Genomic DNA, 57,671 nt, shown 5'->3' with positions numbered 1-57,671 from the left:
GCGCCGGCGCGCCGGCAATGGTGGCCAGATCGATTACGTTTCCATCTGCTCGCCAAATTATCTGCATGACTCGCACATGCGCTTCGCCCTGCGTTCCGGCGCCCACGCGATTTGCGAGAAACCGCTGGTGCTCAATCCGTGGAACATCGACGGGTTGCTGGAAATCGAGCGGGAGACGGGCAAAAGCATCAATACTATCCTGCAGCTGCGCCTGCACCCGGCGATCATCGCCTTGCGCGACAAGGTTCGAAGCGAGCACGGCGACAGCAAGCACGAGGTGGACCTCGCTTACGTCACTTCGCGTGGCCACTGGTACCTGCAGAGCTGGAAGGGTGATCCGAAAAAATCCGGCGGCATAGCCACCAATATCGGCGTGCATTTCTTCGACATGCTGCATTACATCTTCGGCGCGCTGCAGATCAATGTGGTGCACCTGTCCAGCGACACCAAGGCCGCCGGCTACCTGGAATACGAGAATGCCCGCGTGCGTTGGTTCCTGTCGGTGGATGTCGAAGATGTGCCAGCCGCGCAACGCGAAAGCGGCCAGCGTACTTATCGGTCGATCACGGTGGACGGCGAGGAGATCGAGTTTTCCGGCGGTTTCACCGACCTGCACAACCGCAGCTACGAGGAGATACTCGCCGGCCGCGGTTTCCGCTTGGAAGAAAACCGCACCGCCATCGAAACCGTGGCGGCGATCCGCAATGGCAAGGCTGTCCCCTTTGCGGGTGACGGCCATCCGTTCCTGAAACGACAAGCCTGAAGAGCGAGCAGCATGGACTATTACCAACACCCTTCCGCCATTATCGACGACGGCGCCCAGATCGGAGCAGGCTCGCGCGTATGGCACTTCGTGCATGTCTGCGGCGGTGCCCGCATCGGCAGGGAGGTGTCGCTCGGGCAGAATGTATTTGTCGGCAACAAAGTGGTCATCGGAGATCATTGCAAGATCCAGAACAACGTGTCGGTGTACGACAACGTGACGCTGGAGGAAGGTGTCTTCTGCGGCCCCAGCATGGTGTTCACCAACGTCTACAACCCGCGCTCGCTGATCAAGCGCAAGGACGAGTATCGCGACACCGTGGTCGGCAAGGGTGCCACTCTAGGCGCGAACTGCACCATCATTTGTGGTGTCACCATCGGCGAATTCGCCTTCGTGGGAGCCGGCGCCGTGGTCAATCGCGACGTGCCGGCCTATGCGCTGATGGCCGGCGTGCCGGCACGGCAAATCGGCTGGATGAGCGAGTTCGGCGAACAGCTGAACCTGCCGCTGGAAGGGCACGCCGAGGTGGTCTGCGCGCACACCGGTGCACGCTATGTGTTGAGCGGTCACTCGCTGCACAAGGAGGTTGCCGGGTGATCGACTTCATCGACCTCAAGACCCAGCAAGCCCGTATCAAGGATCGCCTCGACGCGGGAATTGCCCGCGTACTGGCGCATGGCCAATTCATTCTTGGTCCTGAAGTGGGCGAGCTCGAGGAAAAACTGGCCGCCTACGCCGGCGTGACGCATTGCGTATCGGTGGCCAACGGCACCGATGCCTTGCAGATCGCCCAGATGGCACTGGGTATCGGTCAAGGCGACGAGGTGATCACGCCGGGCTTCAGCTATATCGCCACCGCCGAAACCACGGCCCTGCTCGGTGCCAGGCCCGTATACGTCGACATCGATCCGCGCACTTACAATCTGGACCCTGCGTTGCTGGAGGCGGCCATCACGCCACGCACCAAGGCGATCATCCCGGTCTCGCTGTATGGCCAGTGCGCCGACTTCGACGCCATCAACACCATCGCCGCAAGGCATGGCATTCCCGTCATCGAGGATGCGGCTCAGAGTTTCGGCGCAGTCTACAAAGACCGCAAAAGCTGCAATCTCAGCAGCGTCGCATGCACCAGTTTCTTTCCCAGCAAACCGCTGGGTTGCTATGGCGACGGGGGGGCGATCTTCACCAACGATGCCGAGCTGGCCAAGATCATGCGCCAGATCGCCCGCCACGGTCAGGATCGCCGCTATCACCATGTCCGCATAGGCGTGAACAGTCGTCTCGACACTCTGCAAGCGGCCATACTTCTGGCCAAGCTCGACATTCTCGACGACGAAATGGCTCTCCGCCAGAAGGTGGCGCAGACCTATGGCCGGCTACTCGCCGAGATCGACGGTGTCGTCGTACCCATGATAGAACCGCGCAACACCAGCACATGGGCCCAGTACACCGTGCGGGTGGATGATCGCGATGCCGTACAGGCCCACCTGAAGGAGGTCGGAGTTCCGACGGCGGTGCACTACCCGATTCCCCTCAACAGGCAGCCCGCCCTGGCCGACGGAAGCGTGCACCTGAAAGTGGGTGATCAGGCAGCGGAACAAGTCATGAGTCTGCCGATGTCCCCTTATCTCGATGCGAGTCAACTGGATTTCATCGTGGCGTCGCTGGCTTCGCGCGTGTCCCTCTGAAGATGCCGCCGGACTCGCCTGCATGAAAAAACTTATCTTCGGAAGATGCTATTCATTCTCCAGCGAAGCAAATCAACAGGCTTTGCTTGCCGAATGCCTGGCGCTGTATGCGGATGCCGGAAGTATCGAGCCGGAGGTCGAGATACGCATCGTGCAGGCAATTTCAAAACGCAGCCCGTCGTCCATCAATCCCAAGGCGCACAGGAAATTCGGGCATGGCATGCTGACGTCATTTCCAGCGGTCGACGTGTATTGGGGCTGGTCAGGCGGCGGGTGCCTGGAAATCGAAGTCGCGCTCAAGATTCGTCACGGCATAAAACATCAAATACAGAAATTGCTGTCCATCGAATACGCGAGCGACGTCGAATCATTCGAGCAGATACTGCACGAATTCGTGCTGGTTCCCTCGGCGTATTTCTTCAATGACGTCGCACCGATACATGCGGCATGCGTGACGGTGGATGGCAACGCCTGCTTATTGGCGGGGACAGGCGGGGCCGGAAAATCGGCGGCCATGCTGGCGCTTCGGCAAAATGAAAAGGTCGGTTTCGTCAGCGACGATATCGTCATCGTATCTGCGACGACTTTGCACGCTTACGCCAATATGGCGTGGCCGAAGATCTATGGCTACAACTGCGCAGGAAATGCGTTGAAAGGCGAAATACTCGCAGGGCGCGGATGGATCGACAAAGCCCACTTCAACATAAAGAGCTGGATGAATTCCGCCAGCGTACGCAGAAAAATCCGGCCAGACCGTCTCTATCATCACGTCGAATCGACGTCGGTCCCTCTTTCCCGTCTGTATTACGCGGTCCGGGAGGATGTTCCCGATATCCGCGTGACCCATCTTGGCGTTCCGAGTGCGGTCGAGATGACGATCGACGTCATCAGGGCGGAATACAGCATTTTTCATGACCATCTTTATTGGGAGCAATACAACGCAGCGGCAACTGGCACGACGGCCATGTTGACCATGGAAGGAGTGATTGCAAACTGGCGACTTGTCCTGTCGAAGTGCCTTGCCGGCGTCGCCTGCTTCAGGGTGAGCATTCCTTTCGACATGGATCAAGCCGTCTACCGGAACAGCATGGTCGGCATCCTCGTCGCCGGCGCGGTCACACAGCCGTGAAGATCGCCATGCTTACCAATGCTTATCCCTACTATCCCGGTGAGCAATTCATCGAGGATGAGATCGCATTCTGGGCGAACAATCCAGCCGCCAGCGTGACATTGTTGCCGACCGTAGCCACCGGAAAGCCCAGGTCCTTACCCGATGGAGTATCGGTCGACCTGGGCATGGCAAGCGGCACGAGAGTTGGTCGATTCTGGTTCATATGGGTTGCGCTGTTCTCCACGATATTCCGTCGTGAGCTGATCCATCTATGGCGATCGCGGAGGGTGGGTGCTTACACCGCGCTGCGCGCCCTGCTGCATACCTCCAAGGTCCTTGAACAGGCGAGGTGCCTGGAGCAATACGCCAAGGCCAATGGCAAGATCGATGTGGCGTATTGCTATTGGAACGAAGCTCAGTCCTATGCCGCGCTGCTGGCCAAGGCGAGAGGATCGGTGCGAAAAGTCGTATCCAGGGCACATGGCTTTGACTTGTACGAGATGCGCCGAAAGCATGAATACATGCCGCTCAAGCGGCAATTCATCCACGCCTATGACAGGATATTTGCGCTGTCTGATGAGGGTCGGGCCTACCTGGAAGATACGTACGGCGCCCCATCTGAAAATATAAAAATCAGCTCTCTGGGTGTGCCACTGACCAGCACACTGTCGCGGCCGAGCCCCGCCGGCTCTTTGCATGTCGTCTCGGTTTCATTTTGCGTACCTGTAAAACGCCTGGATCGAATCATCGACGCGCTGAGCCTGTTTTCCCACCAGCACGCTCAGATAAAGACCACTTGGACCCACATCGGCACTGGCCCCCTCTTCGACGAGGTCAGGGAGCTTGCACGCGTGCGGCTGGCCCATATAAGCAATTTGTCTTTTGAATTTCTTGGCGATATGCCCAACCAGGTGGTCAAGACGTATTACCTGAATACACCCGTCGACCTATTCATGAATACGAGCGAGTCGGAGGGCATGGGGGTCTCCATCATGGAGGCTATGAGCGCCGGCGTACCTGCGCTGGCACCCGATGTGGGTGGCGTTTCCAGCCTGGTGTCCAACGAGTGTGGTGCGCTGCTGAGCCCATCCCCGAGCACTCAGGAGATTGCGGCGGCCATCGGCAGGGTTGCGCTTGAAGATGAGGGACACGCCTTGCGCATGCAGGCTCGCAAGGTGATCGAGGAACGCTTCAATTCCGCCAGAACATACCGGGATTTCGTTGCTGAGGTCCTGGCCTTGGGGGCGAATGCGGAGGCAGGTCAGACTGGTGGATTACCGCCGAAGGGAAGATCGGACCACGCCGATGCTCGGACATGAGCACTGCCATGCAAATCAGATCTGAAAGGTTTGGCTGGTGAATATAAAAACCGTTTTGGCGTTTGCATTTGGCCCTATCACTACCGCCGGACTTGGCCTGGTGACGGTGCCGGTGATTGCCTGGATCTTTCCCCCCGCCGATGTCGGCCGCCTGAACATCGTGCAGATCGCCGTGTCTTTCGGCGTATTGCTGTTCAACCTCGGCCTCGATCGCGCCTACGTGCGGGAGTACCACGAATGGTCGGACCGCGGAGCATTGCTCAAAGCCTGCTTTGTCCCGGGGTTCGCAGTGATGTTGCTGGCATTCCTAATCACCGTACCGTTCGACGAGCGCATTGCGACGTGGCTATTCGGCGTGGAACACGTCGTTTATTACTGGCTCCTGGTTGCTTGTGTGATCGTAAGTTTCATCTCCCGATTTCTTTCACTTATTTTGCGCATGCAGGATCGCGGCCTCGCATTCTCCATGAGCCAGATTCTGCCAAAGGTAGTTCTCTTGCTGGTGGTTGGCGTGCTGGCGGTGCCGATCTTTTCCAAATCGTTTGGTCAACTGGAAGTGGCGTACCTTGTTTCCCTGATGTCGGTATTGCTCATTTACACCTGGAATACCTGGCGTGAATGGCAACCCGCCTTGCAGGCGCCCCTTTCGGGCGACCAAGTCCGCGGATTGCTCAGCTACGGCGTACCCCTGATCTTCGCTGGCGTGGCCTACTGGGGGCTCGATGCCACCAGCACGCTCGCTTTGCGCTGGCTGTCCAGCCTTTCAGAGTTGGCGGTCTATTCGGTCTCGATGAGCTTCGCCGGTGTGGGCGTGGTCTTTCAGACGATCTTCACCGTGCTATGGGCGCCACTCGTCTACAAATGGGTGGCACGCGGCGTGGATATGCGGCGAGTTGACCATATTGCCCAGCAAGCCTTGGCTGTGGTCTGTGCCATCTGGGTGCTGAGCGGAGTCTTTTCATGGCTGACCGACTTTGTGCTGCCACCGCGTTACATCCAGGTGAAGTACCTGATGCTGTGTTGCATCGGCGAGCCGTTGCTCTACACGCTCTCCGAAGTGACTTGCGTAGGCATCGGGATAACGCGCCGATCCATGTTGTCGCTGTGGTCGACTGTCGCGGCGCTGATTGTCAACGTCGCCATCAGCGTATGGCTGGTGCCCACTTACGGCGCGGCCGGTGCCGTCGTGGCCAACGCGATCGCCTTCCTCGCTTTTTTTGTGGCCCGGACTGAAGCATCGGCATACGTCTGGCGGCCCTTTCCCCGGGCGCGGCTCTATCTGTTCGTCACCGGCCTGGTGGGACTTTCCATCGCGACGCTGGTATTCGGTCCGGGTGCTCCGATCCATTTCAGTTTTGTCTGGCTGGCGATGCTGCCAGTCGTCATCTGGTGCTTCCGTGCCGAGTGGACCGGCATGTATCGATCGCTGCGCTCGGCGATCAAGACAGAGAACATCTATCCGGAATCCGAGGGAAGACCAGGTGCCGTGCCATGAGCGAAGCGACTTCCCCGAAGAAGATCAACTTGTTTGTCTTTGCAGCCCATCATCTGTCCAGCAATATTGCCGCGCAGCGATTCAAGGGCTTGCTGAAATATCTTGATCCCGCGAAATACCGGGTGTTCGTCTTCGCGCGGCAGCCCGCAGCGGAGACGACCACGGCCGCCGCGCCTTCGGACGCGGACATCCATATCTATCCGCTGCCCGGGCATTGCGTGGGCAGCGAGTCTCCCCCGGCGGCCTCGCTGCTGATCCTGGCGGCGGCCTTCATGCGTCCGCTGCCATTCATGCTGGCCAATGCCAATGACAGGGCGGCCAGTGCGGACACCCGCCCGTGGCTCGTCCACGCCCTTGCCGAGGCCGACCGGTTGTGTTCCGAAAAGCTGGCCGCGGGCGAGTCATGCGTGGCCATCGGCACCTATTCGCCGGTCGATGCCCTGATCGCCGCAGCCAGTCTTGCCAGCAAATACCGCATCGGCTGCCTGCAAGATTTCCGGGACGGACTTGTTTTCGAACCGCTGGGCAAGCGAGGCTGGCTGCGCGAGTGGATGCGCAAGCTGATCGAGCGGCGGGTAGTGGCCACCGCCAATTTGATCACATCCGTTAGCCATCCCCTGGTCCATGATTTTCAACAGCGTTACCCGTACAAGGTCACGGCAATGCTGCCCAACGGTTACGATCCGACCGACTTTGCTTCGCTCGGCAAAGATGCCGCCGACGACACTCGCGCCGCCGCCATCCTCGCCCGGCACGTGCCGGCCGGTGCGCTGCTGATAGGACACTTCGGGCGCATAGGCGCCAGTGATGGATCGGCGTCGAAGAGCCTCGACTACCTGGTCGACACACTGAACGAATCCGCCGAAGTCGCTGCGGACAAGCACGTGATGTTTGTCGGCGAGCTGACCAAATCCGAACTGGCTTCGCTCGAGCGCGCCAGGTTCTCCTTCAGCGTGCTCGGGCAGCTCGAGCGCACGCTGGCGCTGCGACTCATGAAACGCTGCGACAAATTGCTGCTGCTGACCGGCTCGCGCGCGAGCTGTGCCACCGGAAAGCTGTTTGAATACCTCGCTACCGGGGCGGATATCGTCTGCATTTCCGGAGTGCGCAACGAAGCAACCGCCATCCTCGCCGAAACAGGAGCAGGGCAAACCCTGCTGACCGGCCAGGGAGTGTCTGGAGGCGATGCGCTGCGGAAAGCGCTATCGCCCTCCACCGACGCACACCGTGACATAGCCGCCTATAGCAAAGTCGTGCAGGCCGAGAAACTCGGCCAGTGGATTTCGAAGATGGTGCAGACATGAATCCCGGTAGCGATCCATCGCTGGCGCCTTCGGTGCGGGAGCCCCTGCCCTCGCTGTCTGGCGCGACAAGGTATCGGCTTACCGTACGCCACATGTTCCTGGGCGCGGCTTTCCTTCTGCTGCTGCTTGCCGTCGTCATACCCAATTCGTTACCCATCCCTACCGCGGTTGCCATGGGGCTGGCTTTCCTGCTGGCGCTGCCGGGACTGCGCATCGGTTCCGGTTTCAGAAATCTGCTGATGCTGTACGCCTGCACGGTGGTCATCACGGTTGTCTACATGGTCGTAGGCACCATGCACGATGCACCGCAGATCGCCATCGCTCAGGTATTTGCGATCTACATCCTTTCGCCCCTGGTGTGGATGATCATTGCCGCTGGCCTGCTGAGACGGCTGGGAGCCGATCGGTTGATCGACTGGTTTGCCCTGCTCAGCCTCCTGTGCACCCTCAGTGTCGCCTTGTTCTTCTATCTCTACCTCAGGCATGGCGCGGCGGCTGTCGCCTTCTTCTTCGAAGGGGCCAATGTCAATTTGCAGGAAGGCTTTTCCGGCGCGACCATGCATGTCTATGGTTCGTTGATCTTCCTGTGCGGAGGCTTCTTCAGCTCGCCCGAACTCATCAAGAACCGGCTGTTGCGATTTGTGTTGCTGGCGGCACTGCTGGTCTGTGCGCTGACTTCCGGCCGCACGGCTCTGATCCTCGCGGTGCCGCTAGGCTGGATTCTTGGCCTGATGCTGGTGTCGCGCACGACGGGCAGCACGCGAAGATCGCCGATCACCCGTATCATTCTTTATGGCTTGCCCATGCTGATTGCCGTGGCGGCCGCGCTCATCCTGCTGCAGGCCTACACGCAGATCAGCTTGTCGAGGGTGTTCGACGCCGTTTCGACGAAGCTCGCTTCGGGCGGCGGCAGCGCCCGCTCCGAGATGAGCCATTCGCTGTTTGCCGGCATTCTCGACAACGATGGCCTTGGCGCCGGTCACGGTGTCGGTGTCGGGTTTATCAGCGACCCTATCCATCCCTGGCGCTATGAAGTGGTGTGGCTGGCCACAGCCTACCGGGTCGGATTGCTGGGCGCACTGATCTATGCGTTGCCGTTCCTGATCTATATGGCCTCCGTGCTCCGGATGGCATATAGCCGCCGCCTTCCGCCCCGGCACAAGTTCATGTTCTGCGGCTTTGTCTGCGCCTTCCTCGCCGCCAATACGAACCCGTATATCGAAGCCTTCGCCTTCCAGTGGATGTACGTCATCCCTCTGGTGGCGCTGTTTATCGAAAACCCGGCGAGTTTGAGGAAGGTGCCGGAATGAAGCGTCTCAAGGTACTGCTGTTTTCGAGATATTCCCGACTGGGCCCCAGCTCGCGGCTGCGCAGCCTGCAGTATCTGCCCTTGCTGCAGGATCTCGGGATCGATGTACAAGTGCATACGCTGTTTCCGGACGCCTATCTCGAAGAGCTATATGGAAACCGCCCCGGAGCCGCCCGTTATCTGGCATGGCAATACTGCAGCCAGCGGTTCATGCAGCTCTTGCGTCGCGACGAGCACGACCTCGCCTGGATCGAGGGCGAGCTTTTCCCCTACCTGCCGCATTGGATCGAGTCGGTGCTGGCGCGCTCCGCCAAGCCGTACGTTGTCGATTACGACGACGCGCTGTTCCACAAGTACGACCTGTCGCCGAATCCGCTGGTGCGGCGCATGCTGGGACGCAAGATCGATCAGGTGATGCGCGGCGCCGCTTGTGTGATCGCCGGCAATCACTATCTGGCCGCACGCGCTTCGCAGGCAGGTGCGGCACGAATCGAGATCATTCCGACGGTGGTCGACGAAAAACGCTATGCAGTGGTGGACCATGCGGACGACAAGCAGCCGGTCATCGGCTGGATCGGTTCGCCCGCCACGGAAGACTACGTCCTGGACAACCGCGAAGTGCTCGAGCAGGTCTGTGCCAGACACAAGGCGCACCTGCTGCTGGTCGGGCCGCGGACGGAGATCGCGGACCAGTTCGGAAGCGTCGTGCCTGAGGTGGCGGCATGGTCCGAGGACAGCGAAGCCGCCATGATCGCGCGCATGGACATCGGCATCATGCCGTTGCGCGATGGCCCATGGGAACGCGGCAAGTGCGGTTACAAGATCATCCAGTACATGGCGTGCGGATTGCCTGTGGTCGCCTCGACGGTCGGCGCGAACATCGATATCGTGCGCCACGGCGAGAACGGCTTTCTGGCGGAGGGGACGGCCGCATGGCGGGAGGGTCTTGAGCAGCTGATCCTGAGTCGGCCTTTGCGCACGCGCATGGGCCGGGCGGGCCGCGCGCGCGTCGAGAGCGAATACAGCGTGGCCGTGCAGGCGCCGCGCCTGGCGAATGTGCTGCACAGCGCGGGGCAACACTGATGTGTGGCCTGGCCGGCTTCTGGCAGCTGCACGGCGATGCACAAGACACGCTGCTGCAACAGGTGCAGGCGATGTCGGCGCAGCTGACCCATCGTGGCCCCGACGACAGTGGCTTATGGTGCGATGAGTCGACTGGGGTCGCACTGGCGCAGCGACGGCTGTCCATCCTCGACCTTTCGCCCGCCGGTCACCAGCCCATGCACTCCGCCTGCGGCCGATATGTCATCGTGTTCAACGGCGAAATCTACAACCATCTCGATCTGCGCGAACGCCTGCTCGCGGAAGGTACCGCTCCGGCGTGGCGCGGCCATTCGGACACCGAGACCTTGCTGGCCTGCTTCGTCGCCTGGGGCATCGAGCGAACCTTGCAGGCCAGTGTCGGCATGTTTGCGTTCGCATTGTGGGATCGCCGGCAGCGGGTGCTCACGCTGGCACGCGATCGCCTGGGCGAGAAGCCGCTGTACTACGCCTGGCAGGGCGATACCATGCTGTTCGGCTCGGAGCTCAAGGCGCTGAAGGCGCATGCGGTTTTCCGCGCGGACATCGATCGCGATGCGTTGGCGCTGCTGCTGCGTCACGACTGCATTCCCGCGCCGTATTCCATATATCGCGGCGTTTTCAAGCTGCGCCCGGGGCACCTGCTGCACATTTCCGCCGATGCGCCAAGGGACGCGCAACCCGTACCGTACTGGCGCTACAACGACGCGGTCAGCGCAGGCCTGGGCAACCCGCTCCATGGCACGGATGCCGAGGCAATCGATGCGCTCGAGGCGCAGCTGAGCGCCAGCATCGGCGCACAGATGCTGTCCGACGTGCCGCTGGGCGCGTTTCTCAGTGGCGGCATCGACAGCAGCACGATCGTGGCATTGATGCAGGCGCGCAGTGCTCGGCCCATCAAGACCTTCACCATGGGATTCGGCGAGAACGGCTACGACGAGGCCATGCACGCCAAGGCCGTGGCCAGACACCTCGGCACCGAGCACACCGAATTGTATGTGCGCCCCGAGGATGCGCTCGCGGTCATTCCGCGGCTGCCCTCGATCTACTGCGAGCCGTTCGGCGACAGCTCGCAGATCCCGACCTTCCTGATCAGCCAGCTGACCCGTCGCCAGGTGACGGTGGCGCTGAGCGGCGATGGTGGCGATGAACTGTTCGGCGGTTACAACCGCTATCTGGGGGCCCGTACGACCTGGGAGCGAATGCAGCGCCTGCCGTCGTTTGCACGACAAGCCGGCGCCGGCGCATTGCGCGCCATGTCGCCGGCGGCATGGAATCGATGGTTCGAACGCGTCAAGCCGCTGTTGCCGAAACGATGGCACCTGGCGACGCCAGGCGACAAGGCACAGAAGCTGGCCGACGTACTCACGCTGTCGAGCGGCCATGCCTTTTTTCTCAACCTCGCCAGCCAGTGGAAAGACCCCGGCAGCATCGTGATCGGCGCGCACGAGCCCATGACCTTGTTGACCGATCCGGCAGCGTGGCCGCACACCGACAGCCTGGCCCAGTGGATGATGGCGATGGACGCGCAGAGCTACCTGCCCGACGACATTCTGGTAAAGGTCGATCGCGCCGCGATGGCCAACAGCCTGGAGACCCGCGTACCGATGCTCGATCATCGCGTAGTGGAACTGGCATGGCGCATACCTTTGCACCAGAAGATCCGCGACGGCGAGGGAAAATGGCTGTTGCGCCAGCTGCTGTATCGACATGTGCCCAGGGAGCTGATCGAGCGACCCAAGATGGGCTTCGGCATCCCGCTGGACAGCTGGTTGCGCGGACCATTACGTGATTGGGCGGAAGCCTTGCTCGACGAGAATCGCTTGCGCCGGGAAGGCTATTTCCACCCGGCGCCGATCCGGCAGAAATGGAAGGAGCACCTGAGCGGCCGGCACAACTGGCAGCATCGGTTATGGACGGTGCTCATGTTCCAGGCATGGCTGGAGGAAAGCCGGCGGGGGTCTTCGTGACGGGTTCGCATACATCCACGACCTGCCCTGCTGTTCGCGGGCGGCATCGTGCACACGCGGCTTCGCATGAGGCGCGTCCATGAAAGCCGTGCTGTTCGCCAATACGGATTGGTACCTCTACAACTTCCGCCGCGCACTGGCGATGGCCCTGCGGGAGGCCGGGTACGACGTCCTACTGATTTCTCCACCGGGGCCTTATGGCGACAAGCTGCGGGCTCTGGGTCTGCGCTGGGAGCCGTTGCCGATGGAACGGCGCAGCCTCAATCCGCTGCGAGAGATGGCACTGTTATGGCACCTGATCCGGCTGCTGCGACGCGAGCGACCGATGCTTGTACATGGCTTCACCATCAAATGTGCCGTGTATGGCTCCCTGGCGGCACGACTGGCCGGGGTTTCTGCCCGGGTGAATGCGGTGGCGGGCATGGGTTACGTGTTTACCAGTTCGCACATGAAAGCGCGTTTGTTGCGACCGGTGGTGCGCGGCCTGTTGCGGTTGGCACTCGGCGGCAAGGACGCGCGACTCATCCTGCAGAACGCGGATGACGTCGAATTGTTTCAACAGGCTGGTCTGGTCGACCCGGCACACATCCGCCTGATTCGCGGTTCCGGAGTGGACTGCGGGCAATTCGCCGGAGTATCGCGGACAGCATCCAGCGACGGGCGCATGCGCGTGCTGCTGGCAAGCCGCCTGCTATGGGACAAAGGCGTCGCCGAATACGTCGCTGCCATCCGGCAACTGCGCACCCAGGGTCGCGCCATTCACGCTCTGCTCGCGGGCACTCCGGATTCGGGCAACCCGGCGGCGGTTCCCGAGTCGACGATACGAGGCTGGGTAGACGAAGGCCTGGTCACGTGGCTCGGTCACGTCGACGATATGGCCAGCCTGCTCGGATCGGTCGATGTCATGGTGCTGCCAAGCTATCGGGAAGGATTGCCGCGAACGCTGGTCGAGGCCGCAGCTTGCGGACTTCCCTTGATCACCACGGATGTGCCCGGCTGCCGCGAGGTAGTGTCCGATGGTGTCGACGGCTTGCTGGTTCCGGTGGGAGACAGCGAGGCGCTGGCACATGCGATACGGCGACTGCAGGACGACTCCGGATTTGCGTGTCAGCTGGGTGACGCTGCGCGTCTCAAGGCACGAGCACAATTTGATGAACGCATCGTCATCCGGCGTACCATGGATGTCTATGCGGAGTTGTGCGACCGGCCTACAACATCTTCCGAGTTATTCATATAGACGTCCATCTCCCGTATCAGACGGATCTGGCCATGAGGCAAGTCATGTGTGGTTCAGAACAAGAATCTCTACCGCGGTAAGCTCGATCGATGGGCTCTGCTTGAGCCGCACCGTTCATGACCGACGTCCTACACCCTCGGAGGCTGTGCCATGCCATCCTCGCCGCAAGTTGTGAATGTGCTGGATTTCCTGCCCGCATCAGAGCACGCCGCCATTCGTGCCGGCAGCAGCGCCTATGACTGCACGGGGGGCATCCAGACAGCGATTGACGAAGCCGGTAGCAAGGTATTCGTGCCTGCCGGCATCTATCTCGTGAAACAGTTGAATCTCAAGTCAGGTATCGAGCTGTACGGCCAGGGGCACACCAGCGAACTGAGAGCGCACGACGATTCGCTGGCTTGCGAGTTCATGCTCGTCACTCATGTGCGTGACGGTGGCAGCGCCAATGTCGCGGACAACATGCGCAACATCCACCTACACGATTTGAAGCTCAACGGACGGGTGGCAGAGTTCGGCTATCAGCAATACTTCTACCTGCTCGCCGTCAATGCCACCTCGGATCTGACCGTCGAGCGGGTGGCTTTCCATGGATTTCGCGGAGACGGCATGTATGTCGGCTCGGGGACATTCCACAGCACCGAACGCCACAACCAGCGCATCGTTGTGCGCGACTGCATGTTCGACGGCGCGGTCAAGGACAACCGCAACGGTTTGTCCGTCATCGATTGCGACCAGCTGACGGTGGAGAACTGTGTCTTCCAGAATATCGGCAACGCGAAACTGTCCCACTCGGTAGGTGGCATCGATTTCGAACCCGATCGCACCTGGAGCGTGTACCGCCACGTGACCATCGCCCATTGCAAGTTCATCAATATCGATTCGGTGAACACGGCTGGCATCACGTTCTTCAATGGACGCCAGTCGGGAGACAACATTCACGATTGGGTCGTGTCGGATTGCGAGTTCACCAACTGCTACTGGGGCATCGATTCCTCGACGAAGAGCAAGACTGCCGCGGATCCGCCGGACAATCTCGCCGTGCTCAACTGCAACTTCCTCAACTCGGTGCGCGTCGACATCGGGGTTCATGGCTTGAGCGGCGTGCAGATCAGCGGATGCACTTTCCAGCGCTCGCCGCCGGGATCGGGACCAGGCGGCGATGCGATACGGCTCGGAAACGCCACCTTCCGGGTCAGCAAAAATGCCATCAACACCGTGATCACCGGAAACACGTTCATCGGCATACGTCCGCAGATGGGCGCGATCGGCGTGTTCGGCGCAACCGGACTGGTATGCGCGGGCAACGTATTCATCGATATCCGCGGCACCTGCATCAACTTCGCCGAGGACGAGACTCCCGACAATGCGAGAGGCATCGGCAAGGTGATCATTTCTGGCAACAAGGCGAAGCTCAACGCGAGCCCCGCCAAGGGAATGTCATTCCTGAGCACGAGCAACCAGTCGCGTATCAGCAAAGGTCATCTGGCGCTGGAACATTCCTTCGAATACGCCAACGCCATCGACAGCGGCATAAACGAAGTCGCAAATGGCGCAATGATCCAATTCCTGGGAGTCAGGCAATCCGAATAAGTGGGCGGATCTGGAACTCGAGCTCGAGACCCTGCTCGTATCACTGAGAACTCTTTCCGGCGCGTTGAATCTGCAGCGGCTTCCTTCACCGTTGTTCATCAGCGACGGATAGAGCGGCGTTCCGAGCGCAATGTCTCGGTTTCGGCGCGGCTCGTATGCACCATAGTCTCCTGTCTCCGCGCGGCAAGCCCAGTCGAGCAGGTTGGCCGGACCGCACCTTTCGAAGTGACATTCGGGTCAACGCACCGCGGGGCAAGCGCCTGTCGGCGCGCCTCCTGCCGCAGCCATGCACGTGTGACCGTCACGATATACACGCTCATCACCAGGCAGAACATGGTCAGGTTCGTACCGGCCGAGTGAGCCACGCCGCTGATGAAAGCGCCGATGAGCGCGAAGGTTGCAGCAAGGGCGATCAGCGCGGCCAACGTCGCGCGAGGCCCCAGGCCCGCTCCAAGCAGGATATGGTGGATATGTCCACGATCCGGCTTGAACGGCGATTTGCCCTGGCGCATGCGCCGATACATCACGGCAATAGTGTCGAAGACCGGCAGAGCTACGCACCACAGCACGTCGACGGGCGACAAGTGCGTCTGAGGTATCTGACTCATGCGGATAAGCGTCCACGCCAGCAGGTAGCCGATCAACATGCTTCCGGCATCGCCAAGGAAGATCTTGCCACCCATGTAGCCGAGGTTGGCGACCAGGTAAGGAAGCAACGCAGCAGCCAGCAAAGCCAGCAACACGATGACTCCATGCAAGGGCGTGGGAGTGGCGAACAGGACTATGGCAGCCACGCTGACCAACGCAAGACCGCCGGCGAGGCCGTCGATACCGTCCATCATGTTGAACGCATTCACCAGACCGATGACGGCGACCACTGTCAACGGGACACCGAGCCAGCCGAATGTCACTTCATGGCCGAATATCCGTCCCAACGTGTGGATGTAAACACCGGTATTGGCGATGACCGTGAGAATGACGATGGTCTGGATCAGCAGGCGATCTCGCACGCTGAGATCGAAGCGGTCATCCAGTGCGCCGAGCAGGACAAGCACAGCGGCGGTTTCAAGCAGCGTTGTCTCAAACTGCTGGAATTGGCCGTAGAAAATCGTCCCCGCCAGCACGCCTATGAAAATCGCCAGACCGCCCACCAACGGCACGTCGCCGTCATGCAGCTTGCGTTGATCGGGGCGATCCACGAGTCCAAGCAATACAGCGAAACGGCGCATCGCAACAATGGCTACTGCTGATGTGCATGTGGCAATCAAACAATCGAAGAGCATCCGCGATTCCTGCATAACACCCTTACCTCCGCCCAGTCTCCAAAGGATCCCCCGATCCCAATGGGCTCAATTTGTGAGTGGTGCAGATATCGAGCAAGAGAGCCTCGATGGTCTGCGTTTGTGGATCCATGATTCGTCAGATCGCTGATTTATCTCGTCTGGAACAACTTGAAGCCAGCGAACAAACTGACAACTTTCTGCATGCATGAAGAGCATGTTGCTGACCTCAGGCACCCGAACGTAGCAGCTTTGTATGTCGATTCTTGTGTAGGGCAAGGGCCGCATTCAGCCGTAAACGGTTTAGATGATGATTACGTCAATCACATGTATAAGTTATGTTTTACGCAAATCGGTGAAGTTGAAGAAACGCTGAACAGGTTTCGACTCGTTCATTGTTTTGAAATAGACGTCTAAACAAAAACAACCTCGTCGCCAAAAAAACCTCACTGGCACGAAGGATGCTGAGGAGTACAGGCAGACTGGCGCGAAGTGAACTGAGCGGATGACCATGCAATGCCAAGAGATGTACCGACGTCATCGAGTGCCGATGTATCGGAAACTGGTGATGGCCCATGGCGCGATGGGATCGATACGACACTGATTGCATGGCCGTCGATGCCAGCCGCCGCTGCGATTCAACGGCAGCAATCCAAGGAACCTCAATCTCGCCACCATGGCAGTCAAGCCATGGTGGCGAGATTCGAGGCCCTCGTGCTTCTGTAGTCAGAGACGATGAATAGCTTCAGTGCGTTGCACTGTAATTTGCTGCAGCTGCGCTGGTGACCAAGGTGGCCGACGGCAGCAATTGGCTCAGGAATCGATTCCAGCGAGTTACGCCGGCTGCACCGACAAACACCACGTCACCCGGCTTAACCCTGAACTCGTCTCCGAGCGCAAACGCAGACGGCGAACGGGCATCAAGCTGAAAAACCTTGGCCGGGGTATTCTCCAGATTCTTCGCGCCGCGAATGACATAAACCTCCCTGCCACTGGAAGTGACGGGGTTGAGGCCACCAGCGCGGCCCAGCGCCTGCGTCAGGGAGAGATCGGCGACACTCCTGAAGGTGACTGCCATGGGGCGCATCACCTCTCCCATCACATACACTTCCTGGGTGTCATTGTAGGGAAGCAACAGGCGATCCCCAGGTTTCAGGTAAATATTCTGCGCAATGCCCTGGCCGTTGTTCAAGGAGGCCAGGTCCAGATGATAGTCGTGGCCATCGCGGCTCAATATCAGATCGGACATATTGGCCTGATCTGCATTGATCGTTGCCGCGCCGATCGCCTGCCCCAGGGTCAGCGGAGTCGTCGTGATCGACTGCGGGTCGGTTTTCATGAAGGCGCCCTGGAGCAGCACATGCTGGCTGTTATAGCTGACGACCCCGACATCCACCTGCGGTCTCTCCACGTATTTGGCGATCTTCGTGCTGATGTTCTGGCGCACCTCTTCGATCGTCATACCCGCAACTTTTACAGGGCCTATGTAAGGGTAGAACAGCGTGCCATCCGAACGGACAATCCGGCCATTGGCCGCCGTTTGCTGTTGCGACCCGGCGGGTGCCGTCAGTTCCGGATGATCCCAGACTGTGATGTAAAGCGTGTCGCCAGGCCCAATGCGATAAGGCTCCGGCTGATAGGACAACAGCTCCTGTGGCACCGCCGCGCTCAACGTCGCCGCATGATCTCCCGCCAACAGCTGCGGGGTGATCGTTACCAGTTGGACCTGGCTGCTGTCGGTTGGTGTTCCGCGAACCACTCCTTCGCCAGACATGCGTTGTCCCGGAGACCACACGCAGCCGTTAACGACGAGTAACACGAAACTCAGGATGATAAAGGCGGTAATCTTTTTCATGGTCACAGGCCCTCAGACTAAACGATCCACCGAGCATGCCGGCAAATCGCCGTTAAACAGCACATTTCCCAACTAACAGCACACTCCAATTAAGCGCACTCTGTGGAATCGGATTTTCGACCACGCAATCATGGGATCGGAAAGCGCAAATCTCTTTCGAGAATGACTCCCTGAACCTGAGCGTTCAATAACCGACGCGAAAATCAACCACAAAAAAAAGGGTTCTGAGTGATGCCACATTTCGCGTGAAAGAAACATCACGAACGATGGGATACATCGCGACCGAGCGCCTCATCACACCGTCGACCGCAAGTCGCGTCGGACAAGTCCCCATGTGTTTCCGGCGACAGCTCCGCGCAACCAGGAACGCCTTGGTGTCCGCGGCAATTTTTTCTGCCGACGTTGGGCTGCGGCCATAGCGGCGATGGCGGCGACGCAAGCTGCATCGACACGGAACTTTGATGTCGTCCCATCGAACGTCACGTTCGCAGTCAGCTGTGCCGAATCCCGGTGTCTGCGAACTCTCCGACCATTTTTGACCCATTTTGACCCGCAACGACACTGCAGGCCTGACGGCACGCGGCGTATGACCGCGGACCAAAGTGTCCCACTGCGCACCGGCACAGGCCGGCGCCCGGAGCAAACTGCGACATCTATCTCAACTCAGTACCCGCAATCGCGATACACAACGATCAATCAAGCCGACATCTCTGTTTGGCACGATACTCGCTTCTGTAAGGTGCCCCTCAACAGCTGATACCTGTCACGGATGCAAAACTACATGGAAAACGACGAGAACAAGCCGGTCTGGGAAAAAAATTCCCGGGGATTCTGGCTTACTGTCTGTCTGATGCTCAGTGCGGTGGCCGGTTGGTTGATGTTTCACACGGGTCTTCTGCATTGATGCCTGAGCGCCCCACGCGAGCGGGATCGTTGCCCATCGGATTCGTCTCTGGGATCCGACGTACGAAGCCATCCATCAAGTGACGATTTCGACCATATCGCTGTGATGGCGACAGCGTGCTTCGCGTTTCAGCGATGCCACGCGGACTCTCTCTTGTTGAATAGCGATCGCACATAGAACCGCACTCGCGACCGATTATTGTGCGCCACGGGTGTTTGCTGACTTTCTTTCCACTGAGATAATCACACAGCGCGCGGATGTGCACGGTTTATGCACGATCCACTTTGGCATAGTGGGTGTTATGCCAGCGCAAGCGCAAACGTGAGTCCCATCGACATGCCTGCGCGTGTCAGATGCGCAGAATACCGTCCCGCGAATGACCATTCGATGTATGAATCCAGAATCGCCGGCGGACAGAAGCTTCGGAATATCGGTCGCTTGATGGATACTCGCCGGGATTCATCGGCCGCAGCTCATCGGCATGCAACGCACCACTCGCTACCGCTCAGGCTGCTGGCGCCTCGCTGGAACATTGATCTGCAGATACGATCCGGTCAGCATGGCTTCTGCCGGACAACCTGCGCATCAAGATGCGTTTCCAAAAATCTCGGGATGACCTTATGCGGAATCTGGAAAACACCAAGCTCGCCATCGTAGGTCTCGGCTATGTTGGCCTGCCGCTGGCGGTGGAGTTCGGCAAGCACTACGACACAGTGGGCTTCGATATCAACAAGGCCCGGATCGACGAGTTGGCTGCCGGTCACGACAACACACTCGAAATCGAGGCGGCGGAACTCACTGCAGCAACGCGCCTGCGTTTCAGTGCTGAACTGGACGATCTGCGGAACTGCAATACCTACATCGTCACCGTCCCTACTCCTATCGATCTCGCCAAACGCCCCGACCTGACACCACTGATCAAGGCCAGTGAAACCCTGGCCAAGGTCCTCAAGCCAGGCGACGTGGTGGTGTACGAGTCCACCGTGTACCCGGGTTGCACGGAAGAGGTCTGTATCCCGATCCTCGAAAAAGGCTCGGGCCTGGTCTACAACCGCGACTTTTTCGCCGGCTATAGTCCCGAGCGCATCAATCCTGGCGACAAGCAACATCGAGTCACCAGCATTCTGAAGGTTACCTCGGGCTCCACACCGGAGGCAGCCGATTTTGTCGATCGCCTGTACGGCTCGGTGATCACCGCCGGCACGTACAGGGCCAGTTCGTTGAAGGTCGCCGAAGCTGCCAAGGTCATCGAGAACACACAGCGCGATCTGAACATCGCGCTGGTCAACGATCTGGCCATCTTGTTCAACAAGCTGGGCATCGACACACTGGAAGTGCTGCAGGCGGCCGGTACCAAGTGGAACTTCCTGCCGTTCCGTCCGGGTCTGGTGGGTGGGCACTGCATCAGCGTGGATCCGTACTACCTCACGCACAAGGCGCAAGAGGTGGGCCATCACTCGGACGTGATCCTCGCTGGCCGCCGCACCAACGACAGTATGGGTTTCTATATCGCCAACGAGGTGCTGCGCCTCATGGTGCGTAAAGGTATCAATCCGGTGCAGGCCCGCGTGCTGGTTCTGGGGCTGGCATTCAAGGAGAATTGCCCTGATCTGCGCAATACCCGCGTGGTCGATATCGTGCTGGCGTTGCGCGGCTACAACGCCCAGGTCGATATCCACGATCCGTGGGTCAATGCCGCCGAGGCGGAGCACGAATATGCCATCGTTCCTGTCGCGCAGCCGCAACCCGACAGCTACGATGCCGTGATCGTCGCAGTCGGCCATCAGCAGTTTGTCGACATGGGCCCCGATGGCATCCGCGCGTTCGGCAAAGCTGCCTCGGTAATCTACGACGTGAAATGTCTGCTTCCGCGCGAGGCGGTCGACGGTCGTCTCTGAACAGGATTTCATGCCATGAAAGTGCTGGTTACCGGTACCGCCGGTTTCATCGGTTCGCACGTCGCGCTGCAACTGCTTGAACGCGGCGACGAGGTCATCGGATTCGATAGCCTCAGCGATTACTACGACGTCAACCTGAAGAAGGCGCGGCTGGCGCGTTTCATGGCGCACCCGGGCTATACGCATATCCATGCCGACCTGGCCGATCGCGCAGCGGTGGAAAGCGCGTTCTCTACGCACAAGCCGCAGCGGGTGATCAATCTGGCAGCGCAGGCTGGCGTGCGCTATGCGGCCGAAAATCCGCACATCTACGTGGCCAGCAACATCACCGGTTTTCTGCATATTCTGGAAGGTTGCCGCCAGCATGATGTGGAGCATCTGGTCTTTGCCTCCACCAGCTCGGTGTACGGCGCCAACACGGCTATGCCGTTTTCCGAGCATCAGCCCACCGAGCATCCGCTTACCCTGTACGCCGCCTCCAAGAAAGCCAACGAGCAGATGGCGCACAGTTACGCGCATCTGTATGGCATACCGTGCACCGGCCTGCGCTTCTTCACGGTCTATGGCCCATGGGGGCGCCCGGACATGGCGCTGTTCTTGTTCACCAAGGCGATTCTGGCCGGCGAGCCGATCAAGGTGTTCAACCACGGCAAGCACAAGCGCAGCTTTACCTATGTGGATGACATCGTCGAAGGCGTGGTCCGCGCGCTGGATACGTTGCCCGAAAAGAACAGCAGCTGGAACGGGAATCTCCCCGACCCTGCCAGCAGCGGCGTTGCGCCCTACCGGCTGTACAACATCGGCAATGCGGAACCCGTGGAATTGTTGCGCTACATCGCGGTGCTGGAGCAGTGCCTCGGGCGCAAGGCGCAGATGGAGATGCTGCCCTTGCAGGCGGGCGACGTACCCGATACCGAGGCGGACGTGTCGGAATTGATCCGGGCAGTCGGCTACGCGCCGAAGGTTTCGGTAGACACCGGCGTCGCCAACTTCGTGAGCTGGTACCGGGAATACTACGGCGTGTAGTGGGGCGCGCGGCAGGTGGCACCAGCTTCGCCATCCCGATAGCGGACATTGTCTGTAAAAAAGCATCTATCCGTGTCTCTACACAAGACACGAAAACGCCGATTCGAGAGGCTGCGCGGCGGCGTGGTGCCTGCGGGGATTGCTCGGCCCATCCGTGGGCCTCGCCCTTCCGCGCTGCGCGCTCCAGGGCCAGCCTGCGGCTGTCCAAAATTGTTCCAGACAATTTTGTCGAACCGTTAGGGCTCATCCGCCACCGTCTCTCCGCCAGATACGCAAAACGCCCCACTAGGGGGCGTTTTGCGTATCTGGCGGAGAGAGAGGGATTCGAACCCTCGATAAGGCTTTTGACCCTATACTCCCTTAGCAGGGGAGCCCCTTCGGCCACTCGGGCATCTCTCCGGGGTTGTTTCCACATCGCTGCGGAGCCGGCAAGGATACCGACCGGCGGGGTCGAGGTAAAGGTTTAATTCACGATCAATGTTCGGCGGACTCGTCGGGCGTGCTGCCGCCTTCGTGCTCGCCTTTGATCCGTTGGTAGATTTCTTCGCGATGAACCGCGACGGTCTTCGGTGCGTTGATACCGATACGTACCTGGTTGCCTTTCACGCCAAGAACGGTAACGGTCACCTCGTCGCCGATCATCAGGGTTTCACCGACCCTGCGGGTCAGAATCAACATGATTGCTGCTCTCCATAAATGCTGTTGGTCAAAGGCCTGCGGCTTGACGACGCCTCACCCCTGAGCAGCCGTCCATCCACAGTTCGACGATTGATCCGTCGAAGGCCCTATCGCCTTCCCGGCTCACAGCCAAAACACTCCTGAGCGTCCTGACTGGCGACACCACCGTTACCGGTCGCGCCGACACTCTGTCGATAGTAACTGAGCCTGATTCACCTGTGCAATGTACCTGAATCGTGACAAATGGAATGTTCAGGTTGCACTTGCGCAGACCTACTGCGTTGACACCCAATCCGGAAGCGCGGCCAGAATGGCCGGCAAATCCGGGGTGTCCGATCCGCCGCCCTGAGCCATGTCCGGGCGGCCACCACCCTTGCCGTCAATCTGCGCAGCGACATGCGCCACCACGCTGCCTGCCTTGACCCGCCCCAACGCCTTGCCATGCACGCCGGCAATCAGCGAGACGCGCCCATCGGCCGCGCCGGCCAGCAGGATCACGCAGTCGCCGAGCTGCTGCTTGAGCTGGTCCACACTGTCGCGCAGCGCCTTGGCATCAAGCCCTTCCAGTCGTGCGGCGACCACCTTGATGCCGCCGACATCCACCGCCGAGCCGGCCAGATCAGCGGTGGCGGAACCGGCTGCCTTGCTGCGCAGCGAGTCCAGTTCGCGCTCGAGTTTCTTCTGTTTGTCGAACAGCTGGCGCAACTTCTCCACGGCATCGTCACCGCTGCTGGAGAGCAATTGCGAGAACTCGGCCAGGCGGCGCTCCTCGTCGGCCACCCAGGCTAGGGCGCCGGCGCCCGTCACCGCCTCGATGCGGCGCACGCCCGACGCCACGCCGGCGTCGCTGCCGACGATCTTGAACAGGCCGATATCGCCGGTGCGGCCGACATGGGTGCCGCCGCACAATTCCGTGGAGAAGTCGCCCATCTTCAGTACGCGAACTTCGTCGCCGTACTTCTCGCCGAACAGCGCCATCGCCCCAAACTCGATCGCCTGGTCGTACCCCATATTGTGTACTTCGGCGACCGCGTTGCGGCGCACTTCGGCGTTCACCAGTGCCTCGACCTGCGCGAGTTCATCGCGACTCATCGGCTTGAAATGCGAGAAGTCGAAACGCAGCCGCTCCGGCGCGACCAGCGAGCCCTTCTGCGCCACATGATCGCCCAGCACTTTGCGCAAGGCCGCATGCAACAGATGCGTAGCCGAATGATTGAGCACGATAGCCTGCCGGCGCGAGGCGTCCACGCTGGCCTCGACGAGGTCGCCGGTACGCAGCGGCTGTCCGCCCTGCCAGCGACCGGCGTGGCCGAAGAACACGCCGCCCATCTTCAACGTATCGCCAACTTCGAAGCGACCGGTCGGATTGATCAGCTCGCCGGTATCGCCGACCTGTCCGCCCGACTCGGCGTAGAACGGTGTGCGATCGAGAATCAGCAGGCCTTCCTCGCCCTCGGCAAGCTGATCTACCTGCTTGCCGGCACGCACGATCCCAAGCACCTTGCTGGCCTGGCTGTGCAGCACGTCGTAACCCAGGAACGCCGTGGGCTTCAACTGACTGGCCAGCTCGGCCGGCATCTGCCCCTTGGCCTCGAAACGACCGGCGGCGCGGGCGCGCTCGCGCTGTTCGTTCATCGACCGCTCGAATCCGTCCATGTCGACTTCCAGTCCACGCTCGCGTGCGATGTCTGCCGTGAGATCGACCGGAAAACCGTAGGTGTCGTACAAGCGGAACGCATCCACGCCGGGAATGATCTTGCCGGACTTGCCCGCGACTTCATCGAACAGGCGCATGCCGTGTTCCAGCGTCTCACCGAAACGCTGTTCCTCGACGCGCAACGCCTCCTCGACCAACGCCTGTTTGGCGGCGAGCTCGGGGTATGCCACTCCCATTTCCTCGACCAGGGGCTGCACCATCTTCCAGAAGAAATCGCCGCGCACGCCGAGCATCCAGCCATGGCGCAACGCACGGCGAATGATACGGCGCAGCACGTAGCCGCGACCTTCGTTCGACGGCAGCACGCCATCGACGATGAGGAAGGAACAGGCGCGAATGTGGTCGGCGATCACACGCAGCGACTTGTTCGCCAGATCCCTGGTGTCGGTGAGTTCGCCCGCCACACGGATCAGGTGCGCGAACAGGTCGATCTCGTAGTTGGAATGGACGTGCTGCAACACCGCCGCCAGACGCTCCAGGCCCATGCCGGTATCCACGCAAGGCGCCGGCAACGGACTCAGCGTGCCGTCCGGCGCACGGTCGAATTGCATGAACACCAGGTTCCAGATTTCGATGTAGCGGTCGCCGTCTTCGTCCGGCGAACCGGGCGGTCCGCCGGCGATGTCGGCACCGTGATCGAAGAAAATCTCGGTGCACGGACCGCACGGACCGGTGTCGGCCATCTGCCAGAAATTGTCGGAGGCGAACGGCGCGCCCTTGTTGTCGCCGATGCGCACGATGCGCTCGGCCGGCACACCGACTTCCTTGTTCCAGATGTCGTAGGCCTCGTCATCAGTGTGATAGACGGTGACCCATAGCTTGTCGGCGGGAAGCTTGAACACTTCGGTCAGCAGCTCCCACGCGTAAACAATCGCGTCGCGCTTGAAGTAGTCGCCGAACGACCAGTTGCCCAGCATTTCGAAGAAGGTGTGATGGCGTGCGGTGTAACCCACCGCGTCCAGGTCATTGTGCTTGCCGCCGGCACGCAGGCAACGCTGCACGTCGGCCGCACGCACATAGCCCGGTTTTTCGCTGCCGAGGAATACGTTCTTGAACTGCACCATGCCCGAGTTGGTGAACAGCAGGGTCGGGTCGCTGGCCGGCACCAGCGAGCTGGACGGCACAATGGTGTGTCCCTTGGAGCGGAAGTAATCGAGAAAGGTCGAACGGATTTCGGAGGTTTTCATGCGGATCATGGTGGCAGGCAGTAAAAGGCCACACCGCGACCAAGCCGCCAGACCGGTCAATCCATCATCCCTGGATGATGGATTTCAGGAATCCTCGTCGGCAGCTTCGTCCACATCGGCGTGGGTAACACTCCGTACTGTGGCGGCGGCAAAGCCGCGGCGCAAGAGGAATTGCGCCCGGCGACTGCGTTCGGCGGGGTCGGCCGTGCCCGCGCCGCCATAACGGCGGCGCAGCTGGGCGGCAGCGGAAGCGTCCCAATCGACCTCGGCCGCGTCCAGCAGTTCGCGTATACGCGCGTCGGACAAACCATGGGTCTTCAGCTCCATCCGCAATCGCATCGGGCCGTAGCCCTGCGCGATCCGGCTGCGCAGCAGGACTTCGCCGAAGCGGTCATCGTCCTGGTAATGCTGCTCGCCGAGACGATCGATCGCGGCGCTGGTTTCCTCGCCTTCGTAGCCCCCCTGGCGCAGCTTGGTTTTCAGCTCCCTGCGCGAATGTTCGCGGCGCGCCAGCAGGCCCAGCGCCTTGTCGTAGGCGCTGCGTTTTGGCTTGGTCGGATCGTCCTTGCCGGGACCGCGTTTCATGGCCATACCGGCAAATGCCTGGCTGGAGGAGATTTCCCCAGCGTTGCCTTATCGAGATTCGACGGCGGGCTGAAATGCACATGGCCCGGGCGAGCCGGGCCATGTGCATGCAACGGGCCGCTAACGTGCACGGCTCACGCTTCCTCTAGTGCCTCTTCCGGCGCGGCGGCAGCGGGCTTGCCGACCGGCACCAGCAGACGCTCGCGCAGTTGCTTGTCGATCTCGTTGGCAATGGCGGGATTGTCGCGCAGGAACTGGCGTACGTTTTCCTTGCCCTGGCCGATGCGGTCGCCGTTGTAGCTGTACCAGGCGCCGGACTTGTCGATCAGGTTCTGCGCCACGCCCAGCTCGATGATCTCGCCTTCGCGCGAGGTGCCTTCGCCATACAGGATCTCGAATTCGCACTGGCGGAACGGCGGCGCCACCTTGTTCTTGACCACCTTGACGCGGGTTTCCGAACCGATGATCTCATCACCCTTCTTCACCGCACCGATACGGCGGATGTCCAGCCGCACCGAGGCGTAGAACTTCAGCGCGTTGCCGCCGGTGGTGGTTTCCGGGCTGCCGAACATCACGCCGATCTTCATGCGGATCTGGTTGATGAAGATCACCAGCGTGCCGGACTTCTTGATGTTGGCGGTGAGCTTGCGCAGCGCCTGGCTCATCAGGCGGGCGTGCAGGCCGACGTGGGAGTCGCCCATCTCGCCTTCGATTTCCGCCTTCGGGGTCAGCGCGGCGACCGAATCGACCACGACCATGTCGACCGCGCCGGAGCGCACCAGCATGTCGGCGATTTCCAGCGCCTGCTCGCCGGTGTCCGGCTGCGACACCAGCAGGTCGTCGACCTTGACGCCCAGCTTTTCCGCATAGGTCGGATCGAGTGCATGCTCGGCATCGATGAACGCAGCGGTGCCGCCGGCACGCTGGCAGCTGGCGATCGCCTGCAACGTCATGGTGGTCTTGCCGGACGACTCCGGCCCGTAGATCTCGACCACGCGGCCGCGTGGCAGGCCACCGACGCCTAGCGCGATGTCCAGCCCGAGCGAGCCGGTGGAGACTGTCTCGATCGCCTCGTTGACGCGGTCGCCCATGCGCATGATGGCGCCCTTGCCGAACTGCTTTTCGATCTGGCCGAGGGCGGATGTAAGTGCCTTGCGCTTGTTGTCATCCATCGTCTTGAATTCCGGTTGGGCTGTGAATGGGGAACATGATGCCCGGGTCGCGTCTCACCGGCTGCGATCAAGGTGGCGCGATCACTGGCGGTCGACAGCAGGGGAGCCATTATCCCACACCGGTCAAGCCGGCCTGAGCGTCCGCGCCGCCTCATTCCGTCAGTGTTTTGCGCAATCCGATGAGCGCGGCGGCCACAGTCTGCCGCCGTACGGCTTCGCGGTCACCCGGAAAGTGGAACAGTTGTGCGTGACCATAGCCGCCACGGCGCTTCCAGCCGATCCAGACCGTGCCGACCGGCTTGTCCGGCGTGCCGCCGGATGGCCCGGCAATCCCGGTCACGGCCACCGCCACGCCCGCACCGAAGCGTGCCAGCGCGCCGGAGACCATCTCCAGCACGGTTTCCTCGCTGACCGCGCCGGTGTGCTCCAGCGTGCGGGGATTCACTCCCAGCAGCGCCTCCTTCGCCTCGTAGCTGTAGGTCACCACGCCGGTATCGAACCATGCCGAACTGCCCGGGAGATCGGTCAGCGTCTTGGCGATCCAGCCGCCGCTGCACGACTCGGCGGTGACCAGCATCAATCGGCACCGCTGTACCTCGGTGGCAACCTCACCGGCCAACGCCAGCAACTCGGCATCGGTAGGAACAGACGACAACTCCATGCGAGACTCCCGGACTTGAATGAGCTTGGCGCTGCGCGCCGAGGCACCGTTCTACCTGTTCCGCGCGACCACGCCAAGACTTGCATTTCATGAGCCACGACGATCTCACCAAGCACACTCCCTTCATGCGCCAGTACCTGTCGGCCAAGGCCGAGCATCCGGAGGTGTTGCTGTTCTTCCGCATGGGCGACTTCTACGAGCTGTTCTACGACGACGCACGCAAGGCGGCGCGGCTGCTCGACATCACGCTGACCCAGCGCGGGCAGTCGGGCGGTGCGCCGATTCCGATGGCGGGCGTGCCGTATCACGCTGTGGAGAATTACCTGGCGCGGCTGGTGCGGTTGGGCGAGTCGGTGGCGATCTGCGAGCAGATAGGCGACCCGGCTCTGGCCAAGGGCATCGTGGAACGCAAGGTGGTGCGCATCGTCACGCCCGGCACAGTGACCGATGCCGCGCTGCTGGAAGAGCGCCGCGACAACTTGCTGCTGGCGATCGCTACCGGTGCGAATGGCGCGTACGGTCTGGCCTGGGTCGACCTGTCCAGCGGTCGTTTCCTGCTCAGCGAAGTGCCGCACGCCGAAGCGCTGGCCGCCGAACTGGCCCGCCTGCAACCGGCCGAGACCCTCGTCGACGAGAGTGTGGTGTGGCCGAAATTCGTCGGCAGCCTGCCAGGCCTGCGCAAGCGGCCGCCGTGGCACTTCGACGGCGATGCCGCAAAACGCGAACTGAACCGCTTCTTCGGCACCCGCGATCTCGGTGGTTTCGGCGTCGACAAGCTGCCGCTCGCCACTGCGGCGGCGGGCTGTCTGCTCGGCTATGTCGAGGAAACCCAGAAGAGTGCGCTGCCGCACCTCACCGGTATGGCGGTTGAAAGCGCCAGCGAGACGATCGCGCTGGACGCCGCCACCCGGCGCAACCTGGAACTGGACACCCATCCCAGCGGCCGCACCGAACACACCTTGCTGGGCGTGCTCGACGAATCGGTGACGCCGATGGGCGCGCGTCTGCTGCGCCGCTGGTTGAATCGCCCGCTGCGCTCGCGCGAACTGCTGCGACAGCGCCATCAGGCGATCGGCGCGTTGATCGACAGCCGCCGCTACGAATCACTGCGCGAACAGCTGCGCGGCATCGGCGACCTGGAACGCATCCTCGCCCGCGTGGCACTGCGTTCGGCGCGTCCGCGGGATTTGTCCACCTTGCGCGATGGCCTCGCCGCGGCGCCCATGCTGCGCGAGCAGATCGCATCGCTCGACAGTCCGTTGCTGCACGCCCTGGTCGAGCGCATCGGCAATCACGCCGACAATGCCGCCCTGCTCGCCCGCGCCATCGTGGCGCAACCGCCGGTATTGCAGCGCGACGGCGGCGTGGTCGCCGACGGTTACGACACCGAGCTGGACGAACTGCGCCGCCTGTCCACCCATGCCGACCAGTACCTGGTCGAGCTGGAGGAACGCGAGAAGGCCGCCAGCGGCATCAGCACGCTCAAGGTCGGCTACAACCGCGTGCATGGCTATTACATCGAGATCAGCCGGGCGCAGTCTGACAAGGCGCCCGCGCATTACACACGCCGGCAGACGACGAAGAACGCCGAGCGCTACATCACCGAGGAACTGAAAACGTTCGAGGACAAGGTGTTGTCGGCGAAGGAGCGTTCGCTGATGCGCGAGCGCGCGCTGTACGAAGCGCTGCTCGACACGCTGACCGAAAAACTCGAAGCGCTGAAGGCTGCCGCCGCCGCGATGGCCGAACTCGATGTACTCGCCACGCTGGCCGAGCGCGCCGAGGCGCTCGACTGGACCGCACCGGAACTGACCGACGAACCCGGCATCGCGATCGAGCGCGGCCGCCACCCGGTGGTCGAGAAAGTCCGCGACGAACCGTTCGAACCGAATGACCTTCTCCTCGATGATAACCGCCGCATGCTGGTGATCACCGGCCCGAACATGGGCGGCAAATCGACATACATGCGGCAGAACGCGTTGATCGTGCTGCTCGCGCATATCGGCAGCTACGTGCCGGCGCGCCGCGCCACGATCGGCCCGATCGACCGCATCTTCACCCGCATCGGCGCCGGCGACGACCTGTCGCGCGGGCAGTCCACCTTCATGGTGGAAATGAGCGAGACGGCGAACATCCTGCACAACGCGACCGAACACAGCCTGGTGCTGATGGACGAAGTCGGCCGCGGCACCAGCACCTACGACGGCCTTTCGCTGGCGCGTGCCGCCGCGGTGCATCTGGCGCGCAGCAGCCGCGCCTACACGCTGTTCGCCACGCACTACTTCGAATTGACCGAACTGGCCGGCGAATTTCCCACCATCGCAAACGTGCATCTCGATGCGGTCGAGCTTCATGATCAAAAGCGGGGCGAGCAACTGGTGTTCATGCATGCCGTGAAGGAAGGCCCGGCCAACCGCAGCTTCGGCCTGCAGGTGGCCGCGCTGGCCGGCCTGCCGAAGTCGGTGATCGCCGATGCGAAACGCACACTGGCCGAACTCGAACGTGGCATGCATGCGCATGCGGGCGCACCCGCGCCAGCCACCACCGAATCATCGCCACAATTGGGTCTGTTCGCGCCGACCCCATCGTCGGCCGTGGAGCGCGCGCTGGACGGCATCGATCCGGATGCGTTGACCCCACGCGAGGCGCTGGAGGCGCTGTACCGGCTCAAGTCGCTGGGGTGAAAACGGCGGGGCCGATGTCGATGCCGACATCATGCCCCCGCGGCATAGCTTGAAGGCATGCAGGTTTTGACGCATAGCGCAGTACCACACCTCGCGCTTACGCCGCGGCGGTACGCGTCTGCTGCGTCGGAAACGGCTCGCGCCATGCCGGCAGCGCCATCAAGCGTTCGTGCCAGTGCCCGATGTGATCGAAGCCGTCCAGCGGCAATCGCGCCTCGGTCGCCCAGCCCAGCGGCGTGGAGACGGCGAAGTCGGCGATGCTGAGGCGGTCGCCGACCAGCCAGTCATGCGTGGCCAGATGCGCGTCCAGGATCGCGGCGAAGCGCTTGAAGAAGCCGCTCGCCTCGTCCACCGCGGCAGTGTTCGGCTCGCCCATGCCGAGATACGGCTTGATCACGTGCTCGAAATACAGCGCAGCGCCGTGCCTCGAGAAATGCGCCGCGTCCCACGACAGCCAGCGCAGCACCTCGACTTGTGCGGCGCGGTCGGACGGCCACAACTCCGAGCCGGCCTTGACCGCCAGGTGAGCCATGATCGCGCCGCTCTCCCACAACCGCGTGTCTCCATCGATCAACAGCGGCACCTTGCCGTTCGGATTGAGTGCGAGATACGCCGGCTTCAGCTGTTCGCCGCGCGCCAGGTCGACGCGTACGTACTCCACCGGCGAACCGAGGTATTTCGCCACCGCGCAGGGTTTGCGCGGATTGAACGTCTCTGCGTAGTACAGCTTCATGACCCTGCCTCCTCGTGTGGTGGGGATGCGTGGCATCGTCGATCGGCCCGCATGCGAGGCAGTCTGGCAAGGATCTATTTATGTTCAAGAACATTTTTTGTCGAAGGACTAGGCTGGCCCTCCCCGCCACCACCGCGTGATCCGTGCCATGTCCTACACCGCCGAACACAAACAGCAGACCCGCACGCGCATCGTCGAGTGCGCGCGCGAACTGTTCAACCGCAAGGGTTTCGCCCAGGTCTCGATCGATGAGGTCATGGAGCGCGCCGGCCTCACCCGCGGCGGTTTCTACAATCACTTCAAGACCAAGGAAGACCTGTTTGTGGAAGCGGTCGAGGCGTATCGTCACTTCAATCCGGCCGCGCGCTGGCCCGAGGTGGACTTCGACCCGACCTGCGGCGGCAATCGCTTCGCCCAGCAACTGATCCACGCCTACCTCTCGCAGACGCACCTGGACGACGTCGACGGCCACTGCCCGATGATCGCGCTGCCGTCCGACGTGGCCCGCGCCAGCCCGCGCGTGAAGCAGGCCTATCGCGAATTGCTGGAAGGCATGGCTGGTGTTCTCGCCGATGGTGTACCGAAGTCGCGCGGCCACGACGCACGCCAGCGCGGACTCGCGCTCGCCGCGCTGTGCATCGGCGGCATGGTGCTGGCACGCACCTTCGAGGACACCGACTTTCGTTGCGAGATTCGCGAGGCTGCGCGCGCCACGGCACTCGAACTGATTGGCTGAGTGCGCCCGGCATTCCGCATCACGCACCATCCATGCAGCCGCTGCAATGGCGGCTGCACGTGTTTTGCCTGTTCGCATACAAAAGAAACCTCCCCGCCAACGCGGAGAGGTTTCAGTGAGTTGATCCGATAGGCAGGAAACGTGCCCAACCGACAGATTCGACCGGTATCGTTCGATCAGTTTTTGCGCTGACGATGAATCTGGCGGCTGTCCTTGTTCAGCGACTTGTTGAGGTTGCGCTGTTCGCGCTTGGTGAGGTGGCCGTGGTGCTTGGCCTCATCGGCGCTTTCGCGCGCCGCGATGTTGTTGTCGCGGGTTTCGTCGCGCGTGGCCTGCTTGGCATTGAGCTGGCCGTCCTTCACGCCCGCCTGGATGCGATCCTGCTGGTTCTCCAGGCGATTGTTGACTTCATTGACACGCGGATGACCGGGAACGTCGGTCTGCGGCGCCGCTTGAGCCATCGCGGCACCCGACGCGAACACGGCGGATACCAGCAGGCCGATCAAGCTGAAGCGGCAAGTCGTCTTTGCATTCATGAGTTGAGCCTCGTTGAGTAGTTGGCAAGATGTAGTTGGCATGATCGAGACATATCTCGAAAAACTGCACCGGCGCCCCAAGGAATCACGGCATCCGTGCACCATCACCGACGCATACGCCGGATCTTTCGGGATCGAACATTCGGGTCGAACAGCAAGAACCCCTACCCCCATGTCCCCCGCTTGATCCAGACCGTCATCGTCTGGCTGGCACAATGCGGGGAACGGCATGACTGGAAGTCGCGTTGACAGCCAGTGCCTATGGCCCGGCTTCCGTTCAGCCATCGTTGCCGCGCGTGCCGCCGCTGGTTGATGCCATCGTCGCGTCGGCCGATGAACTCTCGATAGGCACTGACTATAGGGAGCATCTGCACAATCGAATTCTCTCGATACATTCCAGGGCGTAGCCTGCAGAACATCCCCACCAGCAGGATCCACCATGAGCCACGATCGCAAGACCCTGACCACCGACGCCGGCGCGCCGCTGGCCGACAACCAGAACAGCCTCACTGCCGGCCCACGCGGCCCGTTGCTGGTACAGGACCATCAGCTGTTCGAGAAGCACGCGCACTTCAATCGCGAGCGCATTCCCGAGCGCGTCGTGCATGCCAAGGCTTCGGCCGCGTTCGGCACATTGACGATCACCCACGACATTACCCGCTACACCCGCGCCAAGGTGTTCAAGCCGGGTACGCAGACGCCGATGCTGGCGCGCTTCTCCACCGTCGCCGGCGAACGCGGTGCCGCCGATGCCGAGCGCGACGTGCGCGGCTTCGCGCTGAAGTTCTACACCGAGGAAGGCAACTGGGATCTGGTCGGCAACAACACGCCGGTATTCTTCATCCGCGATCCGTACAAGTTTCCCGACTTCATCCATACGCAGAAGCGCGATCCGCGCACCAATATGCGCAGCGCCACCGCGATGTGGGACTACTGGTCGCTGTCACCCGAGTCGCTGCATCAGGTCACCACCTTGATGAGCGACCGCGGCATCCCGGCCAGCCTGCGCCACATGCACGGCTTCGGCAGCCACACTTTCAGCTTCTGGAACGACCAGGGCGAGCGTTATTGGGTGAAGTTCCACTTCAAGACTCAGCAAGGCATCAGGAACATCACCAATGCCGAATCGGCCAAGTTGATTGGCGACGACCGCGAATCGCACCAGCGCGATCTGTACGAGGCGATCGAACGCAAGGATTTCCCGAAGTGGACGTTGTACGTGCAGATCATGCCGGAAGCCGATGCGGAGAAGACTTCATACAACCCGTTCGACCTGACCAAGGTGTGGCCGCACAAGGACTACCCGTTGATCGAGGTTGGCGTGATGGAGTTGAACCGCAATCCGGACAACTATTTCGCCCAGGTCGAGCAATCCAGCTTCTCGCCGGCCAACGTGGTACCCGGCATCGGCTTTTCACCCGACAAGGTGCTGCAGTTCCGCATCTTCTCCTACGCCGATGCGGCGCGTTACCGGCTCGGCGCAAACCACGACCAATTGCCGGTGAACCAGCCGCGCTGCCCGGTGCATAACTATGCACGCGACGGCCAGATGCGCTTCGGCGACAACGGCGGCGGCAGCGTGAACTACGAACCGAACTCGTTCGGCGGACCGGTCGAGGATCCGTCGGTGAAGGAGCCGCCGCTGAAGATTTCGGGCGATGCCGATCGCTATGACCATCGCGTCGGCAACGACGACTACCGCCAGCCCGGCGACCTGTTCCGGCTGATGAGCACGGATCAGAAGCAGCAGTTGTTCGACAATATAGCCGCGGCGATGCAAGGCGTACCGCAGGAGATCGTGCGACGCCAGCTCGGGCACTTCGCCAAGGCCGATCCGGCGTATGCGGCCGGCGTGGCCAAGGCGCTGGGCATCCCGAACTGAGTATTCGATGCGGGCCATGCCGGGGGATGCTCCGGCGTGGTCCGCACGATGAATATTCAATACGTGCCGCTCAATACACGCTGTGCACCATTTGCAGGCCGGGGCGCGGGCGCGGCGACGGGGCGGGTGCGGGTGCTTCGTCCGCATAGGGCATCGCGATATCCGGGATCGCAGCCAGAGCTTCCTCGGAAAATTCGGGCAGCGGCAAACTGACCGGCTCCGACGGCTTGCGCGCAAGCAGCCGTCCCGACTGCACCAATTGCCCGATGCGCTTGCACACCTCGTCGCGACCGAACGGCTTTTTCATGAAATCGTCCGCACCGAAGCGCTGCACGTAGAACTGCTCGGTGGCCTGCTGGTTGCCGCTGATCATCACGATCGGAATGTGCTGGGTCTGCGGATCGTGGCGCAGCGCACGCAGCACGGCGAAACCGTTCATGCCGGGCAGAACGATATCCAGAAAGATCAGCGCGGGCTGTTCGTCGCGCGCCAGCCGGATGGCATTCTCGCCATCGGTCGCCCTGGATACGGTGTAGCCTTCATGGCCCAGCATCTTTCCCAGCACGGCGCAGATGGTGGGCGAATCATCGACTACCAGCATGCGTGCACCCAAGGCGGTCTGCACATGCGGCACCGACGGCTGTTCGCCATCCATGCCGCCAAGCAGGCGCTTGATGAAGCCGATGCCGGCCATCCGTGCTAATCCGTCCATGCCACATCCCCCACGTCGTGGGGATGCACAGGCGCAATCCCCTTGAGTTGGCGTGGATGTTCCCGCAGTTCGGGCGGCCAATCTGCGATGCACTGCTCAGCGCGGGTCCTTCAATCGTCGCAAATCGCGTCGGGCATGCTTATCCGGGCGTTTCAGCGGGCCGCTCGCGCCAACCAGCTGGCGCTGCTGCTGGATCGCTTCCCTGGCCAGGCGACTGGCTGGAGTCTCCCTATACAGCGTTTGCGCGACGCTGGCCGGACCGCGCCGGTCGGACAGGCCCAGCACCTCGACTTCCAGCCGTTCCTCGCCGCGCGATATCCGCAACACATCGCCCACATGCAGCGCCTTCGCCGGCTTGCAGCCCGCACCGTTGACGTCGACCTTGCCGCCATCGATCGCCTGCTTGGCCAGGCTGCGCGTCTTGAAAAAGCGCGCGGCCCACAACCATTGGTCAGCGCGCAGGTCGGTGGCCGGGCTGATTGGCGGTTTGTTCATCACGATGATTATGGTGCGGCCAGCGCCACCGGAGAAATCCGGGCAACCTTTCCGGCGATCAGGAAGGTTCCGCAGACGACGCGGCCAAGTCCAGCGGATCCGGCATCGCGATGTCCGGGATCGCCGCGTGTTCGGCCTCGGTATGCTCCGGCATCGCCGGCGCGACATCCTCCGCGGTGCGCTCGCGCACCACCAGCCGGCCGCTCTGCGTGAGGTGCTGGATGCGTGCGAACACCTCGCCGCGGCCGAACGGCTTCTTCATGAAATCGTCCGCACCAAAGCGCTGCACGTAGAACTGCTCGGTCGCCTGCAAGTTGCCGCTGATCATCACGATGGGGATGTCATGTGTCTGCGGGTCCCGGCGCAATGCCCGCAGCACGGCGAAACCATTCATGCCCGGCATCACGATATCGAGAAAGATCAGGTCCGGCTTTTCCTTGCGCGCCATCTCGATCGCCGTTTCACCGTCCGGCGCCTTCAACACCACGTGGCCATCCTGGCTCAGCATCTTGCCGAGCACGGCGCGGATGGTGGCCGAGTCGTCCACCACCAACACCCAGGCGCCTTTGGGTACGCCGCTGCGTGGCACTGCACGGCGATCGCCGGGTTCGTTCCCGAAGAACCGTCGGATCAGTTCGAAGCCTGCCATGACACGAGCCCCCTTGCCCATGAGAATCCGCCGCTAGTCTCGACGCAGCCGATGCCTGGCGCAAGCTGCGGTCAACCACCGAGCAGCAAGTTACCCAGCGGTATGGTGATCAGCGACAGCACGGTGCCAGCGCCCAGCACCGTGTTCGCCAGCGTCGGATCGAGTTCGTACTCATCGGCCAGAATGGCCGCCGACACCATCGGCGCCATCGCTGCCTGCAGCACGCCGACCGTAAGCACCAATCCACCCACGCCGGTAGCCGTGCCCAGCACCCAGCACAACAGCGGCGCCAGCAGCAGCTTCCAGCCCAGGCCCCAGCCGGCCGCGCCCAGTTGCCCGGGGCCCGGACGGAACTTGAACTGCAGGCCGACCGAGAACAGCGCCAGTGGCGTCAGCGACGCGCCAATCGGTGCGAATACACCGTTCAGCAGCTCTGGCCAGCCGCCGAGCAGACCCACGAGGATGCCCACCACGAGCGCGACGAAAGCGGGAAACGTGGCGATACGCTTGACGATCAGCCGCGCCGGCGGTGTACGTCCGGAATAGATCGAAGCCACGACGATGCCGGCCGAGGCCAACAGCGGAAACGTACCGATCTGGTCCGCCACCACCGCCAGCGCCAGACCCGGCTTGCCGTGCAACGCCTCGATCAACGGGTAGCCCATGTACGCGGTATTGCCCAGGCCGCAGACCAGGATCAAGGCCCCGATGCGTTGTCGCGACCAGCGCAGCCGCGGCCCGAGCAAGCCGAACAGCAGCCAGGCGCCGCCGAACGTGAGCCACATCGCGGCCACCGGAAACCACAGCTGCGGATCGAACTTCACCTTCGGGATGAGTTCCAGCACCAGGGCCGGCAGCGCCACATTGAGCACCCACCAGTTGATGCCTTGCACGATGCCCGCCGGCGGCTTCGCCAACCGCGCCACCACGAGGCCGAGGATCAGGCAGACAAAAAGCAGCAACATCGCACTCATCGGACGGCGGCATACCTCGGAAAGTCACCCCATTAGACGCGATGCTGGCCGCGTTCGAAAGCAGGCGGCGCAACCTTATCGGCGATAATCCGGCGATTGCCGTCAGCGAAGACATACCGTCTGTCCATGAACGATCCCCTCCACCTCGCACACGGACTGGCCGGCGACAACACCTTGCCGGATTGGCCCATGCTGACCGCGGCCGAGGTCGACACGCTTTTGCGCGGCTACCCGCAGCTCGGCACCTCCGTGCGCATCGACTGGCACAGTCCGCGACCGTTGTCGGCCGCCTGCCTGGTCGAGACGAGCCGCGCGACCGTCTTCGTCAAACGCCATCACTGCAGCGTGCGATCCGTCGGCACGCTCGGCGAGGAGCATCGCTTCATCGCACATCTGCGCGGCAACGGCATACCGATACCGGCCGTGCTGAGCGATGCACACGGGCAAACCGCCGTGGCGATCGGCGACTGGACGTACGAGGTGCACGAACACGCCGCCGGCATCGACCTGTATCGCGAAGCGATCTCGTGGTCGCCGTTGCCGAACCGCGAGCACGCACGGAGCGCCGGTCGTATGCTGGCTGCATTGCACGACGCGGCGGAGAGTCACCACGCACCCCAACGCGACACCCACATCCTGGTCGCGCGCAGCGAGTTGATCTGTTCACCCGATCCGGTCGCTATGCTGCGGGCGCAGCTGCCCGCGCGGCCCGGTCTTGCCGATTACCTGCAAGACCGCGACTGGCCGACCGATCTCGCCGAACTGCTCGCTCCCTGGCACGCCGCCGCGCAACCGCGACTGGCACGGCAGCCGCGCTTGTGGACGCACGGCGACTGGCATGTCTCCAACCTGTGCTGGAGCGGCGACAGCGCCAACGCGCGTATCAGCGCCGTACTCGACTTCGGTCTCGCCGCCGCCAACGGCGCCTTGTTCGATCTCGCCACCGCGATCGAACGCAATGCGATCGCCTGGCTGGCGCTGGACACCGGCACCGACGCCGCACATCCCGATATCGCCTGTGCACTGATCGAAGGCTATCGCCAGCAGCGCCCGTTGAACGCTGCAGACATCCAGCTGCTGGCCGACCTGCTGCCGCTGGTGCATGTGGATTTCGCGCTATCCGAGGTCGAGTATTTCCACGCCATCACCCACTCGCGCGCCAATGCCGACGTGGCTTACGACACGTTCCTGCGCGGCCACGCGGCCTGGTTTGGCACGCCGCCCGGACAGGCTTTGCTGCGGGCTATCCGCGACGGCACCTGATATCCGTGGTCTAATAGCGTTCTTGAAGCGGGGGTGCCCGGCGTTTGCCGGGCTGAGAGAGTCCCTTGGAACCTGATCCGGTTTGTACCGGCGTAGGAAGCTTGCAGATTCGGCACGTTCATTCGGACGTCCGAATCGCCGTCGCTTCGTCCGTTCACCAGAAGACGACGATGGCCTCATTCCCGATTTCCTTTGCACGCCCTCCCCTGATCCTTGCGCTGATGTCGGTGATGACGCTCGCCCATGCCGGCGACGACGCCACCAAACCGCAAGCCACGCCACTGGCGCCCGTGCACGTCAAGGCCAACGGCACGCGCGGCTACCATGTCGATAATTCGCAGATGGACACCTTCGGCAGCTTCGGCAACGCGCCGCTGCAGGACACGCCGGCCGCGATCACGGTGATCACCCGCGACCAGATCGACGACCGCCAGCCCCGCACGCTCAGCGAACTGGCGCGCGGCGATGCCGCACTGGGCGACAACTACGCACCGGTCGGCTACTACCAGGACATCGCCATCCGCGGTTATGCGCTGGATCCAGCCACCGGCTTTCGGTTCAACGAGATGACCATGGCCGGCGAGCAGCTGCAGCCGCTGGAAGACAAGGAGCGCGTGGAAATCCTCAAGGGCCTGGGCGGCCTCGAAGCGGGTGTGGTCGCGCCGGGCGGGCTGATCAACTACGTCAGCAAGCGTCCGGCCGATGTGCATACCGCCACGGTCGGCACCGACTCGCACGGCTCGCGCTACCTCGCGATGGATGTGGGCGCCTGGCTGACACCTGCCTTCGGCGTCCGCGTGAATGCTGCCCACGAGGACATGAACTCCTACGTGCGACATGCCGATGGCCGCCGCACGTTCTTCTCGCTGGCCGCGGACTGGAAGATCAGTTCGAACGCCACGCTGCAGCTGGATACCGATTACCAGACCAGCGGCCAGCGTTCGGTCTCCGGCTACCAGCTGCTCGGCGGCACCATGATCCCGGCGCACCCCAGCCGCAGCCGCATGCTCGGCTTCGAGCCGTGGCAGCGGCCGGTGGGTGTCGACGCCAGCAACAGCACGCTGCGCTTTGACTACCGCTTCAGCGACCTGTGGAGCGCCCAACTGTCGGCCGGCCACAGCCATGTCGTGATCAACGACAACGTAGCCTTCGCCTACGGCTGCTTCTACTCGCCGGCCTGCGCCAGCGGCGCCACGCCGGGCTACTTCTTCGCGCCGAACGGCGACTACGACGTCTACGACTACCGCAGCCCCGACGACACCCGCGTCAACGACGAGGTGCGCGCCGTCGTGAAGGGCTCGTTCGACACCGGCACGATCAGCCACGAAGTCAGCCTCGGCGCCAGCGCGTTCCGCCGCACCATCGACCGTCGCCCTTATGTCTACGACTATGTCGGCACCGCCAATATCGACGAAGTCGACCCGCCGTATTTCGCTCCCTCGCCGAATCAGCCCGGACCGTCGGCACGCCGGTTGACCAGCTGGCAGCATTCGGTGTTCGCACTCGATCGCCTACGTCTGGGCTCGCAATGGCAGCTGCTGGCCGGTGGCCGCTTCGTGCGCCTGCACGAACGCGCCTACGACGACAGCGGCGCACCCGAACGCGACACCCGCTTGAGCAAGGCGCTGCCGCAGGCCGCCGTGCTGTGGCAGCCCACCTCGAAGCTGACCGCCTACCTCAGCTACAGCGAAAGCCTGTCGCTGGGCAACGAAGCGCCATATTGGGCATCGAACGGCAGCGCCACCCTGGCGCCGTTGTTGTCGCGCCAGACCGAAGCCGGCGTGAAGTACGCCTGGAGCGATGCGCTAAGCCTGCAGGCCGCCCTGTACCGTATCCGCCAGCCGTATCAGTTCGCGCAGCCGGACAACACCGCCGCGGGTTTCACCTTCGTCCAGCACGGTGACGAGGTGCACAGCGGCCTCGAACTCAACGCCGCCGGACAGGTGACCGACAAACTGCGCCTCACCGCCAGCCTCAACCTGATCCAGGCCCGCGCGCAGAACACCGGCACGCCGAGCTACGAAGGTCATCAGGTCGTCAACGTGCCGCGCCTGCGCACGGCCTTGTACATGGACTACCGCCTGCCCTTCGCTGCCGATCTCAGCCTGCTCGGCGGCTGGCGCTACGCCAGCAGCAACGTGGCCACGCCGAACGGGCTCACGCGCGTGCCGGCCTATCACGTATTCGACGCGGGCCTGCGCTACGTCACCCAGTGGAACCGCCACGCGATCACCTGGAGGTTGAACGTCGACAACGTGTTCAACCATTTCTACTGGCGCGATACCGGCACCTCCGGCGGCGACAGCTACCTGTTCCCGGGTGCGCCGCGACTGGCGCGACTCTCCGTGAGCTTCGACTTCTGATGTCCTGGATCGAACTCATCGGTGCACTGATCAGCGCCTGGGCGGTGTGGCTCACCGCCCGGCGCAAGCCCTGGTGCTGGCCGATCGGCCTGCTGTCGGTGGCGATCTATGCGGGGATCTTCGTCGACGCGAAGCTCTATTCCGATGCCTTGTTGCAAGTCGCTTTCGGCGTGCTGATCGTCTATGGCTGGGTACGCTGGCTGCAGAACCTGGGCGACGACGGCCTGGTGCAGGTCGCGCCACTGCCGGCCACGCAGGCCATGGCACATCTGCTCGTCGGCACCGTCGGTGCGCTTGCGCTGGGCTTCGCCATGCACCGCTGGACCGATGCTTCCCTGCCTTGGCTGGACGCCGCGCTGACGGCCTTCAGCCTGGTCGCCCAGTGGTGGCAGGCGCGCCGGCATATCGCCGCGTGGTGGCTGTGGATTGTGGTCGACCTGATCTATGTCGGCGAATACGTCTACAAGTCGCTGATGATCACGTCGGTGCTGTATGCCGGGTTTATCGTGCTGGCGATGATCGGGTGGCGCAGCTGGCGGCAGGCCGGCCGGCACGTGCACAATGCGCATGCCGGTTTCGAAACCACCTGAGTCCATCCGGGTAGATGCCCCGGTCTCGACATTTTCATTACGCAACGTCGCGCCGGCCGGTGCAGAATGACCGTCAAGATGAAAGCCTCGGTTGCCGGAAAGCGGATTCTGTCTATCGCCATCATGCTGCTGGCCACGGCGACGGCTGCCGGCGCGCAGAGCATCTACAAATGCACCACGCGAGGCGGGCAGCTCGAATACACCGACCGTCCCTGTCGCGATGGCAAAGGCGAGCTGATTCACCAGGCCGACGACGGCGAAATCATCGATCAGTATCTGCGTCTGGGCCAGGAAGCGAAGGCAAAGACCTACGCGGACGCGCACCATCTCGAAGCGCTCTACCAACAGCGCCTCGCCGCCCACCGGCAGCAGTTGGAAGACAACGCCCAGCGCCAGGCCGACGAGGCGATCGCCGCGCAACAGCGCGACGAGGCAGCGCGGCAGCAGGCGCTGACTGACGATGCCGCCAGCCGCGACCGGCTGCGCGCCGAAAACGATGCGCTGCGCCGGCAGAACGACGAGTATCGCGATCAACTGGCCCAACCGGCGTACAACGCCCCGCCCGCCTACTGGGGCGCCGTGCCGCCGTACTGGAACGGCCATCACGACGGCGATCATGACCATGATCACGATGCGCATCACCCACCGCCGTCGAAAGAGCCCGTGTTCCATCCGTGCAAACAGCTCGCCGGCGGCCGCGTGCAATGTTGAAAGCGGCGTAACGAATTCGGCGTCCCGTCCCCATGGCTGATGCGACGTCCGGCCACGCTGATCCTGCACCGTCAGGAAAAGTTATAGTCGTGTGATCCGGCATCCGTGCCCATGGTCTGCGACTACATACTGACGTTGAGGGGAAGCGTGAACAACCACTTGAAAGCCTTGCTCCTGACGGCCTGTTTCTGTGCCTGTCTGATATCCATTCCGTGCTACGCCGCCACGAACGCACCGCCGTCCGCACCGAACGGCAACGATCGCGCCTCGATGGAGGCAATGCAGATCCCCAGCCACGGCGCGCTGATGAATGCCCTGGTCTACGTCGCGGCGGGGGCGGGGCCGCATCCCGCGGTGATCCTGCTGCACGGCTTTCCCGGCTACGAGCGCAACCTCGATCTGGCGCAGGACATGCGCCGTGCAGGCTGGGATGTTCTCTACTTCAACTACCGCGGATCGTGGGGAACGCCGGGGGATTTTTCGTTCTCCCACGGCATCGAAGACACCGCCGCGGCACTGGCGTACCTGCGCAAGCCGGAGATCGCCAAAAAACTGCGCCTGGATCCGGCCCACATCGTGCTGATCGGGCACAGCATGGGCGGCTTCATGACCATCCAGGGCGCCGCGGCCGACCCCGCCGTCAAGGCCTTCGCCACCATCTCGGCCGTCGACCTGGGCGGCGCGATGCGGCAGATGATGACGGCGGACCAGAAACCGGAGGCGCTGCGCAAGATGAGCGCAGCCCTGGCCGGTGGGGGCATGGCGCCATTGGCCGGTTGCACGTCGGACGGGCTGGCACGCGAACTGGCCGATAACGGCGCGAGGTGGGCGTTCAGCTCGAAGGTCGACGCATTGAAAAACCGCACGGCACTGATCATCACGTCGGATGACGGCTTTGCGGAGGCGAACACGTCGCTCGCCGCCGACCTGCGCAAGGCCGGAAACACCGGCGTGACCACGGTGCATCTGCCCACCGACCACGTCTATTCCGACCAGCGCATCGAGCTGTCGCAGGCGGTGCTGCAATGGCTGGCGTCACTGCCAACGAAATAGCGCCTGGCGTCTTGCCGAGCGGGCGCTTCGTTACCGGTCGTCACGCCGTTCTGGCCGTCACGTCATCCCGATTGACTGGCCACGCGTTTAGGAGAACAGTAGTCACGCAGCCGTGTTTTCCAGCTGTGTTTTCGCTGCCAGACGGCTTCTCTGCAGCAGCACTGATCCGTGATTCACGGAGGTTTTCATGAAACGGTTTTCCATGATGATGTTCGCAGGCGTACTGGCCGTCGGCGCAGGTGCCGCGATGGCCGACTCCCAGTCCCTCAACGAATTCAGGCCCGGAGTCATGCCGGTGCTGGTGCATGTGGATGCCAGGGGCAAGGTCACCGATGTCTCGCCGTCCGTCGAACTCTCGCCGAAGGTCAACCGGCTGCTGCGGCAGAATCTGGACGAATTGATCACCAAGCCCGCCACCGACCACGGCCGGCCAGTCAGCAGCCAGTTCGTCATCAATCTCGCCATGCAAGCTTCGCCCCGCGCAGATGGCGATTACCTCGCCCGGTTTGTCTACGTATCGAGTTCGCCGGTTCCGAGCGGCCAGTGGTATTGGGTGCACATCGACGGCCATCGGCTGGCGTTGGCGAACCGCAGCGACTTCGGCCGCCAGCAGCGTTTCCACGTCGACCGGCGCGACTATCCGGGAGACCGGTTCCCCGTGTATGAGCGCACACCCTCCCCGTCGGTTCAAAACACCTCTCACAGCGCACCCAGCTCCGCACCGAAAACGGGACACTGAACGAGGGACGCGGCGGGTAGGCGAAGTGAGCTCCGCCCCCTGAAACCCGGCGATCGGGAATAAAAGAAGCCCGCCTTGACAGGTGGGCTTCTTGCTTTCGATGCCAGGCCCGGATCATTGCGCACCAGCTCTTTCGTCCCTCGGGTGATGCAGGAGAAAAGACTGGTCGTGCGGTGGTGGCAAGATGAAGCAAACAGGGCCGCTATACCGATCTTTGCGGGTCGGACTGCGCCGCCCTACCTGGGCGGATGCATGCCATCCCTGGTAAAGCGATAAAGCCGGTAGGCGGCAAAGGCGCCCACGACAAACTGCAGGATCCCGGTGCCTTCGAAGAACCAGTCGCCGGGAAGCTCATAGGCCGGTGGCGGAAATAACCGAGTCATGACCTGCGGCGAGGCGCCGCCGAAATACAGCGCGTTCTTCAGGAGATGGTTGTAGCCGCCTTCGAACAAACCGATGCCCGCCACCGGCATGATGAAATCGACGAGGCAGAACGTTACCGTTGCAATAGTGCGGGCAAGTCCTGCAGGACGATGCCGTACAACATGCGCCGCGCCCCATAGCGCCAGGGCCGTCAGCCCGGCAACGATGACGACGTGAAGGCGCCAGAGCGTGGCGTATACATAGGCGCCGTAGGCGTGATGCACGCTGGTCAGCAACAGCATAACCACCGCCGCATGGAGCGCGCGCGACAGCAGTTCGTCGCGCGTATCGTGCATGGCCTCACGCATCGGCGTCGGCCTCTTCGGACACCGCCGCGACAGTGCCGGCAGATGTCTGAGGCGCGTGCATATCAGGGATCACGACCCCGGAGCGCTCGATGATCTCGTCGACCGACCAATGGTCATCCGCATGCACGCCGTACTTGCACGCCAGCACGTCGCCACCCGGTGCTATCAGGAAATCCGCCGGCAGTCCCAGCGCCGGCTCGCCCGCTTCGCGCCCGACCCCGAACGCGACGAGGCCCCCAGCGATGGCAGCCCAGGCGCGCGGGTCGAGCACCGAACGCAGCGACGCCTCCACACCGAACTCGCGGTACAGCCGCTGCTGTGGATCGGCCACCACGGCGAACGGCAGCGCGTGATCGTGGCGGCGCATGGTCTCGATCGACGAGTGAAACACCGCCACTTCCAGAATGCCCGCCTTGACCAGTTCGTCGTGGCGCTGCGCAATGGATCGCAAATGAAGCTTGCAAATAGGGCAGCCAGCGAATCGCCGGAACTGCAGGTGCACGATGCACTGCGGATCCGGTATCTGGATACGTTGGCCGTGGACCGACACGAGTTCGCGGTAAGGCAGGCGCGCGCCGACAGGGATACGTCGGCTGGCGACAGATGTGCGTCGTGTAAACACTTTCAACACGGATGGTAGCCTCTGCTATGGAACATAATGTTCGTTATCGAAGATGTGTTCCGTCGCGGGCATGATGTGCGCGAACGGCCAGACGGGGCCAGCACAGGTGGGATGGATGTGTTCCATACCGAACACCACACGGTGCATTGTTCGGAAACCGGAGGCGGGCCATGGCCGCACAAGAAGACCGCAGGATTCAGCGCACACGGCAACTCCTGCGCGAATCGCTGCTGGCGTTGGTCAAGGAAAAGGGATTCGAAACCTTGTCGGTGCAGGAGATCGCCGATCGCGCCAACGTCGGCCGCACCACGTTCTATGCGCACTTCAGCGACAAGGAAGAACTTCTGCTCTACGGCTTCGGCGAACTGCGCGCCGTGCTGCGGCAACGCCAGCGCGAGGCACGTACCCGGCAGGGCGGCCGAAGCGAACGGCTATTCGGTTTCAGTCGCGAGCTGTTCGAGCACGTCAACGACCACCGCGACGTGTTCCAGGCCATGGTCGGCAAGCGCAGCGGCGCAGCCGTGCAACACCACATCCAGAGCCTCGTGATCGAGCTGGTGCGTGAAGAAGTGAAATTCGTCCTGCCGCCATCGCGCGCCAGGGCGACCCAGCGCGAGCCGCTGGTCCGGTTCATAGCCGGCGCGCTCTTCGGCCTGCTCGGCTGGTGGCTGGACGAAAAGCCGCATCTATCGCCGAAAGACATGGACCGCACATTCAATCAACTCGCCATACCGGCGATGAATGCTGCCGCACCGGCACCTTAAGTTCGCCGGCGCAATCCGCGTCAATGAGCCGCAGAGATCCTTTCGTCTCGGAACAGCGGCACCTCCGTACGGAACAACACCTTCACCAGCAGCCAGCACAGCACAGTCGACACCACGAACCAGATCACCGCCACGAGGGCGCTGAAAGCGGTGATCGGCACAAAGTATTTGCCCAGGGATCTGCCGATGCCGACCATCACGATGGTCACGACAGCCATGGTCAGGGCACACACCAGAACCGCCAGCGTACCCGCCAACCACAGGCGAAACGGCCGGCTCAGCGGCATGGTCCGTGGCAGTCCAAGCAAACCCCCAAGGAACACAGGCAATACCAGGCCGATGGAGGCCGCATAGGGAACCAGTGGCAGCGCATCAACTTCCGCGCGATAGAGATCCATCGCCATGGGCGCCACCAACTGCGCAACGACCAGCAGCCAGGACCACGCGAACAGAGTGAACATCAGCAAGGCACGCCCGCGCAACTCGATCGGCTGAGGCGATGCCGGTATCGCCTGCTCGCGCAGAACGGAAAAAGCCAGCCATATCGAAACCATCACCGCGGCCACAGTAATCAGATGACCCAGGATCAGGCCCACGATCGCGACCAGCTGCATGCCCGCATAGTGGCCGTACACCGCGAGCAATCCCCGTGCAGCCATCTGCCACGTGAACATCAACACGAAGCCAAGTACCCCCTTGAACACACCGATACCGACGGCGGCATAGTCAGGCAAACCGGCAAGGTGTCGCCGCTCGATCGTCCACTGCGTATAGCCCAGCGCGCACGCCGCCGATATCACCAGGCCGACCAGGTCGCTGCCGAGCATCACATAAAGGACTCCCAACCGCCTCGCATCGTCCATGCCCGTCGACAGGTGTTGCCAGCGATAAACGGCGAAGGTGGCGAGTGCCAGCCCCATCGCCATCACGGCGAGCATCACGGCATAGGGAAACGACGACGGCTTTTCCTTGGCTGATGGCACTTTCCAAACTCCTTTATGGTCTTGTCGGGTACAGGATGCCCGATCCGGCACATGGCGTGCACCCGCTTTCCATCCGCGCTCCCTGCCTGATTTTGATCGTCATCCCGGAATCGCGAAGCGATATCCGGGACCCAGCGCCTTCGTGCATCGCCGCGTTGCGCGAAAGACACGGTGCCTATTTCGCAGGGTTTTTCTTCGCCGGCCAGAAGCTCTCGTGCAAGGCGCAGGACAGTTCGTCGGCCAAACGATCGAAACACCGGGCCAGCGCCTTGGGCGACAGCTGGAGATCGTCCGCTTCGTCGCTGATGCGTGCCGTGAGATCGGCAAGCAGCCGAATCTCGTCGCGTGTGTTGCACAGTTGTCCATGCGCGGCTTCGGGAAGCTGGTAGTACAACTCGGCAACCTGGTGCTTACCCATGGCTCATCGCTCCTTGTGAGCGTGACAACGCCTAATGGCTCGGTTGACACGCAACGGCTTCTTGATTGCCATCGTTGGAGCCTACCTATTAAAAAAAGACCGGCTTCAAATCTAGCGCGGAGAAATTCGGCCTCCGTAACGACTAACTACATCCGGAAAGGCCGTTTCACCAGGACGCGAGGCGAACTTGGAAAATGCGCCCCTGTTGTGAAATCGCGGCACTCGCTTTCCCTATTAGTTGCTTCAGCCGTCTTGGTTAAGCCGCGCACAATAGGAAAGTCAGCTTTGGCTCGTCGGAGGCAATCGCCACCAAAGATAAGCGCGATGGACCGTGGGCAGGAGCAAGGCCCACTTGCGAGCCCGTGCCCTGTTGTATCCGGGCTATCGACCTTAGGCTTTGCGAAAATTCGTATCGGCTCGACAATTTCTGCTTTCCTGTGCTTGACCGGAAGGGACGAACGACACCGCAGTGGTAGGTTTCCATACGGTTCAACGGCGGGGCATCAGGCATGAAGACGTGGCGCGCATGGCCATTCACCTTGGCGCTAGCCAGTTTGTTGGGCGGCTTTGTGTCCACGACCCGTGCCGAGCAGCCCGTCCGTCACATCGATGTCGATGTGCGCGGCCCGAAGGCGTCGCTCGATCGCTTTTTCAATCTGTCGGTCGGCTCGGACTATCCGGGAACGCTGATCCGCGCCGGCAGCCTGGCGCAGTTGGGCACCCAGCGACAGGAACTGGGTTTCCGCTATGTCCGCCTCCACGCCATCTTCCACGACGTACTCGGAACCTACCGCGAGGTGCAAGGCAGGCCGGTCTACGACTGGACCAAGATCGACTACCTCTACGACCGCCTCCTCGCCATGGATGTGCGGCCATTCGTCGAACTGGGGTTCACCCCCGAAGCGATGAAGACCTCGGACCAGCACGTCTTCTTCTGGAAGGGCAACACCTCGCATCCGCGGATGGGCAGATGGGCCGGGCTGGTCGCTGCCTTCGTGCGCCATCTGGAGCAGCGCTACGGCAAGCGTGAAATCCGCAGCTGGTACTTCGAAGTCTGGAACGAGCCGAATCTGGCCGGTTTCTGGCAGGACGCCGACCAGGCAGCCTATTTCCACCTCTACGACATCACCGCGCGCACCATCAAGCGCATCGATCTGAAACTGCGGGTCGGCGGCCCGGCCACCGCAGGTGCCGCGTGGATCCCGACGTTCATCGCCCATGTCGCTCGGGTGCGGGCCCCGCTTGATTTCATCACCACTCATACCTACGGCGTAGACGGCGGCTTTCTCGACCAGGACGGCAAGGCCGACACCAAGCTCTCGCCTTCGCCCGATGCGATCGTCGGCGACGTGCGCCGGGTGCGCGCGCAGATCCAGGCATCGCCCCGGCCGGGGCTCCCGCTCTACATCACCGAATGGAGCACCAGCTACACCCCACGCGATGCCGTGCACGACTCGTACGTGAGCGCCGCCTACATTCTCGCCAAGCTCAAGGCCAGCGAAGGCGTGGCCCAGGGCATGAGCTACTGGACCTTCAGCGACCTGTTCGAAGAGCCCGGGCCGCCGACCGCACCGTTTCAGGGCGGTTTCGGCCTGATGACCCCCGAAGGCATCCGCAAGCCGGCCTACTTCGCCTATAAATACCTCAACGCGCTGGGCCAGGCCGAACTGAAAACCACGGACACGCAGAGCCTCGTGACGTGGGACGACGGCGTGCTCAAAGCCCTCGTCTGGGATTTCGTTACGCCGCGGCAGGACAAGACCGACCGCGACTTCTACACCAAGGTTCTGCCTGCCCGTTCCGCTCCGCCGGTGAGCCTCGACCTGAAACACCTGCGCCCGGGCACATACCGGGTCGAGATCCACCGCACCGGCTTCGACGCCAACGACGCCTATACGGCTTACCTGCTTATGGGTTCGCCGGTGTCATTGAGCCCCGAGCAACTGCGAAAACTTCAGGACGCGACCCGGGACATTCCTGAGGTGCGTCAGCTGACCATCGGCCCGGCAGGTGCCGCCACCCTGCGCATTCCGATGCGGACCAACGACGTCGTGCTCGTCGTCGTGAAGAAGCCACCACTTCAACGCTAAAGCGGCGGGGAGACACCGGGCCGCCAGGCATAGCGCTCGGACCTTCCGTGAAGGCGCTTATCGAATGGACGGAAATGAGGCGTCGGCTGCGTGGCGAAGTAATCGCGAAATGATCCATTTGCTCGAGCGCGGCCTGCCAACGCGCCCGTGTATATCAGTTCTATGCGCGCTCGGCCCAGACTGCTGCGCCGCTCCACTCTTCCGAGCTTTCGAGGCGCTTTGCCACAAGTGTGAACGTCAGGCCGGGGCCTTGGCTTGCAGTCAGCTAGCGCTACCGGCTGGCACGTCGAAGACAAAACAGGTTGTGGTCGCGTGTGCGTACAGCTTGCCTTGTTCGTCCGCCACACGGGCTTCTGCTGTGGCGATCTGTCGGCCAACGTGAACAACCGTGGCAACCGCGCGTAGCGGGCCTGTCTTGTGAGACGCTGGCCGCACGATGTTCAAGCTGAGTTCGGCCGTGGTGTAGGAGCGGCCGGCCGGCAGCGTGGTTTGCACGGCACAGCCCAATGCCGAGTCGAGGAGTGTGGCAAACCAGCCGCCGTGCACCGAGCCCAGCGGGTTGTAGTGTTGCAGCAGAGGAATTCCTTGAAACACGGCGTGTCCGTCGCCTACTTCCAGCAACGTCATATTCATGGTTTCGTTCATGGGCGGGTATGGCAGATCGCCGGACATCATGGCTTCAAGGATTTCGCGCCCGGTCTTGCCGGCGAGCCGTTCCGTTTGAACGAGACCAGGCTTTCCACCACCGGCAAGGAAGCGTTGCCTGGCCGTTTCTTGTCGAGCAGTCCAATCAATATTCGGTACGGTGGGCATAAGAAGCTCTCAGACTGAAATTAGGCATGGAACGTGACTGGGCTATAAAAGTCACCATGTGCAACTAGGTGCGATGTCAACCCAGACCAAACGTTTTTCTCAGGCCTTTCTCGACCGGTCCGGCAGGCATGAAGCGGCGTAATTTGGCCAGAAGAGAGGCCTCGCCTTTGGGCGTACGGCGCATCTTCCAGGTTCCCAAAGCAGCATCGACAATGGTGTTGGCTACGCCATCGGGTTCGGGCGCCTTTTGGACATTTTTCTGGATGGCCTGGGAAACGACGCCGAACTCTCTGCTGTAGTCGGGGATCTTGGAAGCTGTTTGGGGCGCGTTGAGATCCAGGTTGGTTCTTGTAAAAGAGGGTTCGACCAGCGCCACGCGAATTCCGAATTGGCGTACCTCGTGGTCCAGGGTCTCGGACAGTCCCTCAACGGCATGCTTGGATGCTGAATAGAGGCTCATGTACGGAGCAGGAAGAAAGCCCAGCACCGAGCTGATGTTGACGATCCTTCCTGAGCTTTGCTTGCGCATATGCGGCAGGACCGCCCGGGTTGTGCGCAGGACGCCCAAGACGTTGATATCGAGCAGTGACTGAGCCTCGTCAATCGACGTTTCCTCCGTCGAGCCGATCAGGGTCACGCCCGCACTATTGACCAGCACGTCGATGCGCGTGGCCTGAGCAATGATGGCCTGGATTCCCTTTTGAACCGACGCTTCGTCACGGATATCCATCTCGATCAGTGCAACACCGGGTATTGCTTGTGCTTTTGCCGTGTTGCGCACGGTGCCGAATACCTGGCAGCCCCGCTTGGAAAACTTCTCCGCGGTGGCGCGTCCGATGCCCGATGACACACCGGTAACAACGACAACTTTGGAATTGGACATGGAAGTTCCTATCTTTAAGAGTAAATGACGATGAACAGTGGATCAGCCATGCGATTGCGCAGGCTTGATCTTGAACCAGATGGAATACATGGCCGGCAGGAACACCAGGGTCAAAATGGTTCCTGCAAACGTGCCGCCGATCAGCGTGTACGCGAGAGTTCCCCAGAACACCGAATGGGTCAGCGGGATGAAGGCAAAGATCGCCGCCAACGCGGTCAGAATCACCGGTCGCGCACGCTGCACCGTCGCCTCGATCACGGCATCGAAAGGCGCCAATCCATGTTCTGCGTTGTCCTTGATTTGCCCGACAAGGATCAGGGTGTTGCGCATCACGATCCCTGAGAGCGCTATCAGGCCAACCAGCGCATTGATGCCAAACGGCTGATTGAACAACAACAGTGTGGGAACAACGCCGATCAGGCCGAGCGGACTGGTCGCGAACACCATGATCATGGTCGCGATCGAGCGCACCTGCAGGATGATGATGAGGAGCGTGGCCGCGATCATGATGGGAAGAAGCGGCACGATGGCCCCGTTGGCCTTGCGAGACTGTTCGATGGAGCCTGCTTCTTCGATCCTGTAGCCATCCGGCAGCTTGGCGATGATCGGCTGCAGCTGCTTCAGCATCGCCGTTGATACGTCTGGCGGCTGCAACCCGTTTGCAATGTCGCCGCGTACGGTGATGGTCGGCGTGCGGTCTCTCCGGCGAAGAACGGGGTCCTCCATCTGAACATTCACGGTTCCGACTTGTGAGAGCGGAACGCGCTGGCCGGCCGATCCCAACAGCGTGAAGCCGTTGATCTTTGCTGGATCAAGGCGGATGTCGCCAGCCGCGCGTGCCACCACTTGCACAGAGCGAATGTCCTCGCGAACCGCAGTGACCGGGACACCGGTCAGCAGGAACTGGAGTTGCTGTGCTACGGCACTCGAACTCAACCCTACGGCCTGCAGCCGATCCTGGTTCAAGGTGATGTGCAAGGTGGGAACGCGCAGTCCCGAGTCGGTATTGACGGTACGCATCATCGGGCTGCCGCGCATGACCGCCTTGACCTGCGTGGCGATCGCGCGAAGTTGTTCCGGGTCCGGCCCCATGACGCGAAAGGCCACGGGAAATGGCGAAGGAGGGCCGAACACGATCTGGGTGACGCGCACCCGCGCCTCAGGCGCCAACCCGTCGGCCACCGCCTGGCGCAGTCTGTCCTCAAGGGCATCCCGTTCCTTTTCATCGCCTGTGAGCACCACGATTTTGGCGAACGACGGATCGGGCAATTCAGGCGCCATCGCCAAGAAGAAGCGTGGAGCGCCCTGGCCGATGTAAGACGTGACGACCTTTGCCGCCTTCTGTTTCGCCAGCCAGGCTTCGACCTTGGCCGTTGCCGCGCTGGTCTGCTCAATCGAGGTGCCATACGGCATCTGCACCTCAACAAGTACTTCCGGTCGATCCGACGTCGGGAAAAACTGCTTCTTGACCAGCCCCATACCGATGATGGCCAGTGCAAACAATCCGACGACCGCTCCGGCCACCAACCATTTACGGGCGATGACCCGGCCCAGCACGCGCCGGAAGCGGTTGTAGCGCGGCGTGTCGTAGATGCTCTTCTCGCCGCCTTCGATCTTCGGTATGTCCGGCAGCAACTTCACGCCGAGGTACGGTGTGAAGACCACGGCGACAATCCATGAAGTGATCAGCGCAATGCCCACGATCCAGAACATGTTGTGGGTGTATTCACCGGCGGTGGACCGGGCAAAGCCGTTGGGGAGGAAACCGACGACCGTGACGAGGGTGCCGGCCAGCATGGGCGCGGCCGTGTGACTCCACGCGTAGGCGGATGCCTGGACCCGACTGTAGCCTTCCTCCATTTTCACGACCATCATCTCGATGGCGATGATGGCGTCGTCAACCAGCAGGCCCAGGGCGAGGATCAGTGATCCGAGGGTGATACGGTCGAAGTTGTCCCCCGCGGCGGCCATGACAACGAACACGCCCGCCAGTGTCAGCGGGACGGCCGCCGCGACCACGACGCCGACACGCCAACCCATGCTCACGAAGCACACAACCAAGACCACGAGCAGGGCGACAAAGAACTTGACCATGAATTCGTTGGTTGCCGACTCGATGTTGACGGACTGGTCGGTCACTTTCGTCAGGCTCACGCCCAGCGGTAATCCGGTATTGATCTTGGCGACCTCCTGATCCAGCGCCTTGCCCAGCGTCAGGCCGTTCCAACCGTCACGCATCACAATGCCCAGCAGCAGCGCCTGCTTGCCACCGTTGCGGACCAAAAGAGTCGGAGGATCTTCGTAACCTCGCTTCACCTGGGCGACATCCGACAGCTTGAACGTCCGCCCGTGAGCAATAACCGGTGTGTCGCGAATCTGCTGCAGCTTGTCGAAGGCGCCGTCCAGGCGAATGAATACTTGCGGCCCTTGAGTGTCGATCGAACCCGCCGGCGTGAGGAGATTCTGGCTGTTGAGTGCCGCGAAGATGTCCTGTGGCGAAACGCCAAGCGTCGCCAGGCGATCATGCGAAAAGGACACGAAGACACGTTCGGGCCGTTCGCCGATAAGGTTGACCTTCTCTACGCCCGCGACATGCAGCAGCTGCTGGCGCAGTGCCTCCGCTTCACGCACCAGCAACCGCTGTGGCTCGCCTTGGGCTTTCAAGGCGAACAGCGCGAAGGTCACATCCGAATATTCATCGTTCACCATCGGGCCGATGACGCCCGCCGGCAGTTGCGCCGATTCGTCGTGGAGCTTCTTGCGTGCCTGGTAGAACTGCTCCTGCACCTGCGACGGTGGTGTGTTGTCGCGCAACTCCATCACGGTGAAGGCCAGGCCGGGACGGGTGAACGTCTCCGTGTGGTCGTACCAGCGCAACTCCTGCATGCGCTTTTCCAGGGGCTCGGCGACCTGATCCTGCATCTCCTGAGCCGTTGCCCCCGGCCACGCGGTGACGATGGTCATCTGCTTGATCGTGAACGGCGGGTCTTCCGCGCGGCCCAGTTTGAGGAAGGCGATGACGCCCGCCACGGAGATCAGGATGATCAGGAACAGCGTGACAGAGCGTTCGCGGACAGCGAGCGCCGAGAGGTTGAAGCCGCTCATTGCAAGCCTCCACGTTCCACGATCTCAGCCGTCTGGGTGGCGACAGGCGAGGGCCTGACCTTTTCGCCGTCATGCAGCAGATGGGCGCCGAGTGCCACGACCGGGGTGTCGACCTCGAGTTTGCCGTCGAGACCGTCAACGCGCGCGGTGTCGTCGGTCAGGCCGAGCACTTTGACCGGCCGCCATGCGACATGAGCCGGATTGCCGGTTACCACCCAGACGCCCGTGCCCTTGCCCGGATCGAAAACGGCACCGATCGGTACCTGCATCCCAGCCTGCGCGGAACCCCCATTTTCCGGTATCCGAATGGTGACAGTGGCGCCGAGCGGTGCATCGGCAAGTGCGCCCTCGAGTACATATCGCGCCTCATAGGTACGCGTCAGGGGATCTGCTGTGCCCGAGAGCTGTCGCAACTTCGTGGGTACGGTCAGCCGGTCTCGGCCGTACAGCGCGGCATCGCCCTCGGAACCGATGGCCGGGCGCACGGTTTCAGCCAACTGTACGATGGCTTCGCGAGGGCCCGCGTGCGCAAGACGCACCACGACTTGGCCCGCACTGACAACCTGGCCGGGCTCGGCCAGCGTGTCCACGACGACGCCGTCGGCGTCGGCCACTAATACGGCGTAGCTGGATGCGTTGTTCGCTACATCGGCCTGCGCCTCGGCCGCCTGGAGGTCGGCGCGGGCGGAATCGGCCGCCGCCTTGATCTGACCGTAGGCCGACGCTGATATCGCGCCAGCAGCCACCAGGCCGCCATAGCGAGCTTCATCTTCGGAGGCTTGCTTCGCCCGGGCGCGGGCCGCAGCAACCGCCTCCTTCCGTGCGGACGCATCCAGCCGCAGGTCGATCGGATCGATTCGCATGAGCACCTGGCCACGCTTGACCGTCTGTCCCGTATCGACCAGACGTTGCAGCACCTTTCCGGCGACACGAAAACCCAGGTCGCTCTGAACTCGGGCACCTACGACGCCGGTGAATGACAGCGACGCAGCGGGCGCCACCATGACCGGTGCGATCCCGACCACGGGAGCCTCGGTGCGCGGATCGGAAGTGTGTTGGTTGCCGCATCCCGCCAGGGCGAGTGGCAACAGGCATATGACGGATGACGCAATGTGGCGGCGACGCATGAGGTCCTTCCTCGCAAGACAGGACCTTCATTCTCGTTTTAGTGACTAAATTAGTCAATAGTCACTTATCAATCTTTATCCAGTCACGGCGCCAGGCTGCGCAGAACCAGGCCGGAAAGCTGCGTTGCGGCCTCGGCGGCGAGGTCAAGATTGTGCTGGAGCAAGAGTGGGTTGACGTAGGGACACATCACCAGATAGATGGCGTTGGCGGTCTCGTCCAGCGGGGTTTTGCGCTCGAATTCGCCCGAATCACGACCTTCGACGATGATTTGCGTGATGAGCTGCTTGATATGTTCTTCATAGGCCAGCACGGAGGGCCATGGCCCGCTGGCCGCTGCGGCGGCAATGTCGTAGAGCTTGCGGTCGTGGAAAAACAGGTCGCTGCCGGCTTTCACTAGCGCCCGGAACATCCGGCGCAAACGTTCGGATGCAGTGGGAGCATCGGAAATGGCCTCGCCCACTGTCGTCATGATCGTAGTCAGGCAGCCAAAACAGATCACTTCGCCAATCGCCTGTTTGGAACCGAAGAACTTGTAGATGTAGGCCTTGGAAAATCCGATGGCTTTGGCGAGGTCGGAAACGGTCGTCTTCTCATAGCCGAAGTGGCTGAAGTGCTCGGTTGCAGCGTCGACGATCTGGGTGCGGACGTCATGGTCCAACGGTCCCCGCTCTTGCGGGGCGAGGGAAGGGATTTTGGTCATGCCAAGAGCATACCGCGGCCGTGGAACGTTGACAACGAGTGACTATATCGTAATATAGTCACCACTCAACTGTCGTCCCGAGGACACTCATGCTTCCCCGCCGTTCTCTCGCCCTTCTACTGTGCACCAGCGTCATCGCCGGTTGCGCAGTTGGCCCGGATTATCGCCGGCCCGACGCACCGCTTCCGGCTCACTACATGGGGCAAACAGCGGTTGAGCAACAACATGCGGCAAGCACTGCCGACCTCGCGACATGGTGGCAGGGTTTTAACGATACGCTGCTGTCGCACTTCGTGTCGCTGGCCCTTGAGCAGAACCTGGATCTGGCGCAAGCGTCAGCACGTGTCACGCAGGCGCGTGCCGCGCTCGGCGGCGCCGACGCCGCGCTGCTTCCTTCGGGCAACATCAGTGGATCGGCGGCCCGGGCACATCAATCGACTGAGACCCCGTTGGGGAAAGTACTCAATGCCACACCCAACTATGACCGATGGGGCAACGCCTATGAGGTAGACTTGGGCGCAAGTTGGGAGGTCGATATTTTTGGGGGGCTGCGGCGCGGACGCGAGGCTGCATTGGCGGACTATCAGGCATCGGAAGCGGGCGTCGCCGCCACGCGACTGGAAGTCGCCGCCCAGACTGCGGATATCTACATCGCCATTCGGGGGCTGCAGACTCGTCTTGAGATTACCCAGCGGCAGGTGAAGGTCGAGCAAGAGTTGCTGGCGAAGGTCAGCTTGCTTTACGGCAAGGGCCTCGCCGCCGAATATCAGGTACGGCAAACGGAGGGGGAGCTTGCCCAAGTCCAAGCGACAGTACCTGTTCTCCAGACCCAACTTGATGCGGCAATGAACGCGCTGGATGTGATGCTGGGGTCGCCTCCGGGTACGCACCGGACTGAACTTGCGGCAGCCGCGCCGATACCGGCCACGCCGAAGATTGCCTCCCTCGGCTCGCCCGCGGATCTGCTCCAGCGCCGGCCCGACCTGATCGTCGCCGAACGGCATCTCGCTGCGGCCAATGCGAGGATCGGTGAGGCCATCTCCGAGTACTACCCGAAGTTTTCGCTCAGCGGCCTGTTGGGCAGTGCCACAACGGTTTCCAGCGGCAACCTGTTTACCGGCGGAGCGAGCCAGGCAGCGGGCGTGCTGGGTCTGCGCTGGCGCCTGTTCGACTTCGGTCGCATCAATCCGCAAATCAAGGCGGCCAAGGGACGGGATGCGGAAGTGCTGGCCGCGTATCGCCAAGCCGTTCTTCGCGCAACCGAGGATGTCGAGAACAGCTTCTCGGCATTGGTCAACCGCGAGGAACAGGCCGTCACGCTAAGCCAGGGCGAAGCATCGCTGGCCCGGGCGCGCGAATCTTCATCGATTGCATATCAGAACGGTGCCGCGAGCCTGATCGACGTGCTCCATGCCGACCAGACGCTGCTGCAAACCTCGGATGCGCGAGCGCAGGCGCAAACGGAATCAGCACGTGCAGCGGTCG

Annotated in this window: 48 protein-coding genes, 1 tRNA gene and 1 riboswitch (2 of these 50 running past the window's edge); of the genes, 26 read left to right on the top strand and 23 right to left on the bottom strand. The window is 62.1% G+C overall.

Annotation, left to right across the window (positions count from 1 at the left end; translation table 11 throughout):
- The 12 genes from BUA26_RS16525 to BUA26_RS16470 form a co-directional block, all read left to right on the top strand.
- Positions 1–763 carry the 3' portion of a Gfo/Idh/MocA family protein gene (locus tag BUA26_RS16525; RefSeq protein ID WP_304442122.1) on the top strand. Its footprint begins 197 nt before the window's first position, so the window shows 763 of its 960 coding nt (coding positions 198–960); its start codon lies off the left edge, out of view; its stop codon occupies positions 761–763.
- A gap of 12 nt (positions 764–775) precedes the next feature.
- Positions 776–1,360 (top strand): UDP-2-acetamido-3-amino-2,3-dideoxy-D-glucuronate N-acetyltransferase, encoded by a 585-nt coding sequence (gene wbpD, locus BUA26_RS16520; RefSeq protein ID WP_072761945.1) that lies wholly within the window; start codon positions 776–778, stop codon positions 1,358–1,360.
- Positions 1,357–2,451 carry a DegT/DnrJ/EryC1/StrS family aminotransferase gene (locus BUA26_RS16515; RefSeq protein WP_072761944.1) on the top strand — a complete coding sequence of 365 codons (1,095 nt, stop codon included), beginning with the start codon at positions 1,357–1,359 and terminating at the stop codon, positions 2,449–2,451. Before wbpD ends, BUA26_RS16515 begins: the two co-directional genes overlap by 4 nt.
- Before the next feature lie 22 nt (positions 2,452–2,473).
- On the top strand, positions 2,474–3,580 hold the full coding sequence (locus tag BUA26_RS16510) for a phosphoenolpyruvate carboxykinase (ATP) (RefSeq protein WP_072761943.1): 1,107 nt from the start codon (positions 2,474–2,476) through the stop codon (positions 3,578–3,580).
- Positions 3,577–4,881 (top strand): glycosyltransferase, encoded by a 1,305-nt coding sequence (locus BUA26_RS16505; RefSeq protein WP_255368395.1) that lies wholly within the window; start codon positions 3,577–3,579, stop codon positions 4,879–4,881. Before BUA26_RS16510 ends, BUA26_RS16505 begins: the two co-directional genes overlap by 4 nt.
- Positions 4,882–4,918: 37 nt before the next feature.
- Positions 4,919–6,376, top strand: a complete 1,458-nt coding sequence (locus BUA26_RS16500) for a lipopolysaccharide biosynthesis protein (RefSeq protein WP_255368394.1) — start codon at positions 4,919–4,921, stop codon at positions 6,374–6,376.
- A complete protein-coding gene (locus BUA26_RS16495; protein WP_072761941.1) occupies positions 6,373–7,680 on the top strand; it encodes a glycosyltransferase family protein in 1,308 nt (435 codons plus the stop codon). Before BUA26_RS16500 ends, BUA26_RS16495 begins: the two co-directional genes overlap by 4 nt.
- The gene (locus tag BUA26_RS16490; protein WP_072761940.1) at positions 7,677–8,990 is read left to right on the top strand and encodes a hypothetical protein; all 1,314 of its coding nucleotides are present in this window, start codon (positions 7,677–7,679) and stop codon (positions 8,988–8,990) included. The genes BUA26_RS16495 and BUA26_RS16490 overlap by 4 nt, the downstream gene beginning before the upstream one ends.
- The gene (locus BUA26_RS16485; protein WP_072761939.1) at positions 8,987–10,072 is read left to right on the top strand and encodes a glycosyltransferase family 4 protein; all 1,086 of its coding nucleotides are present in this window, start codon (positions 8,987–8,989) and stop codon (positions 10,070–10,072) included. The genes BUA26_RS16490 and BUA26_RS16485 overlap by 4 nt, the downstream gene beginning before the upstream one ends.
- Complete coding sequence (gene asnB, locus BUA26_RS16480) at positions 10,072–12,039, top strand: asparagine synthase (glutamine-hydrolyzing) (RefSeq protein WP_072761938.1); 1,968 nt, start codon at positions 10,072–10,074, stop codon at positions 12,037–12,039. Before BUA26_RS16485 ends, asnB begins: the two co-directional genes overlap by 1 nt.
- Positions 12,040–12,118: 79 nt before the next feature.
- Entirely contained in the window at positions 12,119–13,276 is a 1,158-nt protein-coding gene (locus BUA26_RS16475) for a glycosyltransferase family 4 protein (protein WP_072761937.1), read from the top strand.
- Positions 13,277–13,426: 150 nt separating this feature from the next.
- Entirely contained in the window at positions 13,427–14,866 is a 1,440-nt protein-coding gene (locus tag BUA26_RS16470; RefSeq protein ID WP_072761936.1) for a glycosyl hydrolase family 28-related protein, read from the top strand.
- Positions 14,867–14,964: 98 nt separating this feature from the next.
- Here BUA26_RS16470 and BUA26_RS16465 read toward each other — a convergent pair whose 3' ends face one another.
- Together BUA26_RS16465 and BUA26_RS16460 are read right to left on the bottom strand one after the other, a co-directional pair.
- Positions 14,965–16,149: an undecaprenyl/decaprenyl-phosphate alpha-N-acetylglucosaminyl 1-phosphate transferase gene (locus tag BUA26_RS16465; RefSeq protein ID WP_255368393.1), complete on the bottom strand. Its 1,185-nt coding sequence runs from the start codon at positions 16,147–16,149 to the stop codon at positions 14,965–14,967.
- A 742-nt stretch (positions 16,150–16,891) separates the two neighbouring features.
- On the bottom strand, positions 16,892–17,920 hold the full coding sequence (locus tag BUA26_RS16460; RefSeq protein ID WP_072762002.1) for a polysaccharide biosynthesis/export family protein: 1,029 nt from the start codon (positions 17,918–17,920) through the stop codon (positions 16,892–16,894).
- 1,605 nt (positions 17,921–19,525) lie between these two features.
- On the opposite strand from BUA26_RS16460, the gene tviB reads away from it, so the two are divergent.
- Together tviB and BUA26_RS16450 are read left to right on the top strand one after the other, a co-directional pair.
- Complete coding sequence (tviB, locus tag BUA26_RS16455; RefSeq protein WP_072761935.1) at positions 19,526–20,803, top strand: Vi polysaccharide biosynthesis UDP-N-acetylglucosamine C-6 dehydrogenase TviB; 1,278 nt, start codon at positions 19,526–19,528, stop codon at positions 20,801–20,803.
- Positions 20,804–20,818: 15 nt separating this feature from the next.
- Positions 20,819–21,829, top strand: coding sequence for an NAD-dependent epimerase (locus BUA26_RS16450; RefSeq protein WP_072761934.1), 1,011 nt, complete (start codon positions 20,819–20,821; stop codon positions 21,827–21,829).
- 306 nt (positions 21,830–22,135) lie between these two features.
- Here BUA26_RS16450 and BUA26_RS16445 read toward each other — a convergent pair.
- The 6 genes from BUA26_RS16445 to BUA26_RS16420 all read right to left on the bottom strand — a co-directional run bounded on the left by BUA26_RS16445 (position 22,136) and on the right by BUA26_RS16420 (position 27,829).
- Positions 22,136–22,228 (bottom strand) — tRNA-Ser (locus BUA26_RS16445).
- A 75-nt stretch (positions 22,229–22,303) separates the two neighbouring features.
- Positions 22,304–22,507: a carbon storage regulator CsrA gene (csrA, locus tag BUA26_RS16440; protein WP_072761933.1), complete on the bottom strand. Its 204-nt coding sequence runs from the start codon at positions 22,505–22,507 to the stop codon at positions 22,304–22,306.
- A 273-nt stretch (positions 22,508–22,780) separates the two neighbouring features.
- On the bottom strand, positions 22,781–25,411 hold the full coding sequence (alaS, locus tag BUA26_RS16435; RefSeq protein ID WP_072761932.1) for an alanine--tRNA ligase: 2,631 nt from the start codon (positions 25,409–25,411) through the stop codon (positions 22,781–22,783).
- A gap of 84 nt (positions 25,412–25,495) precedes the next feature.
- The gene (locus BUA26_RS16430) at positions 25,496–26,002 is read right to left on the bottom strand and encodes a regulatory protein RecX (protein WP_072761931.1); all 507 of its coding nucleotides are present in this window, start codon (positions 26,000–26,002) and stop codon (positions 25,496–25,498) included.
- A gap of 128 nt (positions 26,003–26,130) precedes the next feature.
- Positions 26,131–27,168: a recombinase RecA gene (gene recA / locus BUA26_RS16425; protein ID WP_072761930.1), complete on the bottom strand. Its 1,038-nt coding sequence runs from the start codon at positions 27,166–27,168 to the stop codon at positions 26,131–26,133.
- A gap of 151 nt (positions 27,169–27,319) precedes the next feature.
- Complete coding sequence (locus tag BUA26_RS16420; RefSeq protein WP_072761929.1) at positions 27,320–27,829, bottom strand: CinA family protein; 510 nt, start codon at positions 27,827–27,829, stop codon at positions 27,320–27,322.
- 89 nt (positions 27,830–27,918) lie between these two features.
- Between BUA26_RS16420 and mutS the strand changes: the two genes are divergently transcribed.
- Entirely contained in the window at positions 27,919–30,513 is a 2,595-nt protein-coding gene (gene mutS, locus BUA26_RS16415) for a DNA mismatch repair protein MutS (RefSeq protein WP_072761928.1), read from the top strand.
- A 97-nt stretch (positions 30,514–30,610) separates the two neighbouring features.
- Here mutS and BUA26_RS16410 read toward each other — a convergent pair whose 3' ends face one another.
- Positions 30,611–31,246, bottom strand: coding sequence for a glutathione S-transferase family protein (locus BUA26_RS16410; RefSeq protein ID WP_072761927.1), 636 nt, complete (start codon positions 31,244–31,246; stop codon positions 30,611–30,613).
- Between the two features lie 148 nt (positions 31,247–31,394).
- Here BUA26_RS16410 and BUA26_RS16405 point away from each other — a divergent pair, with 148 nt between their 5' ends.
- Entirely contained in the window at positions 31,395–31,982 is a 588-nt protein-coding gene (locus BUA26_RS16405) for a TetR/AcrR family transcriptional regulator (protein WP_072761926.1), read from the top strand.
- 176 nt (positions 31,983–32,158) lie between these two features.
- On the opposite strand, the gene BUA26_RS16400 is transcribed toward BUA26_RS16405, so the two are convergent.
- Entirely contained in the window at positions 32,159–32,518 is a 360-nt protein-coding gene (locus BUA26_RS16400; RefSeq protein WP_072761925.1) for a hypothetical protein, read from the bottom strand.
- A 439-nt stretch (positions 32,519–32,957) separates the two neighbouring features.
- Here BUA26_RS16400 and BUA26_RS16395 point away from each other — a divergent pair, with 439 nt between their 5' ends.
- A complete protein-coding gene (locus BUA26_RS16395) occupies positions 32,958–34,400 on the top strand; it encodes a catalase (protein WP_072761924.1) in 1,443 nt (480 codons plus the stop codon).
- Positions 34,401–34,470: 70 nt separating this feature from the next.
- On the opposite strand, the gene BUA26_RS16390 is transcribed toward BUA26_RS16395, so the two are convergent.
- From BUA26_RS16390 to BUA26_RS16375, 4 genes are all read right to left on the bottom strand, one after another.
- The gene (locus BUA26_RS16390; RefSeq protein WP_072761923.1) at positions 34,471–35,112 is read right to left on the bottom strand and encodes a response regulator; all 642 of its coding nucleotides are present in this window, start codon (positions 35,110–35,112) and stop codon (positions 34,471–34,473) included.
- A gap of 96 nt (positions 35,113–35,208) precedes the next feature.
- Positions 35,209–35,607 (bottom strand): RNA-binding S4 domain-containing protein, encoded by a 399-nt coding sequence (locus tag BUA26_RS16385; RefSeq protein WP_072761922.1) that lies wholly within the window; start codon positions 35,605–35,607, stop codon positions 35,209–35,211.
- 58 nt (positions 35,608–35,665) lie between these two features.
- Positions 35,666–36,256, bottom strand: coding sequence for a response regulator (locus BUA26_RS16380; protein ID WP_072761921.1), 591 nt, complete (start codon positions 36,254–36,256; stop codon positions 35,666–35,668).
- A gap of 71 nt (positions 36,257–36,327) precedes the next feature.
- On the bottom strand, positions 36,328–37,221 hold the full coding sequence (locus BUA26_RS16375) for an AEC family transporter (RefSeq protein WP_072762001.1): 894 nt from the start codon (positions 37,219–37,221) through the stop codon (positions 36,328–36,330).
- A gap of 135 nt (positions 37,222–37,356) precedes the next feature.
- Between BUA26_RS16375 and BUA26_RS16370 the strand changes: the two genes are divergently transcribed.
- From BUA26_RS16370 to BUA26_RS16345, 6 genes are all read left to right on the top strand, one after another.
- Positions 37,357–38,493 carry a phosphotransferase enzyme family protein gene (locus tag BUA26_RS16370; protein WP_072761920.1) on the top strand — a complete coding sequence of 379 codons (1,137 nt, stop codon included), beginning with the start codon at positions 37,357–37,359 and terminating at the stop codon, positions 38,491–38,493.
- A gap of 19 nt (positions 38,494–38,512) precedes the next feature.
- A riboswitch (TPP riboswitch) is annotated at positions 38,513–38,609 on the top strand.
- Between the two features lie 54 nt (positions 38,610–38,663).
- Positions 38,664–40,856 carry a TonB-dependent siderophore receptor gene (locus tag BUA26_RS16365; RefSeq protein ID WP_072761919.1) on the top strand — a complete coding sequence of 731 codons (2,193 nt, stop codon included), beginning with the start codon at positions 38,664–38,666 and terminating at the stop codon, positions 40,854–40,856.
- Complete coding sequence (gene pnuC, locus BUA26_RS16360; RefSeq protein WP_072761918.1) at positions 40,856–41,446, top strand: nicotinamide riboside transporter PnuC; 591 nt, start codon at positions 40,856–40,858, stop codon at positions 41,444–41,446. Before BUA26_RS16365 ends, pnuC begins: the two co-directional genes overlap by 1 nt.
- Positions 41,447–41,524: 78 nt before the next feature.
- The gene (locus BUA26_RS16355; RefSeq protein WP_255368392.1) at positions 41,525–42,157 is read left to right on the top strand and encodes a DUF4124 domain-containing protein; all 633 of its coding nucleotides are present in this window, start codon (positions 41,525–41,527) and stop codon (positions 42,155–42,157) included.
- A 111-nt stretch (positions 42,158–42,268) separates the two neighbouring features.
- Positions 42,269–43,210, top strand: a complete 942-nt coding sequence (locus BUA26_RS16350; RefSeq protein WP_072761917.1) for an alpha/beta hydrolase family protein — start codon at positions 42,269–42,271, stop codon at positions 43,208–43,210.
- Positions 43,211–43,397: 187 nt separating this feature from the next.
- Positions 43,398–43,949, top strand: coding sequence for a hypothetical protein (locus tag BUA26_RS16345; protein WP_072761916.1), 552 nt, complete (start codon positions 43,398–43,400; stop codon positions 43,947–43,949).
- Positions 43,950–44,185: 236 nt separating this feature from the next.
- Here the strand turns inward: BUA26_RS16345 and BUA26_RS16340 are convergent, their stop codons facing one another.
- Entirely contained in the window at positions 44,186–44,668 is a 483-nt protein-coding gene (locus tag BUA26_RS16340) for a hypothetical protein (protein WP_072761915.1), read from the bottom strand.
- 4 nt (positions 44,669–44,672) lie between these two features.
- Positions 44,673–45,311 carry a peroxiredoxin-like family protein gene (locus BUA26_RS16335; RefSeq protein ID WP_218587853.1) on the bottom strand — a complete coding sequence of 213 codons (639 nt, stop codon included), beginning with the start codon at positions 45,309–45,311 and terminating at the stop codon, positions 44,673–44,675.
- 161 nt (positions 45,312–45,472) lie between these two features.
- On the opposite strand from BUA26_RS16335, the gene BUA26_RS16330 reads away from it, so the two are divergent.
- The gene (locus BUA26_RS16330) at positions 45,473–46,066 is read left to right on the top strand and encodes a TetR/AcrR family transcriptional regulator (RefSeq protein ID WP_072761914.1); all 594 of its coding nucleotides are present in this window, start codon (positions 45,473–45,475) and stop codon (positions 46,064–46,066) included.
- A 20-nt stretch (positions 46,067–46,086) separates the two neighbouring features.
- Here BUA26_RS16330 and BUA26_RS16325 read toward each other — a convergent pair whose 3' ends face one another.
- Entirely contained in the window at positions 46,087–47,007 is a 921-nt protein-coding gene (locus BUA26_RS16325) for a hypothetical protein (protein ID WP_218587852.1), read from the bottom strand.
- A 217-nt stretch (positions 47,008–47,224) separates the two neighbouring features.
- Positions 47,225–47,467, bottom strand: coding sequence for an XAC0095 family protein (locus BUA26_RS16320; RefSeq protein WP_072761912.1), 243 nt, complete (start codon positions 47,465–47,467; stop codon positions 47,225–47,227).
- Between the two features lie 509 nt (positions 47,468–47,976).
- On the opposite strand from BUA26_RS16320, the gene BUA26_RS16315 reads away from it, so the two are divergent.
- A complete protein-coding gene (locus BUA26_RS16315; RefSeq protein ID WP_083573053.1) occupies positions 47,977–49,557 on the top strand; it encodes a GH39 family glycosyl hydrolase in 1,581 nt (526 codons plus the stop codon).
- 261 nt (positions 49,558–49,818) lie between these two features.
- On the opposite strand, the gene BUA26_RS16310 is transcribed toward BUA26_RS16315, so the two are convergent.
- From BUA26_RS16310 to BUA26_RS16290, 5 genes are all read right to left on the bottom strand, one after another.
- Positions 49,819–50,370: a PaaI family thioesterase gene (locus BUA26_RS16310; RefSeq protein WP_072761911.1), complete on the bottom strand. Its 552-nt coding sequence runs from the start codon at positions 50,368–50,370 to the stop codon at positions 49,819–49,821.
- A gap of 76 nt (positions 50,371–50,446) precedes the next feature.
- Positions 50,447–51,253 (bottom strand): oxidoreductase, encoded by an 807-nt coding sequence (locus BUA26_RS16305; RefSeq protein ID WP_072761910.1) that lies wholly within the window; start codon positions 51,251–51,253, stop codon positions 50,447–50,449.
- A gap of 42 nt (positions 51,254–51,295) precedes the next feature.
- Positions 51,296–54,358: an efflux RND transporter permease subunit gene (locus tag BUA26_RS16300; RefSeq protein WP_072761909.1), complete on the bottom strand. Its 3,063-nt coding sequence runs from the start codon at positions 54,356–54,358 to the stop codon at positions 51,296–51,298.
- The gene (locus BUA26_RS16295; protein ID WP_072761908.1) at positions 54,355–55,485 is read right to left on the bottom strand and encodes an efflux RND transporter periplasmic adaptor subunit; all 1,131 of its coding nucleotides are present in this window, start codon (positions 55,483–55,485) and stop codon (positions 54,355–54,357) included. The genes BUA26_RS16300 and BUA26_RS16295 overlap by 4 nt, the downstream gene beginning before the upstream one ends.
- 83 nt (positions 55,486–55,568) lie before the next feature.
- Entirely contained in the window at positions 55,569–56,186 is a 618-nt protein-coding gene (locus BUA26_RS16290) for a TetR/AcrR family transcriptional regulator (protein WP_072761907.1), read from the bottom strand.
- Between the two features lie 89 nt (positions 56,187–56,275).
- Here BUA26_RS16290 and BUA26_RS16285 point away from each other — a divergent pair, with 89 nt between their 5' ends.
- Positions 56,276–57,671, top strand: the 5' portion of a protein-coding gene (locus tag BUA26_RS16285) for an efflux transporter outer membrane subunit (RefSeq protein WP_072761906.1). 65 nt of this gene lie beyond the right edge of the window; only the first 1,396 of its 1,461 coding nucleotides appear in the window; it begins with the start codon at positions 56,276–56,278; the stop codon falls past the right edge of the window.

The sequence above is a fragment of the Rhodanobacter sp. OK091 genome (genome assembly GCF_900142825.1).
Taxonomy (GTDB): domain Bacteria; phylum Pseudomonadota; class Gammaproteobacteria; order Xanthomonadales; family Rhodanobacteraceae; genus Rhodanobacter.
This window is presented reverse-complemented; position numbering and strand designations above follow the sequence as displayed.

Bases quoted from the DNA above. Each gene is read 5' to 3' on its own strand.
- BUA26_RS16365 (WP_072761919.1), top strand. From the start codon at position 38,664: ATGGCCTCATTCCCGATTTCCTTTGCACGCCCTCCCCTGATCCTTGCG.
- BUA26_RS16330 (WP_072761914.1), top strand. From the start codon at position 45,473: ATGGCCGCACAAGAAGACCGCAGGATTCAGCGCACACGGCAACTCCTG.
- BUA26_RS16410 (WP_072761927.1), bottom strand. From the start codon at position 31,246: ATGAAGCTGTACTACGCAGAGACGTTCAATCCGCGCAAACCCTGCGCG.
- BUA26_RS16510 (WP_072761943.1), top strand. From the start codon at position 2,474: ATGAAAAAACTTATCTTCGGAAGATGCTATTCATTCTCCAGCGAAGCA.
- BUA26_RS16475 (WP_072761937.1), top strand. From the start codon at position 12,119: ATGAAAGCCGTGCTGTTCGCCAATACGGATTGGTACCTCTACAACTTC.
- BUA26_RS16465 (WP_255368393.1), bottom strand. From the start codon at position 16,149: ATGCTCTTCGATTGTTTGATTGCCACATGCACATCAGCAGTAGCCATT.
- BUA26_RS16405 (WP_072761926.1), top strand. From the start codon at position 31,395: ATGTCCTACACCGCCGAACACAAACAGCAGACCCGCACGCGCATCGTC.
- BUA26_RS16320 (WP_072761912.1), bottom strand. From the start codon at position 47,467: ATGGGTAAGCACCAGGTTGCCGAGTTGTACTACCAGCTTCCCGAAGCC.
- mutS (WP_072761928.1), top strand. From the start codon at position 27,919: ATGAGCCACGACGATCTCACCAAGCACACTCCCTTCATGCGCCAGTAC.
- BUA26_RS16395 (WP_072761924.1), top strand. From the start codon at position 32,958: ATGAGCCACGATCGCAAGACCCTGACCACCGACGCCGGCGCGCCGCTG.
- BUA26_RS16350 (WP_072761917.1), top strand. From the start codon at position 42,269: ATGGTCTGCGACTACATACTGACGTTGAGGGGAAGCGTGAACAACCAC.
- BUA26_RS16380 (WP_072761921.1), bottom strand. From the start codon at position 36,256: ATGGCAGGCTTCGAACTGATCCGACGGTTCTTCGGGAACGAACCCGGC.
- BUA26_RS16315 (WP_083573053.1), top strand. From the start codon at position 47,977: ATGAAGACGTGGCGCGCATGGCCATTCACCTTGGCGCTAGCCAGTTTG.
- alaS (WP_072761932.1), bottom strand. From the start codon at position 25,411: ATGAAAACCTCCGAAATCCGTTCGACCTTTCTCGATTACTTCCGCTCC.
- BUA26_RS16305 (WP_072761910.1), bottom strand. From the start codon at position 51,253: ATGTCCAATTCCAAAGTTGTCGTTGTTACCGGTGTGTCATCGGGCATC.
- BUA26_RS16300 (WP_072761909.1), bottom strand. From the start codon at position 54,358: ATGAGCGGCTTCAACCTCTCGGCGCTCGCTGTCCGCGAACGCTCTGTC.
- BUA26_RS16470 (WP_072761936.1), top strand. From the start codon at position 13,427: ATGCCATCCTCGCCGCAAGTTGTGAATGTGCTGGATTTCCTGCCCGCA.
- asnB (WP_072761938.1), top strand. From the start codon at position 10,072: ATGTGTGGCCTGGCCGGCTTCTGGCAGCTGCACGGCGATGCACAAGAC.
- BUA26_RS16295 (WP_072761908.1), bottom strand. From the start codon at position 55,485: ATGCGTCGCCGCCACATTGCGTCATCCGTCATATGCCTGTTGCCACTC.
- BUA26_RS16485 (WP_072761939.1), top strand. From the start codon at position 8,987: ATGAAGCGTCTCAAGGTACTGCTGTTTTCGAGATATTCCCGACTGGGC.
- recA (WP_072761930.1), bottom strand. From the start codon at position 27,168: ATGGATGACAACAAGCGCAAGGCACTTACATCCGCCCTCGGCCAGATC.
- BUA26_RS16490 (WP_072761940.1), top strand. From the start codon at position 7,677: ATGAATCCCGGTAGCGATCCATCGCTGGCGCCTTCGGTGCGGGAGCCC.
- BUA26_RS16345 (WP_072761916.1), top strand. From the start codon at position 43,398: ATGAAACGGTTTTCCATGATGATGTTCGCAGGCGTACTGGCCGTCGGC.
- csrA (WP_072761933.1), bottom strand. From the start codon at position 22,507: ATGTTGATTCTGACCCGCAGGGTCGGTGAAACCCTGATGATCGGCGAC.
- BUA26_RS16290 (WP_072761907.1), bottom strand. From the start codon at position 56,186: ATGACCAAAATCCCTTCCCTCGCCCCGCAAGAGCGGGGACCGTTGGAC.
- BUA26_RS16430 (WP_072761931.1), bottom strand. From the start codon at position 26,002: ATGGCCATGAAACGCGGTCCCGGCAAGGACGATCCGACCAAGCCAAAA.
- BUA26_RS16375 (WP_072762001.1), bottom strand. From the start codon at position 37,221: ATGTTGCTGCTTTTTGTCTGCCTGATCCTCGGCCTCGTGGTGGCGCGG.
- BUA26_RS16390 (WP_072761923.1), bottom strand. From the start codon at position 35,112: ATGGACGGATTAGCACGGATGGCCGGCATCGGCTTCATCAAGCGCCTG.
- BUA26_RS16495 (WP_072761941.1), top strand. From the start codon at position 6,373: ATGAGCGAAGCGACTTCCCCGAAGAAGATCAACTTGTTTGTCTTTGCA.
- BUA26_RS16355 (WP_255368392.1), top strand. From the start codon at position 41,525: ATGAAAGCCTCGGTTGCCGGAAAGCGGATTCTGTCTATCGCCATCATG.
- BUA26_RS16460 (WP_072762002.1), bottom strand. From the start codon at position 17,920: ATGTCTGGCGAAGGAGTGGTTCGCGGAACACCAACCGACAGCAGCCAG.
- BUA26_RS16400 (WP_072761925.1), bottom strand. From the start codon at position 32,518: ATGAATGCAAAGACGACTTGCCGCTTCAGCTTGATCGGCCTGCTGGTA.
- pnuC (WP_072761918.1), top strand. From the start codon at position 40,856: ATGTCCTGGATCGAACTCATCGGTGCACTGATCAGCGCCTGGGCGGTG.
- tviB (WP_072761935.1), top strand. From the start codon at position 19,526: ATGCGGAATCTGGAAAACACCAAGCTCGCCATCGTAGGTCTCGGCTAT.
- BUA26_RS16340 (WP_072761915.1), bottom strand. From the start codon at position 44,668: ATGCACGATACGCGCGACGAACTGCTGTCGCGCGCGCTCCATGCGGCG.
- BUA26_RS16385 (WP_072761922.1), bottom strand. From the start codon at position 35,607: ATGAACAAACCGCCAATCAGCCCGGCCACCGACCTGCGCGCTGACCAA.
- BUA26_RS16370 (WP_072761920.1), top strand. From the start codon at position 37,357: ATGAACGATCCCCTCCACCTCGCACACGGACTGGCCGGCGACAACACC.
- BUA26_RS16310 (WP_072761911.1), bottom strand. From the start codon at position 50,370: ATGCCCACCGTACCGAATATTGATTGGACTGCTCGACAAGAAACGGCC.
- BUA26_RS16420 (WP_072761929.1), bottom strand. From the start codon at position 27,829: ATGGAGTTGTCGTCTGTTCCTACCGATGCCGAGTTGCTGGCGTTGGCC.
- wbpD (WP_072761945.1), top strand. From the start codon at position 776: ATGGACTATTACCAACACCCTTCCGCCATTATCGACGACGGCGCCCAG.
- BUA26_RS16450 (WP_072761934.1), top strand. From the start codon at position 20,819: ATGAAAGTGCTGGTTACCGGTACCGCCGGTTTCATCGGTTCGCACGTC.